49 protein-coding genes (1 of these 49 running past the window's edge) are annotated in these 56,825 nt (G+C 72.1%); 26 read left to right on the top strand and 23 right to left on the bottom strand.

The genetic code is table 11. The features are described from left to right. A protein-coding gene (locus AC2D9U_RS10095; RefSeq protein WP_484748450.1) for a VCBS domain-containing protein crosses the window boundary here: on the top strand, positions 1–1,062 show its 3' end. 1,161 nt of this gene lie to the left of the window's left edge; 1,062 of the gene's 2,223 nt are visible here — the last part of the coding sequence; the start codon falls outside the window, past its left edge; its stop codon occupies positions 1,060–1,062. Positions 1,063–1,077: 15 nt separating this feature from the next. Here AC2D9U_RS10095 and AC2D9U_RS10090 read toward each other — a convergent pair whose 3' ends face one another. Next, a complete protein-coding gene (locus tag AC2D9U_RS10090; protein WP_484748449.1) occupies positions 1,078–1,629 on the bottom strand; it encodes a demethoxyubiquinone hydroxylase family protein in 552 nt (183 codons plus the stop codon). Then, positions 1,629–2,129, bottom strand: coding sequence for a disulfide bond formation protein B (locus tag AC2D9U_RS10085; RefSeq protein WP_484748447.1), 501 nt, complete (start codon positions 2,127–2,129; stop codon positions 1,629–1,631). Before AC2D9U_RS10085 ends, AC2D9U_RS10090 begins: the two co-directional genes overlap by 1 nt. A 90-nt stretch (positions 2,130–2,219) precedes the next feature. Here AC2D9U_RS10085 and AC2D9U_RS10080 point away from each other — a divergent pair, with 90 nt between their 5' ends. After that, positions 2,220–2,846 carry a glutathione S-transferase family protein gene (locus AC2D9U_RS10080; RefSeq protein ID WP_484748445.1) on the top strand — a complete coding sequence of 209 codons (627 nt, stop codon included), beginning with the start codon at positions 2,220–2,222 and terminating at the stop codon, positions 2,844–2,846. 12 nt (positions 2,847–2,858) lie between these two features. On the opposite strand, the gene AC2D9U_RS10075 is transcribed toward AC2D9U_RS10080, so the two are convergent. Together AC2D9U_RS10075 and AC2D9U_RS10070 are read right to left on the bottom strand one after the other, a co-directional pair. Further along, a complete protein-coding gene (locus AC2D9U_RS10075; RefSeq protein ID WP_484748444.1) occupies positions 2,859–4,085 on the bottom strand; it encodes an MFS transporter in 1,227 nt (408 codons plus the stop codon). After that, on the bottom strand, positions 4,082–4,753 hold the full coding sequence (locus tag AC2D9U_RS10070) for a nitroreductase (protein ID WP_484748443.1): 672 nt from the start codon (positions 4,751–4,753) through the stop codon (positions 4,082–4,084). Before AC2D9U_RS10070 ends, AC2D9U_RS10075 begins: the two co-directional genes overlap by 4 nt. A 134-nt stretch (positions 4,754–4,887) precedes the next feature. On the opposite strand from AC2D9U_RS10070, the gene AC2D9U_RS10065 reads away from it, so the two are divergent. Beyond that, entirely contained in the window at positions 4,888–9,567 is a 4,680-nt protein-coding gene (locus tag AC2D9U_RS10065; protein ID WP_484748442.1) for a two-partner secretion domain-containing protein, read from the top strand. A gap of 86 nt (positions 9,568–9,653) precedes the next feature. On the opposite strand, the gene AC2D9U_RS10060 is transcribed toward AC2D9U_RS10065, so the two are convergent. From AC2D9U_RS10060 to AC2D9U_RS10015, 10 genes are all read right to left on the bottom strand, one after another. After that, on the bottom strand, positions 9,654–10,580 hold the full coding sequence (locus tag AC2D9U_RS10060; protein ID WP_484748439.1) for an FkbM family methyltransferase: 927 nt from the start codon (positions 10,578–10,580) through the stop codon (positions 9,654–9,656). Between the two features lie 38 nt (positions 10,581–10,618). After that, positions 10,619–11,572 carry an FkbM family methyltransferase gene (locus tag AC2D9U_RS10055; RefSeq protein ID WP_484748437.1) on the bottom strand — a complete coding sequence of 318 codons (954 nt, stop codon included), beginning with the start codon at positions 11,570–11,572 and terminating at the stop codon, positions 10,619–10,621. 126 nt (positions 11,573–11,698) lie between these two features. Then, positions 11,699–12,778 carry an amino acid ABC transporter permease gene (locus AC2D9U_RS10050; protein ID WP_484748435.1) on the bottom strand — a complete coding sequence of 360 codons (1,080 nt, stop codon included), beginning with the start codon at positions 12,776–12,778 and terminating at the stop codon, positions 11,699–11,701. A 1-nt stretch (position 12,779) separates the two neighbouring features. Further along, a complete protein-coding gene (locus AC2D9U_RS10045) occupies positions 12,780–13,967 on the bottom strand; it encodes an amino acid ABC transporter permease (protein ID WP_484748433.1) in 1,188 nt (395 codons plus the stop codon). Between the two features lie 75 nt (positions 13,968–14,042). Further along, the gene (locus tag AC2D9U_RS10040; protein ID WP_484748432.1) at positions 14,043–15,074 is read right to left on the bottom strand and encodes an amino acid ABC transporter substrate-binding protein; all 1,032 of its coding nucleotides are present in this window, start codon (positions 15,072–15,074) and stop codon (positions 14,043–14,045) included. A 162-nt stretch (positions 15,075–15,236) separates the two neighbouring features. After that, on the bottom strand, positions 15,237–16,214 hold the full coding sequence (locus AC2D9U_RS10035) for a sodium-dependent bicarbonate transport family permease (RefSeq protein WP_484748430.1): 978 nt from the start codon (positions 16,212–16,214) through the stop codon (positions 15,237–15,239). Between the two features lie 90 nt (positions 16,215–16,304). Continuing rightward, positions 16,305–17,177 carry a LysR substrate-binding domain-containing protein gene (locus AC2D9U_RS10030; RefSeq protein WP_484748428.1) on the bottom strand — a complete coding sequence of 291 codons (873 nt, stop codon included), beginning with the start codon at positions 17,175–17,177 and terminating at the stop codon, positions 16,305–16,307. Between the two features lie 3 nt (positions 17,178–17,180). After that, the gene (gene der, locus AC2D9U_RS10025; RefSeq protein WP_484748426.1) at positions 17,181–18,518 is read right to left on the bottom strand and encodes a ribosome biogenesis GTPase Der; all 1,338 of its coding nucleotides are present in this window, start codon (positions 18,516–18,518) and stop codon (positions 17,181–17,183) included. A gap of 167 nt (positions 18,519–18,685) precedes the next feature. Then, complete coding sequence (locus AC2D9U_RS10020; RefSeq protein WP_484748424.1) at positions 18,686–20,026, bottom strand: outer membrane protein assembly factor BamB family protein; 1,341 nt, start codon at positions 20,024–20,026, stop codon at positions 18,686–18,688. Further along, entirely contained in the window at positions 20,026–20,676 is a 651-nt protein-coding gene (locus tag AC2D9U_RS10015; protein ID WP_484748423.1) for a tetratricopeptide repeat protein, read from the bottom strand. The genes AC2D9U_RS10020 and AC2D9U_RS10015 overlap by 1 nt, the downstream gene beginning before the upstream one ends. An 85-nt stretch (positions 20,677–20,761) precedes the next feature. On the opposite strand from AC2D9U_RS10015, the gene AC2D9U_RS10010 reads away from it, so the two are divergent. Then, entirely contained in the window at positions 20,762–21,088 is a 327-nt protein-coding gene (locus tag AC2D9U_RS10010) for a hypothetical protein (RefSeq protein WP_484748422.1), read from the top strand. Positions 21,089–21,140: 52 nt separating this feature from the next. Next, complete coding sequence (locus AC2D9U_RS10005) at positions 21,141–23,726, top strand: penicillin-binding protein 1A (protein WP_484748420.1); 2,586 nt, start codon at positions 21,141–21,143, stop codon at positions 23,724–23,726. Positions 23,727–23,851: 125 nt separating this feature from the next. On the opposite strand, the gene AC2D9U_RS10000 is transcribed toward AC2D9U_RS10005, so the two are convergent. Beyond that, complete coding sequence (locus AC2D9U_RS10000; RefSeq protein ID WP_484748418.1) at positions 23,852–24,853, bottom strand: Bug family tripartite tricarboxylate transporter substrate binding protein; 1,002 nt, start codon at positions 24,851–24,853, stop codon at positions 23,852–23,854. An 88-nt stretch (positions 24,854–24,941) separates the two neighbouring features. Between AC2D9U_RS10000 and AC2D9U_RS09995 the strand changes: the two genes are divergently transcribed. The 12 genes from AC2D9U_RS09995 to AC2D9U_RS09940 all read left to right on the top strand — a co-directional run bounded on the left by AC2D9U_RS09995 (position 24,942) and on the right by AC2D9U_RS09940 (position 37,597). Continuing rightward, the gene (locus AC2D9U_RS09995) at positions 24,942–25,412 is read left to right on the top strand and encodes an Lrp/AsnC family transcriptional regulator (protein WP_484748416.1); all 471 of its coding nucleotides are present in this window, start codon (positions 24,942–24,944) and stop codon (positions 25,410–25,412) included. Positions 25,413–25,507: 95 nt separating this feature from the next. After that, entirely contained in the window at positions 25,508–26,182 is a 675-nt protein-coding gene (gene rpe, locus AC2D9U_RS09990; protein WP_484748414.1) for a ribulose-phosphate 3-epimerase, read from the top strand. Further along, a complete protein-coding gene (locus AC2D9U_RS09985; protein WP_484748413.1) occupies positions 26,179–27,864 on the top strand; it encodes a heparinase II/III family protein in 1,686 nt (561 codons plus the stop codon). The genes rpe and AC2D9U_RS09985 overlap by 4 nt, the downstream gene beginning before the upstream one ends. A 5-nt stretch (positions 27,865–27,869) precedes the next feature. Next, complete coding sequence (locus AC2D9U_RS09980) at positions 27,870–28,982, top strand: glycosyltransferase family 4 protein (RefSeq protein WP_484748412.1); 1,113 nt, start codon at positions 27,870–27,872, stop codon at positions 28,980–28,982. Between the two features lie 31 nt (positions 28,983–29,013). Then, positions 29,014–30,588 (top strand): bifunctional phosphoribosylaminoimidazolecarboxamide formyltransferase/IMP cyclohydrolase, encoded by a 1,575-nt coding sequence (gene purH / locus AC2D9U_RS09975; protein ID WP_484748411.1) that lies wholly within the window; start codon positions 29,014–29,016, stop codon positions 30,586–30,588. Positions 30,589–30,630: 42 nt separating this feature from the next. Continuing rightward, the gene (locus AC2D9U_RS09970; RefSeq protein WP_484748410.1) at positions 30,631–32,028 is read left to right on the top strand and encodes a DNA recombination protein RmuC; all 1,398 of its coding nucleotides are present in this window, start codon (positions 30,631–30,633) and stop codon (positions 32,026–32,028) included. Further along, complete coding sequence (locus AC2D9U_RS09965; RefSeq protein WP_484748409.1) at positions 32,025–33,275, top strand: NupC/NupG family nucleoside CNT transporter; 1,251 nt, start codon at positions 32,025–32,027, stop codon at positions 33,273–33,275. The genes AC2D9U_RS09970 and AC2D9U_RS09965 overlap by 4 nt, the downstream gene beginning before the upstream one ends. A gap of 11 nt (positions 33,276–33,286) precedes the next feature. Continuing rightward, complete coding sequence (locus tag AC2D9U_RS09960) at positions 33,287–33,667, top strand: RidA family protein (protein WP_484748408.1); 381 nt, start codon at positions 33,287–33,289, stop codon at positions 33,665–33,667. Between the two features lie 4 nt (positions 33,668–33,671). Beyond that, positions 33,672–35,009, top strand: a complete 1,338-nt coding sequence (locus tag AC2D9U_RS09955) for an aspartate aminotransferase family protein (protein ID WP_484748407.1) — start codon at positions 33,672–33,674, stop codon at positions 35,007–35,009. A gap of 41 nt (positions 35,010–35,050) precedes the next feature. Next, positions 35,051–35,623, top strand: coding sequence for an ATP-dependent protease subunit HslV (gene hslV, locus AC2D9U_RS09950; RefSeq protein WP_484748406.1), 573 nt, complete (start codon positions 35,051–35,053; stop codon positions 35,621–35,623). Beyond that, on the top strand, positions 35,620–36,945 hold the full coding sequence (hslU, locus tag AC2D9U_RS09945) for an ATP-dependent protease ATPase subunit HslU (RefSeq protein WP_484748405.1): 1,326 nt from the start codon (positions 35,620–35,622) through the stop codon (positions 36,943–36,945). Before hslV ends, hslU begins: the two co-directional genes overlap by 4 nt. A 34-nt stretch (positions 36,946–36,979) precedes the next feature. Beyond that, on the top strand, positions 36,980–37,597 hold the full coding sequence (locus AC2D9U_RS09940; protein WP_484748403.1) for a malonic semialdehyde reductase: 618 nt from the start codon (positions 36,980–36,982) through the stop codon (positions 37,595–37,597). A gap of 3 nt (positions 37,598–37,600) precedes the next feature. Here AC2D9U_RS09940 and AC2D9U_RS09935 read toward each other — a convergent pair whose 3' ends face one another. Genes AC2D9U_RS09935 through AC2D9U_RS09915 form a run of 5 tightly spaced genes read right to left on the bottom strand, consistent with a single transcriptional unit; the run spans position 37,601 to position 41,365 of the window. Beyond that, positions 37,601–38,107, bottom strand: a complete 507-nt coding sequence (locus AC2D9U_RS09935) for a DUF1178 family protein (RefSeq protein ID WP_484748402.1) — start codon at positions 38,105–38,107, stop codon at positions 37,601–37,603. A 3-nt stretch (positions 38,108–38,110) separates the two neighbouring features. Beyond that, positions 38,111–38,368 (bottom strand): glutaredoxin 3, encoded by a 258-nt coding sequence (gene grxC, locus AC2D9U_RS09930; protein ID WP_484748401.1) that lies wholly within the window; start codon positions 38,366–38,368, stop codon positions 38,111–38,113. A 31-nt stretch (positions 38,369–38,399) separates the two neighbouring features. Further along, entirely contained in the window at positions 38,400–39,167 is a 768-nt protein-coding gene (locus AC2D9U_RS09925; RefSeq protein WP_484748399.1) for a double zinc ribbon domain-containing protein, read from the bottom strand. Position 39,168: 1 nt separating this feature from the next. Then, the gene (locus AC2D9U_RS09920; RefSeq protein ID WP_484748398.1) at positions 39,169–40,746 is read right to left on the bottom strand and encodes a rhodanese-like domain-containing protein; all 1,578 of its coding nucleotides are present in this window, start codon (positions 40,744–40,746) and stop codon (positions 39,169–39,171) included. Between the two features lie 4 nt (positions 40,747–40,750). After that, positions 40,751–41,365: a cysteine dioxygenase family protein gene (locus AC2D9U_RS09915; protein ID WP_484748397.1), complete on the bottom strand. Its 615-nt coding sequence runs from the start codon at positions 41,363–41,365 to the stop codon at positions 40,751–40,753. An 84-nt stretch (positions 41,366–41,449) separates the two neighbouring features. On the opposite strand from AC2D9U_RS09915, the gene AC2D9U_RS09910 reads away from it, so the two are divergent. Then, on the top strand, positions 41,450–42,322 hold the full coding sequence (locus AC2D9U_RS09910; RefSeq protein ID WP_484748396.1) for a class I SAM-dependent methyltransferase: 873 nt from the start codon (positions 41,450–41,452) through the stop codon (positions 42,320–42,322). Between the two features lie 220 nt (positions 42,323–42,542). Here AC2D9U_RS09910 and AC2D9U_RS09905 read toward each other — a convergent pair whose 3' ends face one another. Then, positions 42,543–43,190 (bottom strand): TetR/AcrR family transcriptional regulator, encoded by a 648-nt coding sequence (locus tag AC2D9U_RS09905; protein WP_484748395.1) that lies wholly within the window; start codon positions 43,188–43,190, stop codon positions 42,543–42,545. Between the two features lie 196 nt (positions 43,191–43,386). On the opposite strand from AC2D9U_RS09905, the gene AC2D9U_RS09900 reads away from it, so the two are divergent. Next, on the top strand, positions 43,387–45,162 hold the full coding sequence (locus AC2D9U_RS09900; protein WP_484748394.1) for a sulfatase family protein: 1,776 nt from the start codon (positions 43,387–43,389) through the stop codon (positions 45,160–45,162). A 97-nt stretch (positions 45,163–45,259) separates the two neighbouring features. Here the strand turns inward: AC2D9U_RS09900 and AC2D9U_RS09895 are convergent, their stop codons facing one another. After that, the gene (locus tag AC2D9U_RS09895; protein WP_484748393.1) at positions 45,260–46,333 is read right to left on the bottom strand and encodes an A/G-specific adenine glycosylase; all 1,074 of its coding nucleotides are present in this window, start codon (positions 46,331–46,333) and stop codon (positions 45,260–45,262) included. Positions 46,334–46,335: 2 nt separating this feature from the next. On the opposite strand from AC2D9U_RS09895, the gene AC2D9U_RS09890 reads away from it, so the two are divergent. From AC2D9U_RS09890 to AC2D9U_RS09875, 4 genes are all read left to right on the top strand, one after another. Beyond that, a complete protein-coding gene (locus AC2D9U_RS09890; RefSeq protein ID WP_484748392.1) occupies positions 46,336–46,797 on the top strand; it encodes a DUF721 domain-containing protein in 462 nt (153 codons plus the stop codon). Between the two features lie 47 nt (positions 46,798–46,844). Continuing rightward, positions 46,845–47,495 carry a DsbA family protein gene (locus AC2D9U_RS09885; protein WP_484748390.1) on the top strand — a complete coding sequence of 217 codons (651 nt, stop codon included), beginning with the start codon at positions 46,845–46,847 and terminating at the stop codon, positions 47,493–47,495. Positions 47,496–47,595: 100 nt separating this feature from the next. Beyond that, the gene (locus AC2D9U_RS09880; protein WP_484749680.1) at positions 47,596–51,600 is read left to right on the top strand and encodes a chromosome segregation SMC family protein; all 4,005 of its coding nucleotides are present in this window, start codon (positions 47,596–47,598) and stop codon (positions 51,598–51,600) included. A gap of 31 nt (positions 51,601–51,631) precedes the next feature. After that, positions 51,632–53,500 carry an ABC transporter ATP-binding protein gene (locus tag AC2D9U_RS09875; protein ID WP_484748389.1) on the top strand — a complete coding sequence of 623 codons (1,869 nt, stop codon included), beginning with the start codon at positions 51,632–51,634 and terminating at the stop codon, positions 53,498–53,500. Positions 53,501–53,533: 33 nt separating this feature from the next. Here AC2D9U_RS09875 and AC2D9U_RS09870 read toward each other — a convergent pair whose 3' ends face one another. Then, positions 53,534–53,830 carry an usg protein gene (locus AC2D9U_RS09870; protein ID WP_484748387.1) on the bottom strand — a complete coding sequence of 99 codons (297 nt, stop codon included), beginning with the start codon at positions 53,828–53,830 and terminating at the stop codon, positions 53,534–53,536. A 331-nt stretch (positions 53,831–54,161) separates the two neighbouring features. Here AC2D9U_RS09870 and groES point away from each other — a divergent pair, with 331 nt between their 5' ends. The 3 genes from groES (at position 54,162) to AC2D9U_RS09855 (ending at position 56,716) form a co-directional block, all read left to right on the top strand. Beyond that, entirely contained in the window at positions 54,162–54,473 is a 312-nt protein-coding gene (gene groES, locus AC2D9U_RS09865) for a co-chaperone GroES (protein ID WP_484748386.1), read from the top strand. Positions 54,474–54,553: 80 nt separating this feature from the next. Continuing rightward, positions 54,554–56,203, top strand: coding sequence for a chaperonin GroEL (groL, locus tag AC2D9U_RS09860; RefSeq protein ID WP_484748385.1), 1,650 nt, complete (start codon positions 54,554–54,556; stop codon positions 56,201–56,203). A gap of 309 nt (positions 56,204–56,512) precedes the next feature. Beyond that, positions 56,513–56,716 (top strand): cold-shock protein, encoded by a 204-nt coding sequence (locus tag AC2D9U_RS09855; RefSeq protein ID WP_482000730.1) that lies wholly within the window; start codon positions 56,513–56,515, stop codon positions 56,714–56,716. The last annotated feature ends 109 nt before the right edge of the window (positions 56,717–56,825 follow it).

The raw sequence follows: 56,825 nt of genomic DNA, 5'->3' as shown, positions 1-56,825 counted from the left end.
TTCACCGTCAGCGAGGATGCGGCGCGGGTCAGCGGCAACGTCACGGCCAATGACAGCATCGCGGATCTGCTGGCGGCGGTGACACTCACCGCGCCCCCTTCCGCCGGCTCCCTGGTGCTGGGCGCGGATGGCGGCTTCACCTGGGATGGCGGCGCGGCCTTCCAGTCCCTGACGGCGGGCGAATCCCGCACCGTCAGCTTCACCTATCGCGCCACCGACGCGGATGGCGACACCGGCACCGCCGAGGTCACGCTCACCATCCTCGGCGCCAACGACACGGCCAGCATCGGCGGCAGCGCGACCGGCAGCGTGGCCGAGGATGGGGTGCTGGCGGCGAGCGGCCGGCTGACCATCGCCGATGCCGATGCCGGCGAGGCGCGCTTCGCCGTGCCCACCGCGCTGGAGGGTGCCTATGGCCGCTTCACCTTCGACGCCGCGAGTGGCGATTGGGGCTACACGCTCGACAACGCGGCGGCCGCCGTGCAGGGGCTGGGCGCCGGCGAGACCGTGGTGGATCGCCTGCTCGTCGCCTCGCTCGATGGCACCGCCACGCAGGAGATCGCGGTCAGCATCGCCGGGCGCAGCGACCTCGGGCCGAACCTGCTGATCAATGGCGGCTTCGAGGCGCCGGCCCTCACCGCCGGCACCTGGGCGCCGCGCAGCGACGTGCCGGGCTGGACCAACAGCGCGGGGCCGGTCGAGATCTGGTCGGCCTTCAGCATCGCCTCGCCCGAGGGTCGCCAGCACATGGAGATCGACTACGCCATGGGGCTCGACCGGATCAGCCAGAGCGTGGACGTGACCGAGGGGCGCGACTACCTGCTCACCTTCGAGGCCCGCGCCCGCCGCGCCGACATGGCGGAATCCGAGGCCTTCGAGGTGCTCTGGAACGGGGTCAGCCTCGGGCGGGTCGATCCCGGCCTGGGGCGCTGGACGACCTACAGCTTCACCGTCACGGGCGGCGCCGGGATGGACACGCTGAGCTTCGCCGAACTCGCCGCGGGCAATGACAGCCATGGCGGGCTGGTGGACAACGTCCAGCTCCGCGACCTGGTGTGGTGAGAGGACGGGCGGGGTTCAGACCCGCTCGCTCACCTTGATCGCCACCTTGCACCCCGCCTTGATGGCCGCGCTCAGCAGCTTGTAGGCGGGGGCCAGCTCGGCCTCGTTCGCCAGGCCGATGTCGCGGTGCTCCAGCTCCTCGGCGCGGAAGCGCTCGATATCGGCGCGCAGCTCGGCCTCGTCATCGCCCAGCGTCTCGGCCTGGGCGCGGTAATGCTCATCGATCGCCTCCTCCACCGCCACGGTGCAGGCCATGGCGGCGCGATGGCCGAGCAGGGCGGTGCCCGCGCCGAGCACGAAGCCCGCCACATGCCAGATCGGCAGCAGCGCGGTGGGGCGCACGCGGCGCTTGGCGATCAGCGCGGCGAAGGTGTCGAGGTGCACCTGCTCCTGTTCCTGCATGTGCTGCAGCACGGGGCCGTATTTGGTGCGGCCGAGCACGGCGCGCTGGCCCTGGTAGATGCGCTTCGCGCCGTATTCGCCGGCATGGTCCACGCGGATGGTGCGCGCCACATACTCACGCGGCGTGGGGTCGCCGGGCAGGCGGCGTTCGGCGGTCTCGGGCATCAGGCTCTCCTCACAGCGGCGTCGCGGCTTGCGCCGCGGGCGGCGCCGCGGAACACGAATCCGGCCAGCGCCAGCGCATAGATCAGGTTCATCTGCGCCATGGAAAGGGGCAGGCCCGGAATCAGATAGGCGGGCTCGTCGCAGGGCTTGGCGGGCGTCGGGTTGAGGCTGCGCAGCAGGTCATCGACGCTGACCCCCGCCCCCACCTGCGGCGCCTGGCAGGCCGGCAAGGGCGAGGGCCACCAGCCGAACTCCACCCCCACATGCAGCGCGGCGATGGCGGCCGAACCGAGCACCGCCAGCCCCGCCGCGCGCAAGGCCCAGGCCCGCGCGCGACCGGGCAGGGCCAGCGCCAGGGCGGCCAGCCCCACCGCCACCCAATATGGCCAGCGCTGCCACAGGCAGAGCGCACAGGGCGCGAGGCCGGGCCAGATCTCGCTGCCCCGCGCCAGCAGGGGCGCGGCAGCGGCCAGGATGAGGACGATGAGCGCGAAGGGCATGGAAGCAGGATCGCCCCGCCCGCGCCGCGCCGCAACTGGACCCCGCCCGCCACGCTGCTACCCTCCCCCCACCGCGAGAAAGGGAACGCCATGCTGCGCATCTGGGGCCGAGCCAATTCCTCCAACGTGATGAAGGTGCTGGTGCTCTGCGACACGCTGGGCATTGCCTTCGAGCGCATCGATGCCGGCGGCGCCTTCGGCCGCACGAAGGAGCCCGACTACCTGGCGAAGAACCCCAACGCCCTGGTGCCCACCATCGAGGAACCCGATGGCTTCACGCTGTGGGAGAGCAACGCCATCCTGCGCTACCTCGCCCGCTCCCGCGCGCCGGGCCATGGCATCTACCCCGCGGATCTGCGCGCGGCGGCGAATTGCGATCGCTGGATGGATTGGCAGACCAGCGCGCTGAACCGCCCGATGACGGTGGTCTTCTTCACCTATGTCCGCACGCCCGAGGCCGAGCGCGACTGGCCCGCCACCCACAAGGCGCTGGCCGAGGCGAACACCCTCTGGGCCATGGTGGATCGTCAGCTCCAGGACCGTCCCTTCCTGTGCGGCGAGGCCATGACGATCGCCGACATCGCGCTGGGCATCTACGTCCATCGCTGGTTCACCATGCCGATCGAGCGCCAGCCGATGCCCGCCCTGCGCGGCTGGTATGACCGGCTGCTGGCCCATCCCGCCTATACGAAGCACGCAGCCGGGCCGCTCAGCTGAGCCGCGCTGCCCTCACGCCCGGCGGCGCCGGCTGCGCAGCAGCAGCGGCGCGATGATCATGATGTTCATCGCATTCCAGGCGATGCCGTTGAGGAAGGCAGCCGCGTAGCTGCCGGTGACGTCGAAGACCAGGCCCGAGAGCCACCCGCCGAGCGCCATGCCGACCAGCGTCGCCATCAGGGCGATGCCGACCCGGGTGGCGACCTCGCCGGCCGGGAAATGCTCGCGCACGATCACGGCGTAGGAAGGCACGATGCCGCCCTGGAACAGGCCGAATAGGGCCGAGATCAGGTAGAGCGACACGAGGCTGTCGAAGAACAGGTAGAAGCCCAGCGCCACCGCCTGCAGCACCGAACCCAGCAGCAGCGTCGCCAGCCCGCCGATCCGATCCGCGATCAGGCCCGACCCGAGGCGGGAGATGATGCCGCACAGCAGCATCAGGCTCAGCATCTCCGTCCCCCGCGCCACGCCGTAGCCCAGGTCGCTGCAATAGGCGACGATATGCACCTGCGGCATCGCCATCGCCACGCAGCAGCCGATCCCCGCGACGCAGAGCAGCACGGTCAGCATGTTGGGCGACATCCCGAGCGGCCGCGCGGCTGTCGCGCCAGCGGCGCCGCGCGGGGCCGCATGCGCGCCCGTCCCGGGGGCACGCCCGCGCAGCAGCAGGGCCAGCGGCAGCATGCAGACCAGCAACGCCAGCCCCACCGTCACATGCGCCATGCGCCAGCCCTGCACGCCGATCAGCACGTTCAGGATCGGCGGCCAGACCGCCCCGGCGAGGTAGTTGCCCGAGGCCGCCAGGGCCACCGCGATGCCGCGCCGGCGACGGAACCAGAGCGAGGCCTCGGCCATCAACGGCCCGAAGGCGGCCGAGGAGCCCAGCAGCCCGATCAGCACCCCCTGGGTGAGGGCGAACATCAGCAGGCTGGTCGAGAAGCCGGCCGCGACATAGCCCAGTGCGAGCATCACCGTGCCACCCAGCAGCGGCACCATGACCCCGAACCGGTCGGCCAGCCGCCCCATCAGGATGCCGCCCGCCCCGAAGCCGAGCATGGTGAGCGTGTAGGGCAGCGAGGCCTCGGCCCGGCTCACCCCGAACTCGGCCTGCACATAGGGCAGCGTCACCACCACGGTCCACATGCCCGCCCCGCCGAGGGTGGAGAGGGCGACGATGGCCGCCAGCCGGATCCAGGCGGCGCGGCTGTCGGGTTCGGGCATGGCGGGCGCGGGGCTCACGCCTCCGGCCCGAAGGTCACGAAGTCGGACAGCGGCGCGCGCTCGCTCACCAGGGCGTTCACCGGGTCGGACTCATCGGCCACACCCAAGGACATGCCGCAGACCAGCGCGCGATCCTCGCCCAGGCCGAGTTCGCGCCGCACCACGTCATGGTGGTCGCAGAAGGCCGCCTGCGCGCAGGTGTCGAGGCCATGGCCGCGCGCGGCGAGCATCACCGATTGCAGGAACATGCCGTAGTCGAGCCAGCTGCCCTGCTCGAGGTCCCGGTCGATCAGGAAGAACAGGCCGACCGGCGCGCCGAAGAAGTCGAAGTTCCGCGCGCGCTGCGCGTGCCCGGCCGCGACATCGCCGCGCGCCACGCCCGCCAGGCGATACAGGTCCCAGCCCACCTTGCGCCGCCGCGCCAGATAGGGCTCGCGCCAGTGGCGCGGGTAGTATTGATACTCGCGCGGCACGTTCGCGCCGGCGTCATGGGCGGCGCGCAGGGCGGCGGACAGGCGGGCCTTCTCGGCGCCCATGGTCACGCGCACCTGCCAGGGCTGGACGTTGGAGCCCGAGGGCGCGCGGGCGGCGGCGGCGAGGATGGCCTCGATGGTGGCGCGCGGCACGGGATCGGGCCGAAAGCCGCGCAAGCTGCGGCGCGTCGCCAGCGCCTCGAACACATCCATGCGTCTCTCCCTCGGCTGGTCAGTCTGGCGCGCCGCGCCGGACGGCACCAGGGGGCGGTTGATTTACGATTGCGCGAAAATAGAGCAGGAAAATTCAGCTTTCGGTTGCATTTCCCGCGTTGCAGAATGGTCCGATGTCCCGCCGCCGCGCCCTGCTTGCCGCCGCTGCCCTCGTGCTGCCCCTGCCCGCCGCCGGGCAATCGCCGCAGGGCGGGCAGGTGGTGGCGGGTGCGGCGCGGATCACGCAATCGCCCGGCCGGACCGACATCGCGCAATCCTCGAACCGCGCCATCATCCAATGGCAGGGCTTCGATGTCGGTGCCGGGCACCAGGTGGATATCCGCCAGCCGAGCGCGCAATCCTGGTCCCTGCAGCGGGTCACCGGGGGCGCGCCCTCCGCCATCGCGGGGCGCGTGACCTCCAATGGCGGGGTGGCGCTGGTCAACCCGGCCGGCGTGGTCTTCCACCAGGGCGCGCAGGTCGATGTGGGCGCGCTGATCGCCACGGGTTCCGACATCACCAACCAGAACTTCATGGCCGGGCGCATGGCCTTCGACGGCCGCCCCCAGCCCGGCGCGCGGATCGAGAATCGCGGCACCATCACGGTGCGCGAGCAGGGGCTGGCCGCGCTGGTCGGCCCGAGCGTCGCCAATGCGGGCACCATCCGCGCCCAGCTCGGCCGCGTGGCGATGGCCGGCGGGGCGGAGGGCTTCGCGCTGGACCTCGCCGGCGACGGGCTGCTGCGCATCGATGTCACGCGCCAGGTGCAGGCGGATCCGGGCGGGGGTGTCGCGCTGGTGACGAATGCGGGACGCATCGAGGCCGCGGGCGGGTCCGTGCTGCTCAGCGCCCACGCGGCCTCCGGCGTGCTCGAGACGCTGGTCCTCGCGGGGGGGGAGATCGCCGCCCCGGGCGGGCAGGTTGCCCTGCAGGCGAGCGGCGGCGGGGTGCGCATCGACGGCACGGTGCAGGCCGCCAGCGGCCGCATCGCCGCCACCGCGACCGGCGAGGTGCGGCTCGCCACCGGGGGCATCCTCGACGCAAGCGGCGGCGGCGGGCGGGTGGTGATCGGCGGCGGCGCGGAATCCCGCCCCGGCGTGCCGCAGCGCCTGGCCGGCCGGGCCACGGTGGAACGCGGCGCCGCGGCCCGCGCCGATGGGCCAGGCGGCGAGGTCATCCTGCACAGCGCCACCCGCACCGCCCATCACGGGCGCCTTGCCGCCGATCGCGGCACGGTCGAGGTCTCCTCGCGCGGCGCGCTCGCCATCGATGGCGCGATGGAAGCCGCCTCGGTGCTCATCGACCCAGCGACGCTGCGGGTGGTCTCAAGCCTCTCGGGCACCGCCGAACCCGCCGAAGTGACCGCGGCCAGCATCAACGCGACCACCGGCGCGCTCACCCTGCAGGCCGAGCGCACGATCATCGTCGAGGCCGCCATCAACAAGCCGCAGGGCCCGCTGACCCTCGAGACCACGAATGCCGCCGCCCTGCCCGGGGAGGGTATCCGCATCAACCGCCCGGTGACGGTGACGGGCGACCTGACCCTGCGCTCGGCGGGCGACATCTTCCAGGACGCCTCGGGCGCGCGGGTGCTGGCCGGCACGCTGTTCGCCGAGAGCAGCGGCGGCGCGGTGCGGCTCAACGCCGGCACGAACGTCATCCGTGCCCTGGCCGGTGGCGGCGGGGCCACGGGCTTCGATGTCTCCACCACCACGCCGCTGGTCGTGGATGGCGCCATCACCGCGCCGCTCATCCGACTCGGGCCAACCGGGCTGCTGACGCTCAACGCCCCGCTCCACGCCAGCAATACCCTGCTGCTGGAGGCGCTGCGCGGCACCACCCAGGCCGCGACCGGGGCGGGGATCACCGCCGGGACGCTGGCGCTGGAAGCGCCGCTCGGGCGGGTGAACCTGACCGGCGCGGGCAACCGGATCACCAGCCTCGGCCAGTCCCTGGTCCCGCGCGGCCTGTCGCTGACGGCGCAGGGCGACCTGAACATCACGGGCGAGGTGACGGGCGGGCAGATCACGCTGACCGTGCAGGGCGGATCGCTCAGCCAGGACCCTGCAACGGCGCGCCTCACCAGCCCGGATCTCGCCGTGCGCGCCCCCGAGGGCTCGGTGCTGCTGGATGGGCCGCTCAACAGCATCGGGGCGCTGCTGGGCGGGGCGCGGGACCGTTTCGTGGTCGATGCCGGGGGCGATCTGCTGCTCTCCGGGCCGATCGCGGCCGATGTCGTCGATCTGCGCCTCGCCGGGGAGGTGGCGCAGGATCAGGGTGGGATTCTCACCGCCGGCACCCTGCGGCTGCGCGTGGTCGGCGGTGCCGCCTTCCTGGACGACCCGGCGAACCGCATCGGGGTGCTGGACGCCGCCAGCGTGGGTGGCGCGCTGAACCTCGCCACCCAGGGCGATCTGGAGGTCAGGGGCGCGGTCACCGCGCAGAGCCTCGTGCTGAGCGCAACGGGCGCGATCAGCCAGGCCAGCGGCAGCAGCATCGGCGTGGAGCGACTTAGCGTGACGGCGCTGGGCGGGGACGTCGTGCTGGACCAGCCGGGCAACAGCTTCGGCACGCTCGGCGGCGCCGGCGCGCTGCGCGACCTGCGCCTGGCGAGCACGGGCCCGCTCGGCGTGCGCGGCGCGCTGGATGCGGGACGCGACCTGAGCCTCGGCGCCGGGGCGATCGAGATCGGCGCCACCCTGCGGGCCGGGCGCGCGATGGACCTCTTCGCCGCGGCCGGCGATATCGCCCAACTGGCCGGCGGCACGATTGCCGCGCCGAGCCTGACAGCGCTCTCCCCGCAGGGGTCGGTGCGGCTGGAGGCGAGCGGCAATGCGCTGGCGGCCGTGGCCGGCAGCGCACTGTTCGAGTTCCGCATCGCCACCACCGGCAGCCCGAGCCTCGGCGCGATCGCGGCGCCCGACGTCGCACTTACCGCGGGGGGCGACCTGTTGCAGGTGGCCGCCGGGCCAGCGATCGAGGCGAACCGGCTGGAGGCCTTCGCCGGGGGGCGCATCGATCTCTCCGCCGGCAACCGCGTGACACAGCTTGGCCGCATGATCGCGCCGGGCGGGCTCGACTTCAGCACCCTGTCAGGCCTGACCTTGACCGACGCCATCACCGTGCCCCGCGCGCGGCTGGCCTCGCGCTTCGACCTGCTGCAACTGCCCGGCGCCGTGCTGTCGGCCCGGATACTGGAGGCGCACGCCTCTGCCGGCTCGGTGCTGCTGGCCGATGGCGCGAACGTCCTGCCGAACCTGCGGGGCGTCAGCGCGGCGGGCGATGTGCGGCTGTTCACGCTGGGGACCATGGCGCTCTCCGGGCCGGTCAGCGCCGGCGGCACCATGGCGCTGCTGGCCGGTGACACGCTGCGCCAGGCGGCCAGCGGCGCCCCCGTCACGGCGGCACGGCTGGAGGCACGATCGCTCAATGCCGAGGTGCAGCTTGACGGAGCCGGCAATGCCGTCGCTGCGCTGGGCGAAGGCGGCGCGCAGGGCGCCTTCCTGTTCACCCATGCCGGGGCCGCGGCGCTGCGGCTGGGGGGGCTGATCTCCGCCCCTGCCATCGGGCTGACCCTGCCGCAGGGCCTGGTGCAAGACAGCGGCGGCGCCCTGCGGAGCGCGCGGCTCACGCTCGACTCGCTCGGCGCGGTGACGCTCGACGGGCCGGGCCATGTGGTGCCCGCCCTGGGCGGGCGTGCGCAGGCGCTGACCCTGGTGAGCGAGGCGCCGCTCATGGTGGTGGAGCCGCTGACGATCACCGGGGCGCTGGCGCTGTCTGCCGAGAGCCTCGGCGTCTTCGCACCCGTGACGGCGGGCTCGGCGAGCCTCTTGGCACAGGCCGGGGACATCGGCCAGGAGCCGGGGGGAACCCTGCAGGTCGCGGGCGCCCTGCGGGTCGAGGCGCCGCTGGGGGCCGTGGCCCTGCAGGGGGGCGGCAACGCCATCGCCCGGCTGAGTCACGGCTTCGCACGGGGCGACTTCGCGCTTCGCAGCACCGAGGCGCTGATCGTTGCCGGGCCGGTGACGGGCGAGACCATCCTGCTCGCAGCGGCCCAGCCGATGACGCTGGATGGCGTCCAGCTGACCGCGGGGCGCGCGGTGCTGCTCGCCACGCCGCTGGGCCTCGCCGGCGGGCAGCGCAGCAGCCTCACCGCGCTGAACCCGGGCGGCGCGCCGGTGCTGATGGTGGATTCCCGCGCCGCCGGCCTCGTCACGCTGCCCTCCGGCGTCCTTCCGGACGTCCCGGGCCTGCCAGCGGAGCAGCAGCCGACCCAGCTCGCGGATTTCGGCCCCGCGCGCAATGCGCCGGGCGGGCCGGTGGTGCTGGATCTCACGGCCCCTGACTCGGCGGTGTTCCTGCTGCTCGATTCCGGCCCCGCCCTTGGGGTGGTGGAGGCAGGCCGGCTGGGCCTGCTGGGAACCGGCAGCAGCGCCTTCCTGCTGGGCAGCGTCGGCGGCGTGGCCGGCGCCGCTGCGGCCGAAACCGTCGGGCTGTCCGGCGGCAACGGCGCCTACCGCTTCAACGCCTGCCCGATCGGCGCGGCGAATTGTGGTGCCCTGCCGCCCGGGGCGATCGACCCGCCCGTGCTGGTGCCGCCAGGCCCACCGGGCGACCAGGCGCAGATTCCGGCGCTGCCGCCAGGATCGGCGGCCTCCGGCATCGCCTTCCACCTTGCGCGGCCACCGCTCTCCCTGCGCGTTGTCACATGGGAGGATCTGCGGGCGGCGGGGCAGGAACCGCCGCCGCCCTGGCAGGGCCACGCCGTCAGCTGGCCGCTGCCGGAACTGCTGTCGCGCCCCGCGGAAGAGTAGGACGCGAGCAGATCTCGCGGCCTCGATCCTGCCGCCGCGCCGTCAATCGGCGGATGGCAACGGCGTCCCCTGGAACGCGGACTGCCCTATGCGGCATCCCAGGGCGGCTCGCCCCGGGCGGCCACGATATTGCGGATGCCGCCCTGCCAGGCGGCAAGTTCCTCCGCCGGCAGGCCAACCAGCTGCGCCTCGGCCCCGATCTGCCAGAAGCGGAAGCCCAGCCCCTGCAGGAAGGCTGCCAGTTCCGGCGCCGGCATGCCCTGGCCCGCCAGCATCGCGGGGGCCCATTCCAGCATCAGCCGCGCCTCGGGCGAGCGTTCCAGCAACCGGCGCATCCCCAGCAGTGCCGGGCCTTCCATCCCCTCGATGTCGAGCTTGGCGACACCGAGCCGGGTCTCGGCATCGGGGAAGAGCGTGTCGAGGGCGACCACCCGCACCGTCAGCGTCTGGAAGCCATCCGCGCGCGGCACGACGGAGGGCATGGCAAGGTCGAGAAAGCCGCCGCCCTCGTATTCGGGCCGGATCATCATGGTGGAGGCGCCTGCCGCCGCCCCCGCCGCCAGCAGATGCACCTCCGCGAAGCCAGCGAAGCCATTCACCGCCAGCGAGCGCCGCAGCAGGGCTGCGCTGCGCGGGTTGGGCTCGAACGCATGGACGCGCCCGGCGGGGCCCACGATCGCGGCCGCGCTGAGGGCATAGACGCCGACATGCGCGCCGAGGTCGAGCGCAAGATCGCCCGGCCGCAGCAGGCGGCGGAAGACGCGCAGCGCCTCCGGCTCCCAGCTTCCTTGCAGCAGCAGATGCGGCGCGATGTCGGAGCTTCGCGTATCGACGAAGATCGGCAGCCGGCCCTCCAGCATCGCCAGCGCAGTGTGCTCGCCCAGATAGACGCTGCGGCTCAGCGACGGCGGGGCGCTGCGCGCGGCGACCAGCGCGGTCAGCGCCTCCAGCTGCTGCTCGAGCCGCGTCAGGCGTTCGGGCAGGGCGAGAAGATCGGCAAGGCGGCCCGGCATCGGGAACTCCTTCAGGCTGGCGTGAACCCGGCCCTGCTCTACCAGAAACGCCGACGCAGTTCGCGCCGGGTGAGCACCAGCTGCGTATCGCCCTCCCGCGCGAGCAGATCTGGGATCGTCACCGGCACCGCGCGTATGTCGGCACGCAATTCACGCAGCGGGAAGCGCCCGCCGATGGCCGCGAGCAGGCCGGCGGGATCCGCGCAGCGCGCGCGGTTGAATTCCAGCAGAAGGATCACGCCCGGGCTGCGGTCGAGCAGACGCTGCATGCCGGCCCAGGCGGCCTCCTCTGCGCCCTCCACATCGACCTTCACGAAATCCACCGGGCCCGGCACCAGATCATCCAGCGCGACGGTGTCCACCGTCACCTCATGCATCGTGCCGATGGGGCTGTCGCCGTAGCTGACGCCCGGGGGCAGCAGATGCCCGTTCTTCGAATCCGCGAGATCGAAGCGCAGGCGCCGGGTCTCGCCACCGCGCGCGGCAGCCGCGGCGACATGCACGCGCGACCAGGGGGCCAGGTTGTTCAGCGTCAGGTTGCGCTCGATGAGCCGGACCAGGGCCGGATTCGGCTCGACCGCCTCGACCCGCCCGGCCGGGCCAACCAGATCCGCCATGAGCACCGTGAAGAAGCCCTGATTGGCGCCGACATCGACCGCCACCTGCCCCGGCCGCAATTGCGCGGCGATGAAGGCAACCGTGCGGTACTCCCAGAAGCCTTCCAGCATCAGCGCTGCGGCAAGGCCGCGATCGGCGCCGTCCACCACCATCATGTAGCGGCCGAGGACGCGGCAGAGGGCGCTGCCATCCTCGAGCCGGACGACCCGCGCATGGGCCCGGATCAGCGCCATGATGCGCACCCGCCGGGCCGCGGCGGCGAAATCCTCCGGCTCCAGGCGGTAGAGCGCCTCACCCACGCCGATTCGCCGCAGTCGCCGATGGCGCGTGACGAAGAGGGCGAGCTTGCGCGACAGCCACGCGAAGCGTGTCACAGGCAGCCCGCCCAGCCCCACCCACGGAGCGATGTCACGACAACCGGTCCTTCACCTGCCACCTCACCACGCGGCGCGGAGGCTACCAGCCTGAGGGGCGCCGCGCCAAATCGGCCGCGCCTGGCCTCAGCGCACGCCGCGTCGCAGCGAGGTCTCGAGATGCATGGAATATCGGCTCATCGCGAAGCACAGCACGAAGTAGACACAGGCCGCGAAGACATAGGCCTCGGTGGCGAAGCCCAGCCATTGCGGGTCGCCAAGCGCGGCGCGCAGCGTGGTGAAGAAGTCGAACACGCCGATCACCACCACCAGCGTCGTGTCCTTGAACAGGCCGATGAAGGTGTTGACCTGGGAGGGGATGGTGATGGTGAGCGCCTGCGGCAGGATGATCAGCCGCATCTTCTGCCAGTAGGACAGGCCGATCGCGTCCGCCGCCTCATACTGGCCGCGGGGCATGGCCTGAAGCCCGCCGCGCACCACCTCGGCCATGTAGGCGGCCGTGAACAGCGTGTAGGCGACCAGCACGCGCGCCAGGCGATCCAGCGTGATGCCCTGCGGCAGGAAGAGCGGCAGCATGATCGCCGCCATGAACAGCAGGCTGATCAGCGGCACGCCGCGCACGCATTCGATGATCGCGGTGCAGAACCAGCGCACCAGCGTGAGTTCGCTGCGCCGGCCAAGCGCCAGCAGGATCGCCAGCGGATAGCCCAGCGCCAGGCCATAGACCGCGATGATGCCGGTGATGGACAGCCCGCCCCAGAGCCGCGTGGCCACCGGCGTCAGGCCGAAGACGCCGCCCGCCATCAGCACCAGCATGGCCGGGGCGGCCACCGCCCAGCCGATCAGCAGCCAGCGCCCCCAGAAGCGGCGCTGCGTGCTCAGCAGCACCATCACCACCAGGATCGAGAGCATGGAGGCCGGGCGCCAGCGCTGCTCATAGGGGTAGAGGCCGAAGATGGAGAACCAGAACTTCTCGCGGATGAAGGCCCAGCAGGCGCCGCCCGCCTCGCGGCATTGCGCCGCCGTCCCGGTCCAGGTGGCGCGCGCGAAGGCCCAGTCCCAGACCGGCGGCACGGCGTAGTAGAGCAGCACGAGGCAGGCGATGGTGATCGCGCTGTTCAGCGGCCCGTCGAAGCAGGCGCGGATGAAGGCCGTGAGGCGCGCGCCGAAGGCGGGGCCGGCCGGGGGGGCGATGGTGGTGCTCATCTCACCGCTCCTTCAAGGCCACGCGGGCGTTGTACCAGTTCATCAGCCCCGATGTGGCAAGGCTGAGCGCGAGGTAGACGGCCATGAAGATGGTGATCACCTCGATCGCCTGGCCGGTCTGGTTGATCGAGGTATTCGCCACCGAAACGAGGTCCGGATAGCCGATGACGACCGCGAGCGAGCTGTTCTTCGTCAGGTTCAGGTACTGGCTGGTCATCGGCGGGATGATGACGCGCAGCGCCTGCGGCAGGATGACGAGGCGCATGATCCGCCCGCCCGGCAGGCCGAGCGCGCGCGCCGCTTCCCACTGGCCGCGATGCACGGCCTGGATGCCGCTGCGCACGATCTCCGCCACGAAGGCGGAGGTGTAGATCACGAGGCCGACGAGCAGGGCGAAGAATTCAGGGGAGAGCGCGAGCCCGCCCTCGAAGTTGAAGCCGGCCATGACCGGCCACTCCACCGTCGGCACGAAGCCGGCGGCGAGTGCGAGGGCCGGGAAGCCCAGCAGCATGGCAAGGCCGGGCAGCACGGTGGGCCGGCGCTCGCCGGTCGCGACCTGGCGCGCGCGCTCGCGCCGCAGCAGCGCATACCAGCCGACCAGCCCGGCGATGATGGCGAACAGGAAGGTCCAGAGCGCGGGCTCGGCCAGCAATGCCGGGATCTTGAGGCCGCGCTGGCTGAGAAAGACGCCCGGCAGCGGGTTCAGCGCCTGCCGCACGCTGGGCATCTGCAGCATGACCGCGTGCCAGAACACCAGCTGCAGCACCAGCGGCGTGTTGCGGATGACCTCGATGTAGCCGCCGGTCAGGCCACGCAGCAGCGGGTTGGTGGACAGGCGCGCAAGGCCCAGCAGCACGCCGAAGACGGTGCAGAGCAGGCAGCCGATGATGGCCACGCGCAGCGTGTTGAGCAGCCCCACGGAAAGCGCGCGCTGGTAGCTGTCGGCGGGCGTGTAGGCGATCATCGCCTCGCCGATCGGGATGCCGGCGGAGCGTTCGAGGAAGCCGAAGCCGAATTGCAGGCCGCGCGCGGCCATGTTGGCCTGGGCGTTCGACCAGAACCACCAGCCCAGCGCGATCACGCCGAACAGCAGCGCCGCCTGGATCAGCAGGCCGCGCCGGGTGGTGCCCCCGGGCAGCGGAATCAGGCCGCGTGTCGGCGGCGCGGCGAGGCTCGTCGTGCTGCTCATGCGGGAAAATCCGTGGGGGATGGGCGAGAAGGGGGCGGGCACGCGGCCCGCCCCCGGTTGCGGATCCGCGCGGGATCAGCGGGCCGGCGGGGCGTAGAGCAGGCCGCCGCGGGTCCAGATGTTGTTCATGCCGCGCTCGAGGCCGAGCGGCGTGTTCACGCCCAGGTGGCGCTCGAAGATCTCGCCGTAGTTGCCGAAGGTGCGGATGATCTGGCGGGCCCAGTCGGGACGCGCCGCGCCCAGGCTCTCACCCATGTTGCCCTCGACGCCGAGCAGGCGGCGCACCACCGGGTTGGTGGAGGAACCGGCGATCTGTTCGACATTCGCCGCCGTGATGCCCATCTCCTCGGCGTCGATCAGCGCGAAGGTGGTCCAGGCCACGATGTTCGCCAGCTCGTCATCGCCCTGGCGGACGGTGACGGCGAGGGGCTCCTTCGACAGGCGGTCGGGCAGGATCACATGGTCCGCCGGGCGGGTCAGCAGCGTGCGCTGCGCGGCCAGCGCGGCGAAGTCGTTGGTGAAGACGTCGCAGCGGCCGCTGTCATAGGCGCGGCGGATCTCGTCCAGGTCCGCGATCACCACCGGGGTGAAGCGGATGTTGTTGGCGCGGAAGAAGTCCGAGATGTTCAGCTCGGTCGTCGTGCCCGGCTGGACGCAGACGGTGGCGCCGTTCAGCTGGCGGCCCGAGGTCACGTTCAGGCGGCGCGGCACCATCAGGGCCTGGCCGTCATAGAAGGTGATGGCCGGGAAGTTGAAGCGGTTGACGTTGGTGTCGCGCGTCAGCGTCCAGGTCGTGTTGTTGGACAGCACGTCGACCTCGCCCGAGGACAGCGCGGGGAAGCGCGACTGCGTCGTCACCGGCACGAACTCGACCCGGTTCGGATCGCCGAAGATGGTGATGGCGATGGCGCGGCAGATCTCGACATTGAAGCCACCCCAGCGGCCCTGGCTGTCGGGCACGCCGAAGCCGGGGTTGGAGGGGCCCTGCACGCCGCAGCGCAGCGTGTTGCGCTGCTTGATCTGGTCGAGATCGCGCCCGGCCAGCGCATCGGCCGCGCCGAAGGAAACGAAGGCCGCCGCGGCGGCGGCCAGCATGGACCACTTCATCGATGAATTCCCCTGTCTCCCGGCGGTGTCGTTGGGACATCCGCAACAGAAGCGCCACATCGCAGCATGGCGAAAGAATTGCAAGATGTTCATACGCGCCAAAAAATGCTGCATCGCATGACCAAACCGGAAGCAATGGGCCTGACATTGCGTAACGGTTGTTCATCCCCCGCCGGCCAGCCATTGCGCCAGCTGCCAATAGACCGGCAGGCCCACCAGCAGGTTGAAGGGGAAGGTCACGCCCAGCGAGGCGGTGAGGTAGATGCCCGGGCTGGCCTCCGGCAGGGCGGCGCGGCAGGCGGCGGGGGCATCGATATAGCTCGCACTCGCGCAGATCGCGCCCAGCACGAAGGCCCCGCCCACCGACAGGCCGATCGCATGGCCCACCAGCACACCCACACTGCCCCAGGCCAGCGGCGCGGCGATGGCAAACAGCGTGAGGAACCGGCCGACCGAGGCGAAATCCTTCATCTGCCGTGCTGCCGTCATGCCCATCTCGAGCAGGAAGAGCATCAGGAAGCCGCGGAACAGCTGCTCATAGAAGGGGGCGATCTGCCGCCAGCCGGCATCGCCCGCCAGCGCGCCGATCACCATGCCCCCGCTGAGCAGCAGGATGCCCCGGCCCCGCAGCGTGTCGGCCACCAGTTCGCGGATGCTCATGCCGCCATTCGTACGGCCCTTGGCAAAGCGCGCAATCATCAGCGCCACCACCACGCCCCATTCCATCAGCGCCACCACCGCCGTGATGAAGCCCTCCGCCGGGTTGCCCATCGCCCGCGCGAAGCTCAGCGCGGCGAAGAAGGTGACGGTGGAGACCGAGCCGTAATGCGCCGCGATGGCGGCCGCATTGGCGATGTCGAAGCCGCCCAGCCGGCGCACCACCAGGTAGGTCACGACCGGGATGGCGATGGTCAGCGCCATGCCCGCGGCGAGCAGCCCCGCCACTTCGCCGAAGGGCGCCTGCGCCAGCTCCCGCCCGCCGCTCAGCCCGATCGAGAACAGCAGGTAGATCGAGATCAGCTTGAGCACCGCGTCCGGCAGTTCGAGGTCGCTGCGGATGAAGCCGGCGACGAGACCCAGCACGAAGGTCAGCACGATGGGCGAGAGCAGGTTGGCGAAGAGCAGGTCGAAGCCGGGCACGGCGGGTCTCCAAGGTCACGCGAGGCGCGCCCAATGCCCGAGATACATTCGCCTTTCCAATGAGAACTCGCCGGTTATCAATAAGCATCGCTAATGCGATAGGCGCTGCTCCACCGCCCGCGCCAGCGCCTCGGCGGCCGGCGGCGCGCCCGGGCGCAGCACCAGGCAGATCGCCGTATCGGGCAGGGCCGGCAGCCCCGCGCCGCGCGGCAGTGGGACGAGCCCCTGCGGCATCAGCCGGCGCGGCAGCACCGTCACACCCAGCCCCGCCCGCACCGCCGCCGCCGCCCCGGCCAAGCTCGGGCTGGTGAAGACCACGCTCCAGGGCCGCCCGGCGGCCTCCAGCGCGCGAATCGCGGCGCGGCGATACACACAGGGCTCGGGCGAGAGCACCAGCGGCAGCGGCTCGCCTGCCGGCAGGCGCGGCGCCTCCCCGGCCGCGGCCCAGACCAGCTTCTCCCGCCACCAGAGCGGCCTCGCCCCGGGCGGCAGGGATTGCGGGTCCTGCTTGATCACCACCAGGTCATAGGCGCCGGCCGCCATGCCTTCCTCCAGCCGCACCGTGAGTTCGCAATGCGTGGTCAGGTGCACGCGCGGATGGGTCTCGACGAAGCGGGCCAGGATGTCGGGCAGGTAGGCGGTGGCGAAATCCTCCGGCGAGCCGAAACGCACCTCCCCGGCCTCCGCCGCCTCCCCCAGCCCAGCGGGCACGGCGTCGAGCAGGTCCAGCACCTCGCGCGCCATGGGCAGCAGCGCGGCGCCGGCCGGGGTCAGGCTCACCTCGCGGCTGGAGCGCGCCAGCAGCTTCACCCCCAGCAGCGTCTCGAGGCGGGCGATCTGCAGCGTCACCGCCGGCTGGGTGCGCCCGACCAGCGCGGCCGCGCGGGTGAAGCTGCGCGTGCCGGCGACGGCGGCGAAGCTGCGCAGCAGCGCGGTGTCGAGGTCGAGCCGCCGGTGCGGCACGGCTCAGCCTTCTTCCTCGGCATAGGGGTTGTCGGTGCCGCGCAGATGCAGGCGCACCGGCACGCCGGGCATGTCGAAGGCCTCTCGGAAGGAGTTCACGAGGTAGCGGCGATAATCCTCGGGCAGCATCTCGGCGCGCGTGCCGAACACCGCGATGGTGGGCGGGCGCGCCTTGGCCATGGTGGCGTAGCGCAGCTTGATGCGCTTGCCCTCGACCAGCGGCGGCTGGTGGCGCTCCTTCATCGCCTCGAACCAGCGGTTCAGCTCGCCGGTCGGCACCCGGCGGTTCCACAGCGCATGCACCTGGCGCACCGTGGGCATCAGCCTGTCGAGCCCGCGCCCATTCGCGGCCGAGAGCGGCACCACCGCGATGCCCTTCAACTGCGCGAGGCTCGCGGTCAGCACATCGTCGAGCTTCTGGCGCGTCGCCGCGCGGTCCTCGACCGAATCCCACTTGTTGAAGGCGATCAGGATGGCCCGGCCCTCGCGCTCGACGAGGCGGGCGATGCGCAGATCCTGCTCATCCATGCCCAGCAGCGCGTCGATCACCAGGATCACCACCTCCGCCTCCTTCAGCGCGCCGATGGTCGCCCCGGTGGAGAGTTTTTCCAGGTGCTGCTCCACGCGCGCCTTCTTGCGCAGCCCAGCGGTGTCCACGAGGCGCACCGGCCCCTCGGCGTCGCGGAAATCGACCGAGACGGCATCGCGCGTCAGGCCGGGCTCGGGCCCGGTGATCATCCGCTCCTCGCCCAGCAGGGCGTTGAGCAGGGTGGATTTGCCGGCATTCGGGCGGCCGACGATGGCGATGCGCAGCGGCCGTTCCCGGTCGCCCCGGTCGCGGCGATTGTCGGCGGCAAGGCGATCGCGCACCTCGTCATGCAACTCGCCCATGCCGTCGCCATGCTCGGCGCTGATCGGGATCGGATCGCCGAGGCCGAGTTCATAGGCCTCCATCGCATTCTGCAGGCCGAGCCGGCCTTCCGCCTTGTTGGCGACCAGCAGCACCTGCGCGCCCGTCTGGCGCAGCCATTGCGCGAAGGCGCGGTCGGCGGCGGTCAGCCCGGCGCGGACATCGACGACGAAGAGGCAGAGGTCGGCCTCCCGCAGCGCGGCCTCGCTGCTCGCGCGCATCCGGCCATAGAGCGTGTCGGGCGCGGCTTCCTCGAGCCCGGCGGTATCCACCAGCGTGACGGGCACGCCGCCGATCTCGGCCTCGGCCGTCTTGCGGTCGCGGGTGACGCCGGGCGTGTCGTCGGTGATGGCGATGCGCCGGCCGACGAGGCGATTGAACAGGGTGGACTTGCCCACATTGGGGCGGCCCAGGATGGCGACGGTCTGCATGCGCCTTCCTTCGGCCTCCCGAGGGGCGGCGTCAACGCATGGATGCCCTCAAGCGCTTGGCGCCCGCGTCCGCGGGCCTGGCTTGCGCGCCATAGGGCGCGGCGGCCGCTCGGCCAGCTTCGCTGGCCGGTGATGTCGCGAGATCGGCTTTGGCCTGGAGCGGTTGCTTATCGCACCGCCATCAGGGTGCCGCCATCGCCGAGGAACACCAGCATCCCATCGGCCGAGGCCGCCGGCAGCGTCACGCCCTCGGAAAGCGAGACCCGCCCGCCGATCGTGCCATCGGCCGGGTCGAGCAGCAGCAACTCGCCGCGCGAGGAGGGCACGACGATCCGCCCGCCCGCCACGATCGGCGCGCCGAAGCGCGCGGCCTCCCCACGCCGGCCGCTGGCCGGGGCGGGATCAAGCTCGGTGACCCAGCGGATGCGCCCATCCTCGCGCCCCAGCGCCACGGCGTCGCCGCCGCGCGTCACGGCGAAGACCCAGTCGCCGGCGCTGGCCATGCCGTTCTCGCCGCCGAAGGCGCGCTCCCACAGCCGCCGGCCGCTGCGCAGATCGACGGCAATGGTGGTATTGGCGAGACCCATGGCGAAGACGCGACCGCGGTCGATCACCGGCAATCCGGTGATGCCGGCGATGTCAGCCAGGAAGATGGTGCCCGCACCGCCCAGCGTCTCGGCCCAGATCTGGCGGCCATCGGCGGCGCGCAGCGCGGTGAGCTCGCCGGTGCCGAAGCCGGCGACCACGCTCTCCCCCTCCACGGCCGGGGCGGGCAGACCCAGGGCGAGGGTGGCAATGGCTTGCGCCCGATGCGTCCAGAGCCGGCGGCCATCCTCGACCGACAGCGCCAGCAGCTGGTTCTGCGTCGTGGCGACGAAGATGCGCCCGCCCGAGACGCTGGGCGCGCCACGCGCCGGCGTGCCGATGGAGGCGCGCCAGCGGATGGACCCATCCTCGGCCGAGAGCGCCAGCACCTCCGCCAGCCCGGTGGCGACATAGAGCACGCCATCGGCATAGGCAGCGCCGCCGCCCAGCGCGCCCGCGCTTTCATTCTCGCGCGAGGTATCGGCGGTCCAGCGGCGCGCGCCGGTCGCCAGCGCGAAGGCCGAGACCTGGCCGAAGGCATCGACGGTGAAGACCGTGCCATTGGCGATGATCGGCCCGGCCGTGAGCCGCTGCCGATAGCCCGAGCCGCTGCCGATCGAGGCGCGCCAGACCTGCTGCGGGCGTTCCGACCAGGCAAGGTGCCCGGGCGCGTGGTTGGAGGGCCCGCCCGCCATCGGCCATTCCGTGGGGGCGTTGGGCGGCGGCAATTCCACCGCGCGGCCCATGAGTTCAGGATCGGCGACCAGCGCCGGGTCGGCCCGCAGCACCGAGCGGCGCTCGCCCGGCAGGCGTTCCTTGCGGGTGCCGAGCAGGCCGTCGAGCGTATCGCAGCCGGCGAGCAGCCCGGCAGCGCCGAGCAGGGCGGCGCGCCGCGCCATGGGGGAGCCGAAGGGCTTGCGCATCAGCCGCGCAGCCCGGCGGCAAGGCGCTGCGCGCGTTCGCGCAAGCCCGCGGGCGTGCTGGCATCGGCGGCCAGGGCCTCGAACATCCGCCGTGCCTCCTCCGCCGCGCCGCGCCGCAGCGCGATCAGGGCCTCGATCTCGCGCGCCGAGGCGCGCCAGGGGTTGTCCGCCGCGGTCAGCGGGGCGATGCGCGCGGCAAGCTGCGCCGGGTCGCCGGAATCGACGGCGTGCGACACCGCCATCAGCGTGGCGAGGTCGCGGTAGAGCCGGTCGGCCGCGCCGTCATTGGCCACCTGGTCCCACAGCGCCAGCGCCGCGGCGGCGTCGCCGGTCTCGGCCTTCAGCGCGGCGGCGCGCAGGCGGGCCAGCACCTGGTAGCCGGCAGGGCTCTCGCGGCCCAGCGCGGCGAAGCCATTGGCGGCATTGGCGAGGTCCGCCCCGGCCTGCTCGGCGCCGCGGTGCAGCGCGATGTAGGTGGCGGCGGCGGTCGCGGCCTCCCGCGCCTGGTACCAGCGCCAGCCCTGCAGGCCGCCGGCAGCCGCCAGCGCCAGCAGCGCCACGCCGAGCGCAACCCCGCCCCAGCGCCGCGCAAGGCGGCGGGCACGGTCGGCGCGAAGGTCCTCTTCGACCTCGTCGAAGATATCGGGCACGGGGCATCCTCTGGTTCGGGCGGGGGGCGGACCATAGCCGCAGCTTCAGGGCGCGTTAAGCCCAGGGGGCGATGCTGGCCGCGTCATGCGCCGCCGCCCCCTTCACGTCCTGCTGGTCCTGGCCCTGCCGCTGGGCGGCTGCTGGATCGAGCCCGCCATCGGCCCGGCGGCGGCGGTGGGGGGGGCCTCCCTCATCCTCACCGGGGCGACGCCGGTGGACCACCTCGCCAGCCTCGCGACCGGGCAGGAATGCTCCGTGGTGCGCCTGGAACGCCGGCAGAGCTGGTGCGCGCCCCCACGCCCGGCGCCGGTGCAGCCCTTCTGCACGCGCTCCCTCGGCGCGGTGGATTGCTGGGCCTGGTCGCCGCCCGGCAGCCAGCGTCAGGCGGCGGACCCGCCGGCGCCACGCTGACGCCCTGAAGCGCGCATATTCGCGCCGCCGGCAAAAGTGTATGTAGCCCGCCATGGACCCCCAAGACCTGCGGGCCGAGGCCCCGATGGTGGGCGGCGCCCGCCCGGCTTCCGCCCAAGCCGAGGCGCCCGCGCCCTCCCCGGCCACACCGCCACCCGCGCCCAAGCCCCGCCGCAAGCGTCGCTGGCTGCTGGACGGCATCGGCCTGCTGATCAAGACCGGCTTCATCCTGGCCGTGGCACTCGGCCTGGTGGCCGCCGCCGCCGGCTATGGCCTGTACCGCACCGCGGCCGACGAGCTGCCCGATTATGGCTGGCTGGCCGACTACCAGCCGCCGCAGATGAGCCGCATCTACGCCGCGGATTCGCGGCTCATGGCCGAACTCGCCCAGGAACGGCGCGTCTTCATCCCCATCGAGGCCATCCCGGCCCGGCTGCAGCAGGCCTTCATCTCGGCCGAGGACCAGAATTTCTGGACCCATGCCGGCGTCGATCCCATCGCCGTGCTGCGCGCCGTGATGGTGAATGTCGAGCAGATGGGCACCGGCCGCCGGCCCATCGGCGCCTCCACCATCACCCAGCAGGTCGCCAAGAACATGCTGGTCGGCAACGACCGCACGCTGATGCGCAAGGTGCGCGAGGCCATCCTCGCCATGCGCATCGAGCAGGCGATGCCCAAGGCGCGCATCCTCGAGATCTACCTGAACGAGATCTTCCTCGGCCAGCAGGCCTATGGCGTGGCCGCCGCGGCGCAGAACTACTTCAACAAGTCGCTCGACGAGCTGACGCTCGCCGAGAGCGCCTTCCTCGCCGCCCTGCCCAAGGCGCCCAACAACTACAACCCCGTCCGCTTCCCCGAGGCCGCGCGCGCGCGCCGCGACTGGGTGATCGAGCGCATGGCCGATGACGGCGCCATCACGCGCGAGGAAGCCAACCGCGCCCGCGCCGAACCCCTGGTGCCGCGCCCGCAGCGCCGGCCGGACATGATCCAGGTCGGCCAGCACTTCACCGAGGAAGTGCGGCGCGAGCTCATCGCCCGCTTCGGCGCCGAGCAGACCAACATGGGCGGGCTCGTGGTCCGCACCTCGCTCGAGCCACAACTGCAGGCCGAGGCCGAGCGCGCGCTGCGCCAGGGCCTGCTGGACTATGACCGCCGCCGCGGCGGCTGGCGCGGCCCCGTCGCGCGCATCCCCGCCAGCGCCACCGAATGGCTGCCCGCGCTGCAGGGCGTGGCCCGCCCGCCCGGCGCCATGCCCGGCTGGCGCCTGGCCGTGGCGCTCGAGGTGCGCGACCGGGAAGCGCGCCTCGCCTGGCTCGAGCGCCCCGATGCCCGCAGCGCCGCGCAGCCGCGCACCGGAACACTTTATCTTGAGGAAGTCGCAAGCTGGGCGCGCCCCGTGCGCGATGGCCGCACCGGGCCCAATCCGCGCCGGCTGCAGGACATCCTGGCCCCCGGCGACGTGGTTTTCGTGGACACGCTGCCCGCCATCGCCGCCCAGGGCCGCACCCCCGCCCGGCCCGAGCGCCTGATGCTGCGCCAGATCCCGGAGGTCGAGGGCGCGGTTGTGGCGCTGGACCCGAACAATGGCCGCGTGCTGGCCATGGTCGGCGGCTGGTCCTTCGAACGCTCCTGGTACAACCGGGCGAGCCAGGCGATGCGCCAGCCCGGTTCCTCCTTCAAGCCCTTCGTCTACCTCCCGGCGCTGGAGGCCGGGATCCCGCCGAACCAGCTGCTGCTGGACGCGCCGGTCGAGATCATGACGCCGCAGGGCATGTGGCGGCCGGGCAATTACGGCGGCACGGCGCCGCAGGGCTGGGTGACCATGCGCTCGGCGCTGGAGCGCAGCCTCAACCTCGTCACCATCCGGCTCGCGCAGCAGGTGGGCATCGGCGCGGTGGCCGATACCGCCAGCCGCTTCGGCGTGATCCCCAACATGCCGCGCGTGCTGGCCATGTCGCTGGGCGCGGGCGAGACCACGGTGCTGCGCCAGGCGGCGGGCTATGCCAGCTTCGTCAATGGCGGGCGGCAGGTGATCCCGACGCTGATCGACACGGTGCAGGACCGCCAGGGGCGCCTGGTGTGGCGCACCGATGGGCGCGACTGCACGGGCTGCCAGGCCGAGGCCTCGGCCGGGCCGCCGCGGCTGGTCGATACCCGCCGCCAGATCGCCGACCCCGTCGCCGCCTTCCAGATGACCTCCCTGCTGCAGGGCGTGGTGCAGCGCGGCACGGGCGGGCGCGCGGGCGCGGGGCTGAACCGCCCCGTCGCCGGCAAGACCGGCACGACGGACGACTTCAAGGATAACTGGTTCGTCGGCTTCACGCCCGACCTCGTGGTCGCGGTGTGGGTCGGCTTTGACGACCCCCGCAGCCTGGGTTCGGGCGAGACGGGCGGCAGCAACGCCGCGCCGATCTTCCGCGACGTGGTGGCCTCGGCCCTGGCCGGCAGCCCGCCCGTGCCCTTCCGCGCGCCGCCGGGCGTGGCGCTGGTGCGCCTGCAGCTCGACAATGGCCAGAGCATCCTCGAGGCCTTCCGCCCGGGGACGGAGAACAGCGCGCGGCCGCCGGTGGATCCGCTGGCGAGCGCGCCGGGCGCGGCCGCCGCCAGCGTCGATACCGGGCTCGGCGGCCTCTACTAGAGCAATATCCGATCTGACTGTGTCAGTCAGATCGGATTTCTTGCTCTAGAAACAATAAGTTATTGAGCACGAGATCCGTCCGAAAGGACGGATCGTGCTCTAAGGCCACCGCACCCCGCGCACCCTCAGTCCAGGTTCACCCCGGCCGTGCGCACGATGCCCGGCCAGCGCGCGGCCTCGGCGCGGACCTGGGCGGCAAAGTCTTCAGGCGTCGTGCCGGTCAGCTCGAAGCCCTGGGCGGCGAGGCCCTCGGCCACTTCAGGCTTGCGCAGCGCCTCCAGCAATGCGGCGTTCAGGCGGCGGATGACAGGCTCGGGCGTGCCGGCCGGGGCCAGGATGCCCTGCCAGGTGATGACGTCGAAGCCGGGCAGGCCGCTCTCCGCCAGGGTCGGCACCTCGGGCAGCGCCGGGCTGCGCGTGGCGGCGGAGACAGCGAGCGCCCGCAGCCGGCCGCCGCGGATATGCTCGATCGCCGCCGGCAGCGTGACCAGCAGCGCGTCCAGATGCCCGGCCACGACATCGATCACGGCCGGCCCGCCGCCGCGATAGGGCACATGGGTGAAGCGGATGCCGGTGCGCTCGGTCAGCACCGCGCCGGCCAGATGGCCGATCGAGCCATTGCCCTGCGAGCCCATCGTCAGGCTCCCCTCCGCCTGCCGCGCGAGCGCGAGGAAGCCCCGCACCTCCGTGGCCGGCAGGCTGTTGCGCACGACCAGCACCTGCGGCGCGCGCACCAGCTCCGCGATCGGGGCGAAGTCGCGCACCGGGTCGAAGCCGACGCGGCGATAGAGTGAGGGGTTGATGGTCAGCGGGTCGGAGCCGACCAGCAGCGTGTGCCCATCGGGCCGCGCGCGGGCGACGAGTTCGAAGCCGAGATTGCTGCCGGCGCCGGCATGGTTCTCGACCACCACCGACTGGCCGAGGCTGCCGGTGAGCTGGCGGGCGAAGACGCGGCCCAGGATGTCCAGACTGCCGCCCGGGGCGACGGGGACGATGATGCGAACCGGCCGGTCCGGCCAGGCGGGTTGCGCCAGGGCGGCCCGGGGAAGGGCGCCGGCAAGGGCGGAGGCCGCGACCAGCCGGAGCAGGGCGCGACGACGAAGGGCGGGGGTTTTGGGCGTGTTCATGGAATTGTTTTCCTCACACAGCCTGAACTTGCGCAAGCAAAAGATTTTTGTTCTAAATCCGTCCGTGTGACGGAAGAGGGATCTCCCCATGGCTGCCCCCGCGGAGTTGGACCGCATCGATCGAGAAATCCTCCGCCTGCTGATGCGCGACGCGGCGCGCTCCCTGGCCGAGATCGCGCAGGAGGTCGGGCTGACCGCCACCCCCTGCTGGAAGCGCATCCGGCGGATGGAGGAGGCCGGCATCATCACCGGCCGCGTCGCGCTGGTGGATTCCGCGCTGGTCGGCCTGCCCATCTCGGTCTTCGTCGCGGTCGAGACGGGCGACCATTCGGCCGACTGGATCGCCCGCTTCGCCGCCGCCGTGGACAGCCTGCCCGAGATCGTCGAGTGCTGGCGCCTGGGCGGGGATGTGGACTACCTGCTGCGCGTCGTGGTGCCCGACATGGCGGGCTATGACGCCTTCTATCGCCGCTTCGTCGCCGCCGTGCCGGCGCTGCGCAAGGTCACGGGCCGTTTCGCCATGGAACGGGTGAAGGGCACCACCGCCCTGCCCATCTAGGCTTTCCGGACGTGGCCGATTTGAGGGGTGATTCCCAAGAACCGCGCGCGCTGCCGGTTTCCCCCGGCGGCGACGGCGGCTAGAAACACAGCGTCATGTCCCAGCCGCGCCCCGTCCGAATCGCGCCCTCCCTGCTCGCCGCCGATTTCGCGCGGCTCGGCGCGGAGGTCGCCGCGATCGAGGCCGCCGGCGCCGACTGGCTGCACCTCGACATCATGGACGGCCATTTCGTGCCGAACATCTCCTTCGGCCCGGGCCTGATCAAGGCGCTGCGCCGGCATTCGAAGCTGCCCTTCGACGTGCACCTGATGATCGCGCCGGCCGACCCCTACCTCGCCGCCTTCGCCGAGGCCGGCGCGGACCTCATCAGCCTGCACCCGGAAGCCGGGCCGCACCTGCACCGCTCGCTCCAGACCATCCGCGCGCTCGGCAAGAAGGCAGGCGTGGTGCTGAACCCGGCCACGCCGCTCAGCGCGGTGGAGACGGTGCTGGATCTGTGCGACCTGGTGCTGGTGATGTCGGTGAATCCCGGCTTTGGCGGGCAGTCCTTCATCGCCTCGCAACTCGCGAAGATCGCCGCACTCCGCGCCATGATCGACGCGACGGGGCGGGAGATCGCGCTGCAGGTGGATGGCGGCGTCACCGCCGCCACCGCGCCCGCCTGCATCGCCGCCGGCGCCGATGTGCTGGTGGCCGGCACGGCGGTCTTCGGCGCGCCGGATTATGCGCAGGCCATCGCGGCGCTGCGCGGTGAGGGGGCCAGCCCATGATCGGTGGCGTGCTGCGCGGCGCTCGCCGCATCCTCGCCAACCTCAAGCCGGTGCGCGTGCCCGAGGGTCCGGCACGCTCCTTCACCGATCTCTGGCCCGGCAGCGCCACCCGCGCCGCACGCCTGCTCCGCGGCGAATATGAGGTTGGCGGCACGATCCGCCCGCTCGCCCCTGGCCAGCCCCAGCTCTGGGGCCCGGACGGCGGTTCCCCCGCCTGGCGCGCCGCCGCCCATGGCTTCGCCTGGCAGCGGGACCTGCGCGCGCTCGGCACAGACCCCGCCCGGCTGCTCAGCCGCGCCCTGGCGGCGGATTGGCTGGCGGTGGGCGGCCAAGACCCCCTGGCCAAGGCGCCCGACGTCACCGGCGCGCGGCTCTCCGCCTGGCTCGGCCATTGGGATTTCCTGGCCGCCACGGCCGAGGATTCGCTGCGCCGGCAGCTCATGCAGCGCCTTGCGACGGATGCGCGCGACCTGGTGGCGAGCCTGCCGGCCGAGGCCGAGCATCGCGGCGCGCTGGTGGCGCTGAAGGGCGGCATGGCGGCCGCCCTCGCGCTGGATGAGAGCACCTGGCTCGGCCGCTGCACGCGCTTCCTGCCGACCGAGCTGGAGCGCCAGTTCCTGGCCGATGGCGGGCATGTCGAACGCAGCCCCGCCCAGCAGTTCCTGGCACTCCAGGACCTCATCGAGATCCGCAACCTGCTGCTCGGCGCCGGGCTGCCCGCGCCCGCGATCCTCACCGCCGTGCTCGACCGTGCCGCGCCGGCGCTGCGGCTGATGCGCCATGCCGATGGCGGGCTCGCGCTGTTCAACGGCACGCGGGAGGAAGCGCCGGCGCTGGTGGATCTGGTGCTGACGCAGAGCCTCTCGCGCGGGCGCGCGCCCAATGCCCTGCCTGAGACCGGCTTCCAGCGCCTCGCCGCCAACCGCACGCTCGTCATCGTGGATTGCGGCGCACCACCCGCGGCGCGGCGCGATGCCGCGCCCGGCGGCCTGCCGCGCGGCGCGGACCGCCAGGCCCATGCCGGCACGCTCAGCTTCGAGATGTCGGTGGGCAAGGACCGGCTGATCATCAATTGCGGCGCCGCCCCGGCCGCCGAGGGGGAGTGGCGCGATGCGATGCGCGCCACGGCCGCACATTCCACGCTCATTCTGGCGGACACCAACTCCTCCGAATTGCGGCCCGAGGGGCTGGGCCGGCGCGTCGAGCATGTCGAGGCCGACCGGCAGGAATCGAACGGCGCGCAATGGCTCGAGGCCTCGCATGATGGCTGGCTGAAGCAGTTCGGCCTGCGCCATCGCCGCCGCCTCTACCTCTCGGAATCCGGGGACGACCTGCGCGGGGAAGACGTGCTGGAGGCCGAGCGGGAGGTCGCGATCCCGGGCTTCGTGGTGCGCTTCCATCTGCATCCGGGCGTGGTGGCGAGCCTGCAGCAGGATGAGCAGGGCGTGCTGCTCCGCCTGCCCTCCGGCGCCGGGTGGCGGCTGCGCGTGAAGGGCGCGCGCGTGGCGATCGAGGAGAGCATCCTGCTCTCGGGCGAGCCGCGCCGCAGCCAGCAGGTCGCGCTCTATGCGGAGCCGGATTCGACCAGCCTGCAATGGGCCATCGGGCGCGTCACGCTGGGCGGGGCGCCAGGGGCGGGCACGGCGGCGGGCACGGGGGCGGAACCGGGCGCCGAGATCTAGCGCCGGTGAAGGTTCTCGAAGTCTGCAACGTCGATTTCGCGATGCGGCACTTCCTGCTGCCGGTGATGCGCGGCCTGCGCGAACGCGGCCATGAGGTGATCGGCGCCTGCGCCGAGGGCGAACTGCTCGACCTGCCGCGCGCCGAGGGCTTCCGCATCGTCCCGGTGCCGATGGCGCGCAGCATGAACCCCATCCCCCAGGCCCGCGCGCTGCGCGCGCTGGTCGACCTGATGCGCGCCGAGAAGCCGGATCTCGTGCATGCGCACATGCCGATCAGCGGGTTGCTGGCGCGCGCCGCCGCACGCATCGCGGGCGTCCCGCGCATCGCCTATACCTGCCACGGCTTCCTCTTCAACCAGCCCGGCCCTTGGTGGCGCGGGCGGCTGGCGCTGCATCTGGAACGCGCCGCGGGGCGCCTCACCCACACCTACCTGACCGTGAGCGCGGAAGAGGCCGCGGATGCGCGCAGGCTCGGCATCCATGCGAACCCCATCGCCGTGCTGAACGGGCGCGACCCCGCGCGCTTCCACCCCGATCCCGAGGCGCGCGCGCGGCTGCGCGCGGAACTCGGCGCGGGCCCGGGCGATTGCATCGTCATCGCGGTGTCGCGCCTCGTGCGGCACAAGGGCTTTGTCGAGCTGCTCGCGGCGATGCGCGACACGCCGCCGCACTGCCGGCTCTGGGTGGTGGGGGAGCGCCTCGCCTCCGACCATGGCGAGGATCTGGCGCCGCATTTCGCGGCCGCCGCCACGGCGCTCGGCCCGCGCCTGACCATGCTGGGCTACCGGCATGACGTGGCCGCCCTGCTCGCCGCCGCCGACGTCTTCACCCTGCCCTCACATTTCGAGGGCCTGCCCATGTCGATCATCGAGGCCATGCTCGTCGGCCTGCCGGTGGTGGCGACCGACATCCGCGGCCCGCGCGAACAGGTGGTGCATCAGGAGACGGGGCTGCTGGTGCCGCCGATGACCGTGGCGCCGCTGGCCGCCGCCCTCACCCGGCTGGCCGAGGATGCCGCGCGGCGGCACGCGATGGGCGCTGCCGGGCGAGCCCGCGCGCTGGAGCGCTTCGACGAGGTGAAGATCGTGTCACGCACGGTCGATCTGTTGACCGGTTGAAGCGTGCCCGGTGCGGGTCTATGCCCCGCGCATGAGCCAGACCCTGCCTGTCCGCCGCGCCCTTCTCTCCGTCTCCGACAAGACGGGGATCGTCGATTTCGCCCGCTTCCTGGCGGCGCAGGGGGCGGAGATCCTCTCCACCGGCGGCACCGCGCAGGCGATCCGCGCGGCGGGCATCCCGGTGAAGGATGTCTCCGAGCACACCGGCTTCCCCGAGATCCTTGATGGCCGCGTGAAGACGCTGGTGCCGCAGGTGCATGGCGGGCTGCTCGGCCGGCGCGACCTCGACTCGCATCGCGCGCAGATGGAAGCGCACGCCATCGCGCCGATCGACCTGGTGGCGGTGAACCTCTACCCCTTCGAGGCCACCGTGGCGAAGGGCGCGGCCTTCGAGGATTGCATCGAGAACATCGACATCGGCGGCCCCGCGATGATCCGCAGCGCGGCGAAGAATTTCGCCTCCGTCGTCGTCGTCACCGAACCGGATCAGTTGGCCGAGGTGCGTGCGGAGCTCGAAGCCGGCGGCACCACGCTTGCGCTGCGCCAGCGCCTCGCGGCGGCGGCCTATGCGCGCACGGCAGCCTATGATGCGGCGATCAGCAATTGGTTCGCCGAGCAGAACAAGGAGGCCTTCCCGCCGCGCCTCGCCATCGCGGGCGTGCTGCGCCAGACGCTGCGCTATGGCGAGAACCCGCACCAGCAGGCCGGCTTCTACGCCGATGGCAGCGCCCGCCCGGGGCTGGCCACCGCGCGGCAGGTGCAGGGCAAGGAGCTGTCCTACAACAACCTCAACGACACCGACGCCGCCTTCGAATGCGTGGCGGAGTTCGACCGGCCCGCGATCGTCATCGTCAAGCACGCCAATCCCTGCGGCGTGGCCGAGGGGGCGGATCTGGGCGCGGCCTGGGATCTCGCGCTGCGCTGCGACACGGTCTCGGCCTTCGGCGGCATCGTCGCCGCCAACCGCGTGCTGGATGCCGCCGCCGCCGAGCGCATCACGGCGATCTTCACCGAAGTGGTGGTCGCCCCCGACGCCGATGACGCCGCGCGCGCCATCTTCGCGCGCAAGAAGAATCTGCGCCTGCTGCTGACAGGCGGCATGCCGGACCCGGCGGCGCCCGGCCGCACCTTCAAATCGGTCGCCGGCGGCTTCCTCGCGCAGTCGCGCGATTCAGGGCGCGTGGAGGCCGCGATGCTGCGCGTGGTGACGCAGCGCGCGCCGACGCCCGCCGAGATGGCCGACCTGCTCTTCGCCTTCCGCGTCTGCAAGCATGTGAAGTCCAACGCCATCGTCTACGCCAAGGATTTGGCGACGGCGGGCATCGGGGCGGGGCAGATGAACCGCGTGGAGAGCAGCCGCATCGCGGCGTGGAAAAGCGAGGCCGCGGCCAAGGCGGCGGGGCTCGACCGGCCGCTGGCCGAGGGCAGCGTCGTCGCCTCCGACGCCTTCTTCCCCTTCGCCGACGGGCTCGAGACCGCGGCCGCCGCGGGTGCGACGGCGGTGATCCAGCCGGGCGGGTCGATGCGCGATGCGGAGGTGATCGCGGCGGCGGACAAGGCCGGCCTCGCCATGGTCTTCACCGGGATGCGACACTTCCGCCACTGAGCCTCGCCGCCCGATTCGGGCGCGATCCGAAGGGGTGCCCAGATGCCGGATGCTTCGATCCTCTCGCTGCTGGCGCTGCTGGTCGGCATCGCGATCCTGCTGGTGTTGCTGCTGCGCCGTGCGCCCGCCGACCCCGCCATGGCCCTGCTGCAGGGCACGCAGGAACGCCAGGGCGAGCGCCTCGCCGCCCTGCCCGGCGAGATCGCGCTGCGCAGCAGCGAAGTGGCGGAGAAACTCTCCGCCGCCATCCTCGACCAGACCAAGGCGCTCAACGCCGCGCTGCGCGAGCAGGCCGAGGCCACCGCGCGCCACCGCGCCACCCAGGCCGAGGCCGAGGCCGCGCTGAAGCGCGACATGGAAGCGGGCATCGCCACGCTGAAGCTGACCGTCGAGGGGCTGCGCACCCTGCTCGCCGAGGCCGAGACGCGCGCCCAGCAGGCCATGGCGGTGGAGGCGGAGAAGACCCGCGCGCAGGTCGAGGCCAAGCTCACCGAAATGCGCGAGGCGAATGACAAGCGCCTCGCGGACATCCAGAAATCGGTCAACGAACAGCTGCAATCCGCCGTCGAGAAACAGATGGCGGAGAGCTTCAACCGCGTGATCGACCAGTTCGCCGCCGTGCAGAAGGCGATGGGCGACGTGCAGGCCGTCACCGCGCAGATCGGCGACCTCAAGCGCCTGTTCAGCAACGTCAAGACGCGCGGCGGCTGGGGCGAGGCGCAGGTCAAGGCGCTGCTGGACGACATCCTGCCCGAGGGCGGCTATGTGCTGAACCTGCGCACGCGCGAGGATACGACCGAGGCGGTGGAGTTCGGCGTGGTCATGCCCAACCCGGGCGGTGCGAAGCTCTATCTGCCGATCGACGCGAAATTCCCGGCCGAGGATTACGACCGCCTGCTGCTCGCCGCCGAATCCGGCGATGCGGAAGGCGAGCGCCAGGCCCGCCGCGCGCTGGGGGAGCGCGTGCGCCGCCAGGCCGGCGACATCGCGCAGAGATACATCAACCCGCCGATCACGGTGGAATTCGCCGTGCTCTATCTGCCGACCGACAGCCTCTTCGCCGAGGTCGCGCGCATCCCCGGCCTGCTGGAGGAGATCGGGCGCGTGCAGCGCGTGCTCGTGCTCGGGCCGAGCCTGCTGCCGGCGATGCTGCGCACCATCCAGCTCGGCCATGTCAGCCTCGCGCTGAGCGAGAACGCGCAATCGGTGCGCGAGCTGCTCGGGGCGACCAAGGCCGAGATGCAGAAGATGGATGATGTGCTCAAGAAGCTTGGCAAGCAGGCCGGCACCTTCGGGCGCACCATCGAGACGGCGCTGGTCCGCACACGCGCCATCGGCCGCAAGCTGCGCGGCGTCGATGCGGTGAATTTCGAACGCTCGGAACAGCTGCTGGAGCTGGAGGCGGAGAGCTCCGAGGGCGAGGAGGATGAGGAGTCATGAGCCTGCTGCAACTCCAATCCGGCCTGGGCCTGCTGGCGCTGGCCGCGCTGGCCTGGATGCTCGGCGGCTGCCGGCGCGGCGTGTCGCTGCGCGTCATCCTCGCGGGACTCGGGCTGCAACTCGTCCTGGCCGCGGCGCTGCTGCAGATCGCCCCGCTGCGCGCCGGCTTCGCGCTGATCGGCGATGCGGTGGGCGCGCTGGCGGCGGCGACACGGCAGGGCACCACGCTGGTCTTCGGCTATCTCGGCGGCGGGCCCCTGCCCTTCGCGGAACCCTTCCCGGGCGCGGGCTTCATCCTGTTCTTCCAGGCCCTGCCGCTGGTGCTGGTGGTGGGCGCGCTCTCGGCCCTGCTCTATCACTGGCGCGTGCTGCCGGTGATCGTGGGCGGCCTCTCGCGGCTGTTGCGGCGCAGCTTCGGCATCGATGGCGCCACGGGCTTCGCCACCGCCGCCAATGTCTTCGTCGGCATGGTCGAGGCCCCGCTGCTGATCCGCCCCTGGCTCGCGGGCCTCTCGCGCAGCGGCCTCTTCGTGGTGATGACGGCGGGGCTCGCCACGATCAGCGGCAACATGCTGGTGGTCTATGCGGTGATGATTGCGCCCGTGGTGCCGGATGCGGCCGGACAATTGCTGGTGGCGAGCCTGATCTCGGCGCCCGCCGCGGTGCTGGTCGCGCTGCTGATGATCCCCGAGACCGCCGCAGGCCACGCCGCCGTCAGCGTCGAGACCCCCGCGCCGCGCCTCTACGACAGCGCCATGGAAGCCGTGGTGCGCGGCACGATGGACGGGCTGCAATTGCTGCTCGGCATCATGGCCATGCTGATCGTCTTCGTGGCGCTGGTGGCGCTGGTGAACATGATGATCGAGCCGGTCACGGGCCTCACCCTGCAGCGCATCGCGGGCGTGCTGTTCTGGCCGCTCGCCTTCGCCATGGGCATCCCGGCGGAGAGCGCGGGCGTGGTCGGCGCCTCGCTCGGCACCAAGGTCGTGGTGAATGAGTTCGTCGCCTATCTCGAGCTCGCGACCTCGGGCGGGCTCGGTCTGACCGAGCGTTCGCGCCTGATCCTGACCTATGCACTGTGCGGCTTCACGAATTTCGGTTCGCTGGGCATCATGCTCGGCGGAATGGTGGCGATGTGCCCGGAACGGCGCGCCGACATCGTGAAGCTCGGCCTGCCATCGCTGGTCTCGGCCAGCATCGCCTGCTGCATGACGGGTGCGGTGGTCGGGTTGCTGACGCCGCCTTGAGGGGGAGTGCGATGATCGAGTTCCTGGGCCAGCCCGAACCCGGCGAGACGCGCCCCTTCAGCCATGTCGCGCGCGCCGGCGGGCTCATCTTCGTCTCCGGCCACAGCGCGCCGCACGACCCCGCGCGCGGCCTCCATCGCGGTGCGACCGCGGCCGAGGAGGTCCGCAACGCGATCGCGGCGATGAGCGCCTATCTGCGCGATGCCGGCTCCAGCCTCGAGCGCGTGGTGCAGGTGACGATGCTGATCACCGACCCGGCCGACTACCATGAGTGCAACGCCGAATATGTGAAGCACTTCCCGCACGGGCTGCCGGCGCGCCACACCGCGCGTTTCGGCGTGCCCACCGAGGCGCGTGTCGGCTTCGCCTGCATCGCGCTGGCCCAGGAGTAACGCCATGTCCCGCCTGATCCAGCGCAGCCTGCGCGCCGACCCGCCCCGCGCGCTGCGCGGCGAGGGCATCTACCTCCATGATTCCAACGGCCGCGCCATCATCGATGGCTCGGGCGGCGCCGCCGTGGCCTGTCTCGGCCATGGGCACCCCCGCGTGCTGGAAGCGATGCGCGCGCAGCAGGAACAGCTCTGCTACGCGCATACCTCGCTCTATTCCTGCGAAAGCGCGGAGGCGCTGGCCGATCTGGTGCTGGAAGGCGAGCCGGGCGGGCTGACCCACATGTATCTCTGCTCCTCCGGCAGCGAGGCGATGGAGGCCGCCCTCAAGCTCGCGCGGCAGTACTTTTGCGAGATTGGCCAGCCGCAGCGGGCCCGATTCATCGCGCGGCGCCAGAGCTATCATGGCAACACGCTCGGCGCGCTCGCCGCCGGGGGCAATGCCATGCGCCGCGCGCTCTACCAGCCGCTGCTCTCGGACGCCTTCAGCCATGTCTCCGCCTGCTACGCCTATCGCGAGCGCGGCGAGAACGAGAGTGACGCCGACTACGTCGCGCGCCTCGCCGCGGAACTCGAGGCCGAGTTCCTCCGGCTCGGCCCCGATACGGTGGCGGCCTTCATCGCCGAACCGGTGGTCGGCGCCACGCTCGGCTGTGTCACCGCCCTGCCCGGCTATTTCCCGGCCATGCGCGCGGTCTGCGCGCGGCATGGCGCGCTGCTGATCCTCGATGAGGTGATGTGCGGCATGGGCCGCACCGGCACCATGCATGCCTGGGAACAGGAAGGGGTCACGCCCGACATCCAGGTCGTCGCCAAGGGGCTCGGCGGCGGCTACCAGCCGATCGGCGGCATCCTCATCGCGGGGCCCGTCGTGGCCGCGCTGCGCGAGGGCTCGGGCGCCTTCATGCATGGCCATACCTACCAGGCGCATCCGGTCGCGAGCGCCGCCGCCCTCGCCGTGCAGCGCGTGATCCGGGAGGAAGGACTGCTCGCCAATGTCCAGGCCATGGGTGCCCTGCTGGAAGAACGGCTGGTGGAGCGGCTCGGCAATCATCGCCATGTCGGGGATATCCGCGGGCGGGGCCTGTTCTGGTGCGCGGAATTCGTGACCGACCGCGCCACCAAGGCCCCCTTCGACCCGGCGCTGAAACTGAACGACCGCATCAAGCAGGCGGCCTACAACCGCGGCCTCGCCTGCTACGCCATGGCCGGCACGCTGGATGGCAAGCGCGGGGACCATGTGCTGCTCGCCCCCCCCTACATCGCCCGGCCCGAGGATATCGAGGCCATCGTGGCGCGCTTCGGCGATGCGGTGGATGACGCGCTGGCGGGCCTGCCCGCGTGACCATCTTGCTAGGGGCACGCCGCCGCGCCATGTGAGGCGGCATGCAACACTCCCCCGATAACGCCCAGCGCGATCCGCTGGGCTGGCATGGCACCACCATCCTCTGCGTGCGCAAGGATGGGCGCGTGGCCATGGCCGGCGATGGCCAGGTCTCGCTTGGCCAGACCGTGGTGAAGGGCAATGCGCGCAAGGTGCGCCGCATCGCCCAGGGCAAGGTCCTGGCCGGCTTCGCGGGTGCCACGGCCGACGCCTTCACGCTGCTCGAGCGGCTCGAAGCCAAGCTCGAGCGCTTCCCCGACCAGCTTGAGCGCGCCTGCGTGGAACTCGCCAAGGATTGGCGCACGGACCGCTATCTGCGGCGGCTGGAAGCGCTGCTCGCGGTCGCGGATTCGAAGCGCTCCCTGCTGCTGACCGGCCAGGGCGACGTGCTGGAGCCCGAGGACGCGGTGATCGGCATCGGCTCGGGTGGCAATTACGCGCTCGCGGCCGCGCGCGCGCTGCTGCCGGTGGAGGGCATCGCCGCCGAGGAAGTGGCGCGCCGCGCGATGAAGATCGCTGCCGACATCTGCGTCTACACCAACGGCAACATCGTTCTCGAAGTGATCGAACCGTGACAGAGACCGTGAACCTCAGCCCGCGCGAGATCGTCTCCGAGCTCGACCGCCACATCGTCGGCCAGAACGACGCCAAGCGCGCGGTGGCCATCGCGCTGCGCAATCGCTGGCGCCGCCAGCAATTGGCGCCCGGGCTGCGCGAGGAAGTCGTGCCGAAGAACATCCTGATGATCGGCCCGACCGGCTGCGGCAAGACCGAGATCGCGCGCCGCCTCGCGAAGCTCGCCAACGCGCCCTTCCTGAAGGTGGAGGCGACGAAATTCACCGAGGTCGGCTATGTCGGCCGCGACGTGGACAGCATCATCCGCGACCTCATCGAGGTCTCCATCACGCAGATGCGCGAGAATGCGCGCAAATCCGTGCAGGCGAAGGCCGAGCTGAACGCCGAGGAACGGCTTGTCACCGCGCTGGTCGGCGAGGGGGCCTCGGGCGAGACGCGCCTGAAGTTCCGCCGCATGCTGCGCGACGGCACGCTGGAATCGCGTGAGGTCGAGGTGCAGGTGAGCGACCCCAGCGGCGGGCTGCCGATCGGCATGATGGACATGCCCGGCATGCCGCCCGGCCAGATGGGCAACATGCAGGAGATGCTCGGCAAGATGTTCGGCGGCCGGCAGAAGCCGCGCCGGATGAGCGTGGCCGAGGCGCGCATCGCCCTGCAGCGCGAGGAAGCCGACAAGCTGCTGGATGCCGAGGCCCTGACCCGCGACGCGGTGGCGAATGCCGAGAACAACGGCATCGTCTTCATCGATGAGATCGACAAGGTCGCAGCCCGCACGCAGGAAGGCGGCTTCCGCGGCGGCGATGTGTCGCGTGAGGGCGTGCAGCGCGACCTGCTGCCGTTGATCGAGGGCACGACGGTGTCCACCAAGCATGGGCCGGTGAAGACGGACCACATCCTGTTCATCACCTCCGGCGCCTTCCACCAGGCCAAGCCCTCCGACCTGCTGCCGGAACTGCAGGGTCGCCTGCCGATCCGCGTCGAGCTTTCGGCCCTCACGCGCGCGGATTTCCGCCGCATCCTGACCGAGCCCGAGCATTCGCTGGTGAAGCAGTACATCGCGCTGCTGGGCACGGAGGGTGTGACGCTCGAGATCACCGAGGACGCGACGGATGCCATCGCCGGCCTCGCCGCGGAGATCAACGCCACGGTCGAGAATATCGGCGCGCGGCGCCTCGCCACCGTGATGGAGCGGCTGCTGGACGAGATCTCCTACACCGCCTCCGACCGGGCGGGGGAGACGATCACGGTGGACGCCGCGCTGGTGAACACGCGCGTCGGCCCGCTGGCGGGCAGTGCGGACCTCTCGCGCTTCATTCTCTGACCGTTTCGACACCCGCCAAGACCGGAGACCCCCCATGTCCGAGACCACCCCGGGCGCCGCCGAGCGGCCCGTCCTCGATGACCGCGCGCTCGACACGCTGTTCCGCGAGGCGCGGACGCACAACAAGTGGCAGGACCGGCCGGTGCCCGACACCAAGCTGGAAGAGCTCTACAATCTGCTGAAATGGGCCCCGACCTCGGCCAATTCCTCACCCGCGCGCTTCATCTTCGTGCGCACGGCGGAGGGCAAGGCGAAGCTGAAGGACGCGCTCTCGCCCGGCAATGTCGAGAAGACCATGACCGCGCCGGTCACCGTGATCGTGGCGAATGACAGCAGCTTCTACGACAAGCTGCCCTTCCTGTTCCCGCATGCCGATGCGCGCGGCTGGTTCGCCGACAACTACTCGCTGGCCGAGGCGACGGCGATGCGCAACGGCACGCTGCAGGGCGCCTATCTGATGCTGGCGGCGCGCGCGGTCGGCCTCGATGTCGGGCCGATGAGCGGCTTCGACAACTACAAGGTGGATTCGGCCTTCCTGCTGGGCACGAACTGGAAGTCGAACTTCCTGGTCAATCTCGGCTATGGCGACCCGGAAGGCCTGTTCCCGCGCAGCCCGCGGCTGACGTTTGATGAAGCGTGCAGGTTTGAATAACGCCTAACCGTCCGCGCGCGGCACCCAGGGGAGGCGGGCGATGTCGATGCCCTCCTCCGCCAGGGCCTCGGCCTCGGCCTGCGTCGCCTCGCCATAGATGCCCCGCGCCTCGGTCTCGCCCATGTGGATCTTGCGCGCCTCCTCGGCGAAGTCCTTGCCGACATAGTCGCAATTCTTCTCGACCTCGGCGCGCAGGCGCTGCAGCAGGGCGATGACCTGGGCGGGCATCGGCCCGGCCGCGGCGGTGCGCGCGGGGGGCGATTCCGGCGCCGCGGCGGGCGGGGCTGCCGGCGGGGCGGCGGGGGCCTCGGCCTCAGGCGCCGGGGCGGGCAGCGCCTTGCGGCGGGATTTGCGGATGGCGGGCGCCATCAGCGCGCGTTCCACCTTCGCCGTGCCGCAATGCGGGCATTCCACCAGCCCGGCCTTGGCCTGCTTGTCGAAGCTCGCACTGTCGGCGAACCAGCCGTCGAAGCCATGCCCGGCGGCGCAGCGCAGCTCGTAGTGGATCATGCGTCAGGCCGCGATCAGCGGGTCGAGCCCGCCCGAACGGTCCAGCGCGACCAGGTCGTCGCAGCCGCCGATATGCCGGCCGTCGATGAAGATCTGCGGCACGCTCGTCCGCCCGCCGGAGCGCGCGATGGCCTCCTTGCGGTTGTCCGAGCCCTGGGGGGCGTACTTCTCCTCGAAGGGCACGCCCTTCTTCTGGAACAGCCCCAACGCGCGGGCGCAGTAGGGGCAGAAATCCTGGGTGTAGATCTCGATCTTGGCCATGGGGATCACATCGGGGCGCGCGGGGTTGCGGTCAAGCCCGCTCCGCCAGGCGGGGGTCGGGCACGCGCGCGGCGGCCAGCACATCCACCCCGGCCGCGCCGGCCGCGCGCAGCACCCGCGCGCAGGCCTCGGCCGTGGCGCCGGAGGTCATGACATCGTCCACCAGCAGCACGCGCCGGCCCTGCAGCAGGGCGGCACGGCGCGGATGCAGGCGGAAGACCCCGGCGAGCAGGGCGGCGCGCTCGGCCGCGCTGCGGTCGCCCATCGGCGGCGTGGCGCGGGCGCGGGTGAGCAGGTCCGGCACGAAGGGCAGCCGCGCCTCCCGCGCCAGGCGCCGGCCGAGCAGCGCCGCCTGATTGTAGCGCCGCGCCCAGAGCCGCAGCCAATGCAGCGGCACCGGCGCCACCAGATCCGCCCGCGCCAGCAATTCGCGCCCGGCGCGGGCCATGCGCGTGGCGAGTGGCCCAGCCAGATCCGGCCGGTCGGCATGCTTGAAGGGCAGCAGCAGGCGCCGCGCGCCGTCATCGTAATGCAGCGCCGCGCGCGCCGCGTCATAGCTCGGCGGCTGCGCCAGGCAGGTCGGGCAGAGCCCGCCCGCCCCCTGGCCGGCATGCAGGAAGGGCACGCCGCAGCGCGCGCAGAAAGGCTCTGTCAGGCTGTGCGTGGCGCGAAAGCAGGCAGGGCAGAGCGTGCCCTGCACCTCCACCCCTTCGTCGCAGCTCAGGCAATGCGGCGGCAGCAGCGTATCCAGCAGCCCCGCCCCCAGCCGTCGCAAGCCGGCCGCGACGGGGCTGCCCATCTCACCAGGCGCCGAAGGGCGCGTCGCCATCGCGTTCGACGGCATGCACGAGGTCGATTTCCCAGGCGAGATAGGCGTGCATCGCCGCCTCCACGCCCTCATTGCGGTCATAGGGGCGCAGATACCAGTCGACGCAATCGGCATCGCTCGGCACGCGCCGATCGGCCGCGAGCGGATGGCCGGCCGCCTGCCAGGCCGCCGTGCCGCCCGCCAGCACCGCCACACCCCCGGCATGCAGCGCGCCGAGTTCCACCGCCGCCAGCGCCGCGAGATCGGGGTCCGGGGCCGCGATCACCGCCAGCGCGCCCGCCGGCAGCCGCGCCGCCACGGGGCCGAGCCGCGTGCGGATGCCCCAGAGGGCGCCCGGGATATGCCCGGCGCGGAAGGCGATGGAGCGCGCGAGATCCACCACCGCCGCCCGGCCCTCGGCCAGCAGCGCGGCCAGCTCCGCCACGGTGACGGTGCGCGGCGGGGCCACGCCCTCCAGGGCGGAAGGCGGCATGCCGGTCTCGCACGCGCCGCCGAGCCCGTCGCGCAGCACCAGCACCTCCCAGCCGCCCAATTGGCGCAGCCAGCCGGCGGTCATGGCCGCGCGGGTGCCGGTATCGTCCACCAGCACGATGCGGGCATGGCGCACCGCGACCCAGCCATCGGTCGCCTGCACCAGCTGCCCGCCCGGCGCGTGGCGCGAGCCCGGCACATGCCCCGCGGCGTATTCGGCCGCGTCGCGCACATCGAGCAGATAGGTCGTGCGGCCCGGCTCCGCCCGCAGCCGGGTGAGGTCGCCGGAGTCGATCCAGCGCACGCCGGCCTCCCGTGCGAAGGCCTCGGCGCGGGCACGGCTTTCCGCCGCATCGGGGGGCGTGCCCTCCGGATAGCGGTCGCGCTTGCCGGTCGCGCAGTGGAAGCCGGCGAGTTCCCAGCCCATCGTGCCGTTGCGCAGCGCGACCACCGGGTTCGGCAGCCCGGCCCGGCGCAGGCTCTCCGCCCCCAGGATCGAGCGCGTGCGCCCGGCGCAATTCACCACCACCTTCGTCTGCGGCCGCGCGAGCATGGCCGGCACGCGATAGGCGAGCTCGCCACCCGGCACGTTGATGCCGCCGGGGATCGACATGCGTTCGAACTCCGCCATCGGGCGGGAATCGACGATCAGCAGATCCGCGCCCGCCGCCTGCATCGCGGCCAGGTCCGCGGCATCGACCGAAGGCGTCCCGTAATGGTGCTCGACCCATTCGCCGAAGGCCTTGGAGGGCACGTTCACGCCCGAGAAGACCTCGAACCCCGCCGCCTGCCAGCCGGGCGTCCCGCCTTCCAGCACATGCACCGCCGTGCAGCCCAGCCCGGCCAGCACGGCGGCGAGGCGCTCCGCATGGCCGGCCCCGCCATCGGTGCAGACCACGCGCACGTCGCGCCGCGGCAGCAGCGCAGGGGCGCGCAGCTCCGCCACCGAGAGCGGGCAGGGCACCGCCCAGAACAGGTGGGAGGCGCCGAACTCGCCCTCCTCCCGCGCATCGAGGATGGCCAATTCGCGGCCATCCCGCAGCCAGGCCTTGAGCGTCGCCGGCGCGATGAGGGTCATCGCCTCAGCCCAGCGGCGCCAGGCTCGGCTTCATGTAGGCGCGGTTGTAGCCGGTGACCTTGCCGGTCTCGTCGTCATAGCCCTTGCGGTTGTCCAGCACCTCGAGCGCCAGGCCGTACATGTGCAGATGCCGGGTGGGCACGGAGCCCAGGGTGTGGATGGAGTGGATGTCCTCCGGCATCAGGCAGATGCCGCGGCCGGGCTCCACCATGATCTCCTCGCGCAGCCGCAGTTCGCAGCGCTCGGGGTCGGTGCCGTCATCGGTGCGGTCATAGACCTTGTTCAGCTCCTGCCCCTCCACCGCCACGACCACGGCCCAGGTGGTGTGGTCATGCGGCTTGGTGGCGTTGCCGGGATTCAGCGCGTTCATGTAGAGCGCGAAGCGGTGATCCGGGTCCTCCTGCAGGAAGTAGCGGTTGCCGCCCTTCTCGCCCGGCGGCGGCGGCGGGAAATGCGCGGAGGGGAACAGATGCTCCTGCGCCGCGAGCGCCATGAGCTCCGCGCGGATGGCGTCCAGCGCCGGGCGCGTCACGCCCTGCGCGGCCTGGATGGCGCGGATGCGATCGATCGTGGCGGCAACGGCAACGGTGCGTGCGGCGGAGACGTCGGCGGCGTTCATGGTCGGGCTCCCTCTGGTTATCGCGCGAGCTTAGACCCGCTTGTCGCCGGGGCGAAGCGGGCGCATCTGGCCGTTATGGACCCGATGCGGATTTTCGATCGCACCTTGCTGCGGCGCCGGCGCGACCGTGCGGCGGGCAGCGTGCACCAGGTGGCACCGATCCTGGAGGCCGCGGCCGATCTGCTGCTCGACCGGTTGGACGACACGACGCGGCGCTTCACCCGCGCGCTCGATCTCGGCGGGCGGGGCGTGGTCGCCCCCCGGCTGCGCGCGCGCGGGGTCGAGTTCGTGGTCTCGGCCGATCTCTCACCCCGCATGGCGGCCCTGGCGGGGGGCCAGCCCGTGGCGGCGGATGAGGAATTCCTGCCCTTCGCGCCGGAGAGCTTCGACCTGATCGTGGCCAGCCTCTCCCTGCACGGCGTCAACGACCTGCCCGGCGCGTTGATCCAGATCCGCCGCGCCCTGCGCCCCGATGGGCTGTTCCTGGCCTCCCTGCCCGGCCTCGGCACGCTGCAACCGCTGCGCGAGGCCCTGGCGGCGAGCGAGATCGCGCTGCGCGGCGGGCTCTCGCCCCGCATCGCCCCCTTCCCCGAGCTGCGCGACGGGGCGGGGCTGCTGCAGCGCGCCGGCTTCGCCCTGCCGGTGGCGGATGCGGAGGAACTCGACCTCGCCTGGCGCACGCCCTTCGGGCTCTTCGCGGATCTGCGCGCGGCCGGCGAGGGCAATGCCGTGCTGGCGCGCGACCGGCGCATCCCGCCGCGCGCGCTCTTCCCCCAGGCGGCGGCGGCGCTGACGCCGGGACCCCAGGGCTACACGGCGCCGCTGCGGCTGCTGATGCTCACGGGCTGGGCGCCGCATGCCAGCCAGCAACAACCGGCACGGCCCGGTAGCGCGACACACCGGCTCGCGGATGCGCTGGGCACCGTCGAGCGGAAGACGGGCGAGCGGGCCGGCTGATGGCCCTCGGCGGAGCCGCGATCACTTGATACCAGGCGCCGGGTGGGCGTCGTGGCAGCGCCTCGGCCCTTCGGGCCACAGGTCGGAACTTCGTGCGCTGGGTGCCTTGGCCATGCTCGCCGATGGATCGCCATCGGCTCCGCTGTCCGCCTTCCCAGCGCAAGAAATCCCTCGCCGGCTGCATCCCGGCCCAAATGTCCAGAGGCCCTAGACCCACGCCTCATCCTGTCCGCACACCGGCCTCCGACCGCGTGCCCGCTCCCCCGGGCAGCGGCCGCGCCGCGACTTCGGCCGCATCCGGAACGCCCAGCGCCCGCAGCACGAGGCAGGCGACGACCTCGGCATGGTCTGGCCCCGCCTCGCCACGCAGGACGCTGCGCATGCCCATGATTCCGGCGCCGAGCACCAGATCCTGCGCCGCCTGTACCGAGGCCAGGACGAAACGGCCCGTAGCGGCGCCCTCGGCGAGATCCAGTGCGAGATTGGCCCGCATCGCCGGGCCCAGCGGCGCGGCCACGAGCGCGATGCGCACGATCGCCCAGCCCCAATGCGGATCCGCCGCGGCCTGACGGATGTAGCCGCGCAGCGCGCAGGCCATCCGCTCCGCCGGATCGGCCAGGGCCTGCGCCCCGAGCCGCGCCGCCTCCATCCGTTCGGCCGCCAGGGTGGCCACGGCGATCAGCAGATCATCCCGCCCCTCGAAGTAGTTGTAGAAGGTGCCGCGCGCGACGCCGGCCTCGGCGATGAAGTCATCCACGTTTGGCGCATCAGGCCCCATCCGCGCGAAGACCCGCAGCGCCGCCTGCACCAGCGCGCTGCGCGTACGATTCCGCCGCGCCTTGCCCAGCTCGGCCCGTCTCGGATCCATCCCGGAGCCCTCCCGCCTGCGTGGCGCCCCTGCCGCGGGCCGGGACGCATGGGGCAAAGATTGAATTGACAAAATTGTCAAAATGACAACATCGTCAATCTACCACAGCAGCACCGGAAGCAGAAGGTCCAAGGGCGGTCCGATCCGCGGCGTCGCCCGCCGCTTCTGAAACAACCGGCGGAAGGAGGATGCGGCGATGGATCAGGCAAGGACGGGATCGGGCAGTTCGCGCCGCGCGGTGCTGGCCGGCATGGCCACGCTCGCAGGCGCGGCGGCCGGGCTTTCCGGACCCGCACGGGCGCAGGGCGTCGCGGCACCAGCGCTTGCGATCCGCGGGGGCGGCATGCGGCGGCCCAACCTGCTCTTCGTCTTCACGGACCAGGAACGCTACGCCGCGCGCTGGCCGGCCGGCCTCTCGTTGCCGGGGCATGAGCGCCTGGCGCGCCAGGGCGTGACCTTCCACGCGCATCACTGCCCGGCGGTGATGTGCACCTCCTCCCGCGCCGTGCTGATGACCGGGCTGCAGACACCCGACAACGGCATGTTCGAGAACACCGACGTGCCCTGGGTGTCGAAGCTCTCGCCCGACATCCCCACCATCGGCCACATGCTGCGCGCGGCCGGCTACTACACCGCCTACAAGGGCAAGTGGCACCTCAACGACAGCTTCGACGTGGCCGAGCCCGAGCGGCTCTTCACCCGCGAGATGGAGCAGCACGGCTTCGCCGACTACAACGGCGTGGGCGACATCATCGGCCATGCGCTCGGCGGCTACCAGTTCGACCACCTGATCGCCGGCAGCGCCGTGACCTGGCTGCGCCGCCACGGCCGCGTGCTGGAGGATGAAGGCAGGCCCTGGGCGCTCTTCGTCAGCCTCGTGAACCCGCATGACGTCATGTTCTTCAACACCGACCTGCCGGGCCAGGCGGTGCAGGACACGGGCAGGCTGTTCCAGGCGCCGCAGCGCGCGCCCGACCACGCCCTCTACCGCGCGAGTTGGGACACGCCCCTGCCGCCCACGCTGACCGAGCCCTTCGATGCGCCCGGCCGGCCCGCCGCGCATGGCGAGTTCCAGCGCATGTGGAACATCCTGCTCGGCCACATCCCGCCCGAGCCTGAGCGCTGGCGCCGCTTCCACGACTACTACATCAACTGCATCCGCAACGTGGACAACACGATGGCGGGGCTGCTCGCGGAACTGGATTCTCTGCGTCTCACGGATCGCACGGCGGTCGTCTTCACCGCCGATCACGGCGAGATGGCGGGCGCGCACGGGCTGCATGGCAAGGGCCCCTTCGCCTATGCCGAGACCACGCATCTGCCCTTCTACGTCACGCACCCGGATGTACGCGGCGGGCAGGAATGCCGCGCGCTGACAGGCCATATCGACCTGGTGCCGACCCTGCTGGCGATGGCCGGCGTCGCGCCCGGGCGCGTGGCGGAACTCGCGCGCCGCGCCCTGCCGGGCAAGGACCTCACGCCGCTGCTCGTCAATCCCGGTGCAGCGGACGTGCACGCAGCGCGGGAGAGCGTGTTGTTCACCTATAGCGGGCTCAGCACCAACGACGCCGCGCTCTGGGCGGCAGTGGCGGCGGCGCGTGCAGCCGGGCGCGAACCGCGCGCGGAGCTGCGCCGGCAGGGCTTCCAGCCCGATCTCGCCAAGCGCGGCAGCCTGCGCAGCGTGTTCGACGGGCGGTACCGCTTCACCCGCTATTTCGCGCCGACGCAGCGCAACCGGCCCGAGACGCTCGATGCGCTCTACCGGTCCAATGATGTCGAGCTGTTCGACCTCGCCACCGATCCGGCCGAGACACGCAACCTCGCGCTGGATCGCACGGGCAATGCCGCCCTGATCGAGACGATGCGCGGCAAGCTCGAGCGCGCGATCGCTGCCGAGATCGGCGTCGATGATGGGCGCGAGATGCCCGATTTCCCGCGCATCGACTGGACGCTGACGCGCCTGGATCTCTGATGCCGGCGCAGGCTGCGTGCCGACCAAGGTCGCGCCTGCCCACGAACCCACCGCATCCGCCGCTCGAAGACCTGCGCTGCCAGGCGGGCGGGGCGAATCAGGCGTTGCCCGATGGCTCACCGCTGCCGTGCGGGAGCAACGCCAGCACCTTGCGCATCGCGGTCGGCATCGCGGCCAGCGCCTGGCGCCGATCCAGCCAGACATGGCCCTCCGCTGCCACGCAGCCTTCCGGCGCCACCGCCACGAAGAGTTCGACGCGCAGCTCGAAATGCGTGAAGCCGTGCCGCGCCTCGCCCGGCGCCCGGCGCCACTCCAGGCCGAGGTGCGGAGCCAGGGCCAGGGCTTCGGCGGCCGACCATGGCGCCTCGCGCCAGGGCGTGCCCGGCAGTTCCAGCATCCCGCCGAGCAGGCCGCTTTCCGGCCGGCGGCGCACCAGCACCTCCTCCGCGCCGCGCAGCGCGCAGAAATGCACCCCGTGGCGCAGCGGCCGGACGCGGCGGGCGGCCTTGCGCGGCAATTCGGCGGGCGCGCCGCCGCGCCGGCCCAGGCAGCCCTCACGCCAGGGGCAGAGCACGCAGGAAGGGTTGCGCGGCGTGCAGATCCGCGCGCCGAGATCGAACAGCGCCTGCGCGAAATCGCCCGGCCGCGCGCGGGCTTCCGGCTGCGCCATCCAGCCCTGCGCCAGCGCGCCCAGCGTCGCCTTGGCCCCGGGCAGCGGCGCCTCGACCCGGTGCAGCCGGGCGACCACGCGCTCGACATTGCCATCCAGCGGCACGATCGGGATGCCGAAGGCGATCGCCCCGATGGCCGAGGCCGTGTAGGGACCGATGCCGGGGATCTCGCGCAGCCCGTCCACGCTGTCGGGAAAGCCCCGCGCCGCCAGCATCCGCGCGCCGGCATGCAGGTTGCGCGCCCGGGCATAGTAGCCCAGCCCCGCCCATTCTTCGGCCACCTCCTCCCAGGGCGCGGCGGCCAGGGCCTCGACCGTGGGGAAGCGCGCCAGGAAGCGGGCGAAGCGCGGACCCACCGTGGCGACCGTGGTCTGCTGCAGCATGACCTCGGAGAGCCAAACGCGGTAAGGGTCGGCGATGGCGGTGCCGCCGCGCCAGGGCAGCGCCCGGCCGTTGCGGTCGTACCAGTCCAGAAGGTCGCGGGCAGGTGGAGGGGTCACGGATGGCAGGTGATGCCAAGGATCGGCGGTTTCCGACAGCCCCGGTGGCGCTCGCCACGCTGATTCCGCCGCTCACGCGGGTGGCCTTCCGCAAGCGCAGCCCGGCCGGGGCGCAGCTGATGGCGGATTGGAGCAGCATCATCGGCCCCGCCTTGGCCGCCGTGACCCAGCCCATCCGGCTGAGCTCGGGCACCCTGACCCTGGGCTGCGCCGGGCCGGTGGCGATGGAGCTGCAGCATTTGGCCCCGGAGCTGATCGCCCGGATCAACGCCCATCTGGGCCGCACCGCGGTGGAGCGCCTGAAATTCGTGCAGCAGGCGCCGCAGCGCGGGCCGGCGGCCCCGCCGCCGCCGCGCGCCACCGCCCTGCCGGCCGACTTGCAGGCCCGGCTCGACGCCCTGCCGCCGGGCGAGCTGCGTGATGCACTGGCAAAGCTGGCCAGCGGAGTCTATCGAAAGCCATGAACTGATCCCCCGGCGGCGCGAGTCCCCGGGTTTGGAAGGGTGCTGACATGAATCGCGATCGTCGCCTCCTGGCCGCCAAGGCCGTCGCCGTGTTCGGGCTGGGCGGATTCGTCGCCCCGGCCCTGGCCCCGGCCGCGGCATGGGCGCAGACGCCCCCGGCCGCGCCGAACACCGACCCCCGGCTCGCGGAGCGCTCCCTCGGCCGGGCCGAGGCACCCGTGACCGTGATCGAGTATTTCTCCCTCACCTGCGGGCATTGCGCCGCCTTCCACCGGGACACCATGCCCCGCGTGAAGCGCGAGCTGGTCGACACCGGGCGCATCCGCCTGGTCTTCCGGGACTTCCCGCTCGATGGCCTGGCGCTGGCGGCGGCGCAGATCGCCCGGAGCCTGCCGCCCGAGCGCTATGACCCCTTCATCTCCACCCTCTTCGCCAGCCAGGATCGCTGGGCCTTCAACCGCAACGCCGACCCGCGGGAGGAGCTGTATCGCCTCGCGGCGCTGGCCGGCATGACCCGCCCGCAATTCGACGCGGCGGTGGCGGACCAGGACCTCGCGCGCGGGATCCTCGAGCAGCGCGTGGCCGGCCAGCAGCAGCACAATGTGAACTCCACGCCGACCTTCGTCTTCGGCACGCGCGTGGTGCCCGGCAACCTGCCCTTCGACCGCTTCGCCGCCCTGGTGGCGGAAACGCGCTGACCTGATGGAAGCCGTGCCGGCCGACACCGGCGAGCCCGCGCAGGAGCCCGAACGCAGCGCAGCCCAGGCGGAGGCCGCGCGCAGCGCGCGGCTCACGCGCCTGCGCATCGCCGGGTTCAAATCCTTCGCCGAGCCCACCGTGGTCGAGGTCCTGCCCGGCCTGACCGGCATCGTCGGCCCCAATGGCTGCGGCAAGTCCAATGTGGTCGAGGCCCTGCGCTGGGCGATGGGCGAGAGCAATGCCCGCTCCATGCGCGGGGGCGAGATGGAGGACGTCATCTTCGCCGGCACGGCCACGCGGCCGGGCCGCAACCTCGCCGAGGTGACGCTGATCCTGGAGGAAGCCTCGGGGCTGGCCCCGCCGCCGAATGCGGATGCGGCCGACCTGGAAATCTCGCGCAAGATCGCGCGCGGGGAGGGCAGTTCCTTCCGCGTGAATGGCCGGGAACTGCGCGCGCGCGACGTGCAGACCATGTTCGCCGACATCGGCTCGGGCGCGCGCTCTTCCGCCATGGTCAGCCAGGGCCGCGTCGCCGCGCTGATCCAGGCCAAGCCCGAGGATCGCCGCGGCGTGCTCGAGGAAGCGGCCGGCATCGCCGGGCTGCGCGCCCGCAAGCATGAGGCCGAGCTGAAGCTCCGCCAGGCCGAGGCGAACCTCGCCCGCGCCGAGGATCTGATCGGCCAGCTCGAATCCGGCCGGCAGAGCCTGCAGCGCCAGGCCCGCCAGGCGGCGCGCTACCGCAACCTCTCGGGCCTGGTGCGTGCGGCCGAGATCGAGTGGCTCGCGCTGCTGCGCGCCCGCGCCCAGGCCGCCCTGGCCCAGGCGCGGGAGGCCTTCGCCCTGGCACGGCGCGCGACCGGTGCGGCCGAGTTCGAGGCCGAGGGCGCGGCACGGCGCGCCTTCGCCGCCGCCCAGGGCCTGCCCGAGCCCCGCGCGCGGGAGGCCGCCGCCCGCACCGGGCTCGAGCGCCGCCGCGTCGAGGCCGAGACGCTGGGCGCCGAGGAGGCTCGGGCGCGCGAGGCCCTGGCCGCCGCCGAGGCGCGCCAGGGCGTGCTGCGCCGGGACCTCGGCCATGCCGAGGCCGCGATGGCGGATGCCGCCGGCGCCCAGGCGCGCCTCGCCCAGGAAGCCGCCGAACTCGCCGCCATGGCCGAGGGCCTGCCGGCCCGCCTGCAGGAGGCCGAGCGCTTCGAGGCCGCGGCGATCGAGGCCATGCGCCAGGCCGCCGAGGCGGCGGACCGCGCCACCGCCGCGGCGGCGGAGGCCGCCGTGCGGGTCGAGGCCCTGGCGAAGGCCGAGGCCGAGGCGGCGGCGCGGGTCGCGCGCCTCGCCACCGTGCAGCAGACCCTGGACAAGGAGCGCGAGGCCACCCTCGCCACGCTGGTGCCGGCCGAACAGCTCGGCGCCGCCAACGCCGCCGTCGGCACTGCCGAGGCCGAGCTGGCGGCCGCCGAACAGGAATTGGCCACCGCCGAATCCGCCCGCGCGGCGGCGCAGGCGGCGCATGAGGCGGCGCGGCGCGCGGCGGCCGAGGCCGAAAGCCTGGAATCGCGCGCCATCGCCGCCCTCCAGGGGGCCGAAGGCACGGCGCGGCGGCTTGCGGAACAGCGGGCGCGGCTGACGGCGGAGCGCGATTCGGCGCAGGCCTCCCTGGTGCCGGAGTCGGAGCAGGCGGCGGCGCAGGCGGAAGCGCAGGAGGCCGCCGCCCTGCTCGCCACCGCCCAGGCCGCGCTGGCCGCGAGCGAGGCGGCGCGCGGCGCGGCCCAGGCGCGGCATGAGGCGGCGCGCAGCCAGGCCAGCGAGGCCGAGGGCCAGCGCACCCGCGCGGCGGCGGAGGTCGCCGCCCTCGCCGATGTGCTGCGCGCGCGCGAAGCCGGCCTCGGCCTCTCGCCGGTGCTTGATGCGGTCTCGGTCCCGCCGGGGCTGGAAGCGGCCCTGGGGGCGGCGATCGGCGAGGCGCTGGAAAGCCCGCTGGATGAGGGCGCCGCGCGGCATTGGCGGCTGCTGCCGCCGCTCGATCCCCTGCCGGGCCTGCCGGCCGGCGCGGTGCCCCTGGCGCGGCTCGTCGAGGCGCCGGCGGCGCTCGCGCGGGCGCTCTCCCAGGTCGGCCTGCTGCCCAAGGGACAGGATGGCGCGGCGCTGATGCCGCTGCTCCGCCCGGGCCAGGCGCTGGTGACGGAGGAAGGCGCGGTCTGGCGCTGGGATGGCCATTGCCTGCGCGCCGGGGCGCCGACGCCGGCGACGGTGCGGCTCGCCCAGCGCAACGCCCTGCGCGCGGCCGAGGCCCGGCTGGATGCCGCCGAGGTCGCCGCCGCCGCCGCCACGGAAGCGCGCCGGGAAGCCGCCGCCGATGAACAGGTCGCGCGCGGCGAGGAAGCCCGCCTGCGCGAGCAGCGCGCCCAGGCCGAGCGCCGCCACGCCGCGGCGACGACGGCGCTGGAACGCATCCTCGCCCGCGCCCAGCAGGCGGAGCAGCGCCTCGCCGCGCTGGCGCCCGAGTTGCAGCGCCTGGAAGCCGAGCATGAGGCCGCGGCTGCGGCCGTCGCCGCGGCGCGCACGGCGCGCGCCAGCGCTCCTGACGCCGCCGCGGCACGGTCGCTGCGCGAGCAGGCCGCCCAGGCCGAGACGATGGCGATGCGGGCGGAAACCGCGGCGCGCGAGGCCCGCCGGGCGGGCGAGGCGCGCCTCGCCGCCGCGCAGGAGCAGGTGCGCCGCCTCGCGGCGCGGGAGGAAGCGGCGCAGGCCCGCCTCGCCGCGCTGCTGCCGGAGGCCGAGCGGCTGGCCGCGGAGCATCGCGAGGCCAGCCACGCCCTGGAACAGGCCCAGGCGGCGCGGGCCACGGCGCCCGACCTCGTCGCCCTCCGCGCCGCCGTCGAGGCCGCGCGCGCGGAGCTCGCCCGGGCGCGGGAGAATGAGGCCGCGGCGCGCGATTCGCGGGCGACGTTGGCCGCCGAGGGCGGGCGGATCGCCGCGCGGGTCGAGGCGATCGGGCCGGAACGGGCGGAATGGGCGCGCCGCCATGCGGAGGCGACGCAGCGCCACAAGGAACTCGCCGATCGCGCCGGCGAGGCCGCCGCCGAGGTGGCGGGCCTCGCCGATGCCCCGGAAGCCGCCGCCGCCCGGCGCGCGACCGCGGGGGCCGCGCTGGCCGAGGCTGAGGCGCTGCACGCCGCGGCCAGCCAGGCCCTGGCCGCCGCCGAGGCCGAGGATCGCGCCGCCACCGAGGCAAGGCGTCTTGCCGATGCCGCCTTCGCCCAGGCGCGCGAGGCGCAGCTGCGGGCCGAGGCCGCCGCCCAGCAGGCCGAGGCCGCCGCCCTTTCGGTGGAGGAACGGGTGGTGGAGCGCCTCGGCCCTGAGCACCCGGCCCTGCCCGAGGACGTGCCTGAACTCAGCGACGCGGCGGAGGAGAAGGCGCGGCGCAAGCTGGAACGCCTGGTGCGCGAGCGCGAGGAGATGGGCGCGGTCAATCTGCGCGCCGAGATCGAATTGTCCGAGCTGGATGCCCGCCGCGCCCAGATCGACAGCGAGCGCGAGGAGGTGGCGACGGCCATCGCCAAGCTGCGGGGGTCCATCGGCCATCTCAACCGCGAGGGGCGGGAGCGGCTGCGCGTGGTCTTCGACAAGGTCGATGCCGAGTTCCGCGCGCTCTTCACGCGGCTCTTCGGCGGCGGGCGGGCGCATCTGGCGCTGGTCGGCAGCGAGGATCCGCTGGAGGCCGGGCTCGAGATCTATGCCGAGCCGCCGGGCAAGAAGCTGGCCTCGCTGAACCTGCTCTCGGGCGGCGAGCAGGCGCTGACGGCGCTCTCCCTGATCTTCGCCGTCTTCCGCTTCAACCCCGCGCCGGTCTGCGTGCTGGACGAGGTGGATGCGCCGCTCGACGACGCGAATGTGGAACGGCTCTGCGACCTGCTGGACGCCATGGCCGCGCCCGACGAGCAGGGCCGCGGCGGCACGCGCTTCCTGATCGTCACGCACCACCCGCTCACCATGGGGCGGATGCACCGGCTCTATGGCGTGACGATGCAGGAGCGCGGCGTGTCGCGGCTGCTGAGTGTCGACTTGCAGCGCGCGGTGGAGCTGGTGGAAGGCCCCGCGCCCGCTTGACCTGCCGCCGGGTTCGGCGCGTCCTGGCCGGATGTTGCTGTTCCGACTCTTCGAACGCGCCATCGACCCCGTGGCCCCGCCGGGCACGCGCGCCGGCCGGGTGCTGGGCGTGCCGGTGCCGGAGGCGCCGCCACCGCGCCGGCTGATCGGCTTCTACTGGCATTTCGTGCGCCAGGCCTGGATGCTCTTCATCGGCCTGTTCCTGGCCGGCGGCGTCGTCGCGCTGCTCGACCTGATGATCCCGATCTTCATCGGCCGCGTCATCGGCCTGCTGGAGGCGCATGGGCCGGGCGCGATCTGGGCGCAGGCGGGCGGCACGCTGGCGGGCATGGCGGCGATCCTGCTGCTGGCGCGCCCGGCTGCCATCCTGGTGCAGAACCTGGTGACGCAGCAGGCGATCATTCCGGGTGTCACGGCGATGATCCGCTGGCAGTCGCATTGGCATGTGGTGCGCCAGGGCTGGAGCTTCTTCCAGGAGGATTTCGCCGGGCGCATCGCCAACCGCGTGATGCAGGCCGGGCCTGCGCTGCGGGAAAGCGTGGTGCAGTCGGTCAGCGCCGTCTGGTACATCCTGGTCTATGGCACCGGCGCGGTGCTGCTGCTGGCCGGCACGGATTGGCGGCTCGCGCTGCCGATCCTGCTGTGGTTCGTGCTCTACGCCACGCTGCTGCGGCTGATCGTGCCGAGGATGCGCGAGCGCTCCCGCAAGGCGAGCGAGGCGCGCAGCACGCTGACCGGCCGCGTCGTGGACAGCTACACCAACATCGTCACGGTGAAGCTCTTCGCCCGCGCGGAGCATGAGGACGCCTTCGTGCGGGAGGCGGTCGAGAAGCTGAACCATGATTTCGGGCGCCAGACGCGCCTGGTCACGCTCAACGGCCTGCTGCTCTCGCTGCTCAACGCGTCGATGCTGGTGGCCACGGCGGGCATCGCGATCTGGCTGTGGTCGCAAGGCGAGATCCCGCTCGGCATGGTCGCGGCGGCGCTGCCCATGGCGTGGCAGATCGCCAACATCTCCGGCTGGGTGGCGTTCAACGTCGCCGGCATCTTCGAGAATATCGGCACGGTGCAGGAGAGCATGGCGAGCCTCGCCATCCCACCCAGCGCGCCCGATCCCCCCGGGGCGGCGGCGCTCGAGGTGCCGCGTGGCGAGATCCGCTTCGAGGGCGTGCGCTTCGGCTATGGCCGGGCGCGCGGCGTGCTCGATGGCTTCGACCTCACCGTGGCGCCGGGCGAGCGGGTGGGGCTGGTGGGCCAGTCGGGGGCGGGCAAGACGACCGCGATCAACCTGCTGTTGCGCTTCTTCACGCCCGAGGCCGGGCGCATCCTGATCGATGGCCAGGATATCGCGACCGTGACGCAGGAGAGCCTGCGCGGAGCGATTGGCGTGGTGACGCAGGACACGGCGCTGCTGCACCGCTCGGTGCTGGACAACATCCGCTACGGCCGGCCCGATGCCAGCCTCGCCGAGGTCGAGGATGCGGCGCGCCGGGCGGAGGCGCATGACTTCATCCAGGCGCTCGCGGATTGGCGCGGGCGCCACGGCTACGAAGCCCATGCCGGCGAGCGCGGCGTGAAGCTCTCGGGCGGCCAGCGCCAGCGCGTGGCGATCGCGCGCGTGCTGCTGAAGGATGCGCCGATTCTCATCCTGGACGAGGCGACGAGCGCCCTCGATTCGGAAGTGGAGGCGGCGATCCAGCAGAGCCTGGACCGGCTGATGGCGGGCAAGACCGTGATCGCCGTGGCGCATCGCCTGTCCACCCTCGCGCGGATGGACCGCCTCGTGGTGCTGGAGCAGGGGCGCATCGTCGAGCAGGGCAGCCATGCCGAGTTGCTGGCGGCCGATGGGACCTATGCGCGGCTGTGGCGCATGCAGTCGGGTGGGTTCGTTGGCGGCTGAGGGGCCGAAGGCAAAGCCTTCGGCCGCACACCCTCAATGCAGCAGGAACTGCCCATTGGCGTAGCGCAGCTCGGCCGGGCGGGTGAGGGCGGTGGAGGCGACGCGCACGGAATGCAGCGGGCCGTCGATCTCGCGCTTCCAGAAATCGAGGAAGCGGGTCAGCTCGGGGAAGCGCGGCGCCAGATCATGCTTCTGCCAGATGAAGCTCTGCAGCAGATGCGGGTGGTCGGGCAGGTGGTAGAGGATCTCGGCTGTGGTGAGATGCCAGTCGGGAAGGTTGTCCGGGGTCTTTTCGAGGCGAGCGATGCGCTGGAGACCGGAGAGATCCATCGTGCTCCTTTCCGGCCCGCGAAGGGGCCTGCGGGTGCCGGCCGCCGCCGATCGACGGCCTGGGCGGTGCAGCATGACATGATGTCCGGGTGGGGATGCAAGGGAAAATCGTTTAGTATCAGCGGCTTGGCACTCGCCTCGCCGATCTGCTGCCAGGGCGTGTTAGCACTCACGCGGATCGAGTGCTTGCGGCGCTTGACGGGCCTGGGGCCATCGCCTAGCTAGCTGGCACTCCTCTGGGGGGAGTGCTAGCGGATGCCTCACGGGTCCGCTGGCGATACATTCTCCGGAAGAGCTTGCCACTCAATTGGAAGCGACAGGAGGACCACAAATGGCGTTCCGCCCTCTGCACGACCGCGTGCTCGTTCGTCGGCTCACGGCCGAAGAGAAGACCGCTGGCGGCATCATCATCCCCGACACTGCCAAGGAAAAGCCGCAGGAAGGCGAAGTCATCGCCGTCGGCTCCGGCACCCTGAACGACAAGGGCGAGCTCCGCGCGCTCGACGTGAAGGCCGGTGACCGCATCCTGTTCGGCAAGTGGTCGGGCACGGAAGTGAAGCTCGGTGGTGAGGAGCTCCTGATCATGAAGGAGTCCGACATCATGGGCATCCTGGACACCCCCGCCGTCGCGAAGGCCGCCTGAGCGCGGCGCGCGGCGCCGATCGCGCCGCGTGCCCCTGGCTAGGCTTCTTCTGCCAACCTGTTCGATGAGGAATTCAGCACATGGCTGCTAAGGACGTGAAGTTCGGCGCCTCGGCGCGCGAGAAGATGATTCGCGGCGTGGACATTCTGGCCGATGCCGTGAAGGTGACGCTTGGCCCGAAGGGCCGCAACGTCGTGATCGACAAGTCCTTCGGCGCGCCGCGCATCACCAAGGACGGTGTGACGGTCGCCAAGGAAATCGAGCTGTCCGACAAGTTCGAGAACATGGGCGCCCAGATGGTGCGCGAAGTGGCCTCGAAGACCAACGACCTGGCCGGCGACGGCACCACCACCGCGACCGTGCTCGCCCAGGCGATCGTGCGCGAGGGTGCGAAGGCCGTGGCCGCGGGCATGAACCCGATGGACCTGAAGCGCGGCATCGACAAGGCCGTGGCGCATGTTGTCGGCGAGCTCGAGAGCAAGACCAAGAAGATCTCCACCTCCGCCGAGGTGGCGCAGGTCGGCTCCATCTCCGCCAATGGCGAGACCGAGATCGGCGAGATGATCGCCGCCGCCATGGAGAAGGTCGGCAATGAGGGCGTGATCACGGTCGAGGAAGCCAAGAGCATCCAGACCGAGCTCGACGTCGTCGAGGGCATGCAGTTCGACCGCGGCTATGTCTCCCCGTATTTCATCACGAATGCGGAGAAGATGATCGCGGAGATGGACAACCCCTACATCCTGATCTTCGAGAAGAAGCTCTCCCAGCTGCAGCCGATGCTGCCGCTGCTCGAAGCGGTGGTGCAGTCCTCCCGCCCGCTCGTCATCGTGGCCGAGGATGTCGAGGGTGAGGCCCTGGCCACCCTCGTCGTCAACAAGCTGCGTGGCGGCCTGAAGATCGCCGCCGTCAAGGCGCCGGGCTTCGGCGATCGCCGCAAGGCGATGCTTGAGGACATCGCGATCCTGACCGGTGGCCAGGTGATCTCCGAGGACCTCGGCATCAAGCTCGAGAACGTGACGCTCGCCATGCTCGGCCGCGCCAAGATGGTGCGCATCGAGAAGGAGAACACCACGATCGTCGACGGCGCCGGCGAGAAGAGCGAGATCCAGGGCCGCTGCGAGCAGATCAAGGCGCAGATCGAGGAGACCACCTCGGACTACGACCGTGAGAAGCTGCAGGAGCGCCTGGCGAAGCTGGCCGGCGGCGTGGCCGTCATCCGCGTCGGTGGCAGCACCGAGGTCGAGGTGAAGGAGCGCAAGGACCGCGTGGACGACGCGCTGCATGCGACGCGCGCGGCCGTGCAGGAAGGCATCGTGCCGGGCGGCGGCGTGGCGCTGCTGCGCGCCTCGACCAACCTGGGCGGGCTGAAGGGCCTGAACAGCGACGAGCAGGTCGGCATCGAGATCGTCCGCAAGGCGATCCAGGCGCCGTGCAAGCAGATCGCGACGAACGCCGGCAAGGACGGCGCGGTCGTGGCCGGTGAGGTCCTGCGCAGCGATGTGTGGGAGTTCGGCTACGACGCGCAGAAGGACGAGTACAAGAACCTCGTCGACGCCGGCATCATCGACCCGACCAAGGTCGTGCGCACGGCGCTGCAGGATGCGGCTTCGGTCGCCTCGCTGCTCATCACCACCGAGGCGATGGTCGCCGAGCGTCCGGCGAAGCCGGCGGCTCCGGCCGGCGGCCCGGGCGGCGGCATGGGCGGCATGGGCGGCGACATGGACTTCTGATCGATCGCTTCCGATCGTCGGATTTCCCGGGGGGACGAGCCGCCAGGCTCGTCCCTTCTGCATTTCAGGCATCACGGAGATGGTTCTGCTTTCTCCGCCGGGATTCCTGACATGCATGTGAGCTTGCCGACATCTCTTTGACACCTTTGCCGAAGTGTAGGCATCATTCAGGTGCACTACGCTCTGGCTTGCCTTGCCACGCTTCCACGGACCCGTTCCGCGGACCGCTTTCAGGACCCGCCCGTCGCGTGGCGCCCATCCGGGCGATCGGCGCGCGGGTGCGAACATCTGAAGAGGAGTGGCGGTCACATGCCGATTGGCACCGTCAAGTGGTTCAACGCAACCAAGGGCTTCGGCTTCATCGTGCCGCAGGATGGCAAGAAGGACGTCTTCGTGCACATCACCGCCGTGCAGAAGGCGGGCCTGCAGGGGCTGAACGAGGGCCAGAAGATCTCCTATGAGGTCGCGGTCGAGCGCGGCAAGGAAGCAGCCATCAACCTCCGCCCGGTCTAGAGCACGCTGCGTTCTGATGAACGCAGTTCGTGCTCTAGGTGTTTGATCCCAGGGTTTGATGGTGCAGTCTTTTCCCAGGCATGGAAGGACGCGCTATGGGCCAGGTTCT

This window comes from Roseomonas sp. TF40, assembly GCF_057219975.1.
The sequence above is the reverse complement of the archived record's forward strand: the minus strand, read 5'-3'. Positions and strand labels throughout refer to the sequence as shown.

Coding starts and splice junctions, on each gene's coding strand:
- AC2D9U_RS09925 (WP_484748399.1), bottom strand. CDS start 39,167: ATGGGCAGCCCCGTCGCGGCCGGCTTGCGACGGCTGGGGGCGGGGCTG.
- AC2D9U_RS10080 (WP_484748445.1), top strand. CDS start 2,220: ATGCTGCGCATCTGGGGCCGAGCCAATTCCTCCAACGTGATGAAGGTG.
- AC2D9U_RS09960 (WP_484748408.1), top strand. CDS start 33,287: ATGATCGAGTTCCTGGGCCAGCCCGAACCCGGCGAGACGCGCCCCTTC.
- AC2D9U_RS09955 (WP_484748407.1), top strand. CDS start 33,672: ATGTCCCGCCTGATCCAGCGCAGCCTGCGCGCCGACCCGCCCCGCGCG.
- AC2D9U_RS10000 (WP_484748418.1), bottom strand. CDS start 24,853: ATGAACACGCCCAAAACCCCCGCCCTTCGTCGTCGCGCCCTGCTCCGG.
- AC2D9U_RS09885 (WP_484748390.1), top strand. CDS start 46,845: ATGAATCGCGATCGTCGCCTCCTGGCCGCCAAGGCCGTCGCCGTGTTC.
- AC2D9U_RS10045 (WP_484748433.1), bottom strand. CDS start 13,967: ATGAGCAGCACGACGAGCCTCGCCGCGCCGCCGACACGCGGCCTGATT.
- rpe (WP_484748414.1), top strand. CDS start 25,508: ATGTCCCAGCCGCGCCCCGTCCGAATCGCGCCCTCCCTGCTCGCCGCC.
- der (WP_484748426.1), bottom strand. CDS start 18,518: ATGCAGACCGTCGCCATCCTGGGCCGCCCCAATGTGGGCAAGTCCACC.
- AC2D9U_RS10050 (WP_484748435.1), bottom strand. CDS start 12,778: ATGAGCACCACCATCGCCCCCCCGGCCGGCCCCGCCTTCGGCGCGCGC.
- AC2D9U_RS09910 (WP_484748396.1), top strand. CDS start 41,450: ATGCGGATTTTCGATCGCACCTTGCTGCGGCGCCGGCGCGACCGTGCG.
- AC2D9U_RS09890 (WP_484748392.1), top strand. CDS start 46,336: ATGGCAGGTGATGCCAAGGATCGGCGGTTTCCGACAGCCCCGGTGGCG.
- AC2D9U_RS10065 (WP_484748442.1), top strand. CDS start 4,888: ATGTCCCGCCGCCGCGCCCTGCTTGCCGCCGCTGCCCTCGTGCTGCCC.
- AC2D9U_RS10070 (WP_484748443.1), bottom strand. CDS start 4,753: ATGGATGTGTTCGAGGCGCTGGCGACGCGCCGCAGCTTGCGCGGCTTT.
- AC2D9U_RS09995 (WP_484748416.1), top strand. CDS start 24,942: ATGGCTGCCCCCGCGGAGTTGGACCGCATCGATCGAGAAATCCTCCGC.
- hslV (WP_484748406.1), top strand. CDS start 35,051: ATGCAACACTCCCCCGATAACGCCCAGCGCGATCCGCTGGGCTGGCAT.
- AC2D9U_RS09905 (WP_484748395.1), bottom strand. CDS start 43,190: ATGGATCCGAGACGGGCCGAGCTGGGCAAGGCGCGGCGGAATCGTACG.
- AC2D9U_RS09965 (WP_484748409.1), top strand. CDS start 32,025: ATGAGCCTGCTGCAACTCCAATCCGGCCTGGGCCTGCTGGCGCTGGCC.
- AC2D9U_RS09920 (WP_484748398.1), bottom strand. CDS start 40,746: ATGACCCTCATCGCGCCGGCGACGCTCAAGGCCTGGCTGCGGGATGGC.
- AC2D9U_RS10090 (WP_484748449.1), bottom strand. CDS start 1,629: ATGCCCGAGACCGCCGAACGCCGCCTGCCCGGCGACCCCACGCCGCGT.
- AC2D9U_RS09875 (WP_484748389.1), top strand. CDS start 51,632: ATGTTGCTGTTCCGACTCTTCGAACGCGCCATCGACCCCGTGGCCCCG.
- groES (WP_484748386.1), top strand. CDS start 54,162: ATGGCGTTCCGCCCTCTGCACGACCGCGTGCTCGTTCGTCGGCTCACG.
- groL (WP_484748385.1), top strand. CDS start 54,554: ATGGCTGCTAAGGACGTGAAGTTCGGCGCCTCGGCGCGCGAGAAGATG.
- AC2D9U_RS09870 (WP_484748387.1), bottom strand. CDS start 53,830: ATGGATCTCTCCGGTCTCCAGCGCATCGCTCGCCTCGAAAAGACCCCG.
- AC2D9U_RS10010 (WP_484748422.1), top strand. CDS start 20,762: ATGCGCCGCCGCCCCCTTCACGTCCTGCTGGTCCTGGCCCTGCCGCTG.
- AC2D9U_RS09900 (WP_484748394.1), top strand. CDS start 43,387: ATGGATCAGGCAAGGACGGGATCGGGCAGTTCGCGCCGCGCGGTGCTG.
- AC2D9U_RS10020 (WP_484748424.1), bottom strand. CDS start 20,026: ATGCGCAAGCCCTTCGGCTCCCCCATGGCGCGGCGCGCCGCCCTGCTC.
- AC2D9U_RS10005 (WP_484748420.1), top strand. CDS start 21,141: ATGGACCCCCAAGACCTGCGGGCCGAGGCCCCGATGGTGGGCGGCGCC.
- AC2D9U_RS09940 (WP_484748403.1), top strand. CDS start 36,980: ATGTCCGAGACCACCCCGGGCGCCGCCGAGCGGCCCGTCCTCGATGAC.
- AC2D9U_RS10040 (WP_484748432.1), bottom strand. CDS start 15,074: ATGAAGTGGTCCATGCTGGCCGCCGCCGCGGCGGCCTTCGTTTCCTTC.
- AC2D9U_RS09935 (WP_484748402.1), bottom strand. CDS start 38,107: ATGATCCACTACGAGCTGCGCTGCGCCGCCGGGCATGGCTTCGACGGC.
- grxC (WP_484748401.1), bottom strand. CDS start 38,368: ATGGCCAAGATCGAGATCTACACCCAGGATTTCTGCCCCTACTGCGCC.
- AC2D9U_RS09855 (WP_482000730.1), top strand. CDS start 56,513: ATGCCGATTGGCACCGTCAAGTGGTTCAACGCAACCAAGGGCTTCGGC.
- AC2D9U_RS09970 (WP_484748410.1), top strand. CDS start 30,631: ATGCCGGATGCTTCGATCCTCTCGCTGCTGGCGCTGCTGGTCGGCATC.
- AC2D9U_RS10085 (WP_484748447.1), bottom strand. CDS start 2,129: ATGCCCTTCGCGCTCATCGTCCTCATCCTGGCCGCTGCCGCGCCCCTG.
- AC2D9U_RS10060 (WP_484748439.1), bottom strand. CDS start 10,580: ATGCCGGGCCGCCTTGCCGATCTTCTCGCCCTGCCCGAACGCCTGACG.
- AC2D9U_RS09915 (WP_484748397.1), bottom strand. CDS start 41,365: ATGAACGCCGCCGACGTCTCCGCCGCACGCACCGTTGCCGTTGCCGCC.
- AC2D9U_RS09985 (WP_484748413.1), top strand. CDS start 26,179: ATGATCGGTGGCGTGCTGCGCGGCGCTCGCCGCATCCTCGCCAACCTC.
- purH (WP_484748411.1), top strand. CDS start 29,014: ATGAGCCAGACCCTGCCTGTCCGCCGCGCCCTTCTCTCCGTCTCCGAC.